Origin of the sequence: Leptolyngbya sp. FACHB-541 (assembly GCF_014695875.1) — a bacterium.
GTDB lineage: Bacteria > Cyanobacteriota > Cyanobacteriia > Elainellales > Elainellaceae > JAAUTN01.
In genome coordinates this window covers 53,304-105,014 of sequence record NZ_JACJPC010000015.1, presented here as the reverse complement: position 1 = coordinate 105,014, position 51,711 = coordinate 53,304, and the positions used below count along the sequence as shown (strand labels likewise).

79 protein-coding genes (2 of these 79 running past the window's edge) are annotated in these 51,711 nt (G+C 49.1%); 14 read left to right on the top strand and 65 right to left on the bottom strand.

From position 1 onward, the window contains the following. On the bottom strand, window positions 1-285 hold the 5' portion of the coding sequence (locus H6G00_RS01985; RefSeq protein WP_190795428.1) for a hypothetical protein. 636 nt of this gene lie to the left of the window's left edge; 285 of the gene's 921 nt are visible here — the first part of the coding sequence; its start codon is at window positions 283-285; the stop codon falls past the left edge of the window. A gap of 440 nt (window positions 286-725) precedes the next feature. Between H6G00_RS01985 and H6G00_RS01980 the strand changes: the two genes are divergently transcribed. Together H6G00_RS01980 and H6G00_RS01975 are read left to right on the top strand one after the other, a co-directional pair. Continuing rightward, window positions 726-1,394, top strand: a complete 669-nt coding sequence (locus H6G00_RS01980; protein WP_190795427.1) for a hypothetical protein — start codon at window positions 726-728, stop codon at window positions 1,392-1,394. Then, entirely contained in the window at window positions 1,378-1,848 is a 471-nt protein-coding gene (locus H6G00_RS01975) for a hypothetical protein (protein ID WP_190795426.1), read from the top strand. Before H6G00_RS01980 ends, H6G00_RS01975 begins: the two co-directional genes overlap by 17 nt. On the opposite strand, the gene H6G00_RS01970 is transcribed toward H6G00_RS01975, so the two are convergent. The 26 genes from H6G00_RS01970 to H6G00_RS01845 form a co-directional block, all read right to left on the bottom strand. Then, window positions 1,811-2,347, bottom strand: a complete 537-nt coding sequence (locus H6G00_RS01970) for an acyltransferase (protein WP_190795425.1) — start codon at window positions 2,345-2,347, stop codon at window positions 1,811-1,813. The genes H6G00_RS01975 and H6G00_RS01970 overlap by 38 nt on opposite strands. 84 nt (window positions 2,348-2,431) lie before the next feature. Next, on the bottom strand, window positions 2,432-2,761 hold the full coding sequence (locus H6G00_RS01965) for a hypothetical protein (RefSeq protein WP_190795424.1): 330 nt from the start codon (window positions 2,759-2,761) through the stop codon (window positions 2,432-2,434). Between the two features lie 16 nt (window positions 2,762-2,777). Next, a complete protein-coding gene (locus H6G00_RS01960) occupies window positions 2,778-2,978 on the bottom strand; it encodes a hypothetical protein (RefSeq protein ID WP_190795423.1) in 201 nt (66 codons plus the stop codon). Beyond that, entirely contained in the window at window positions 2,975-3,202 is a 228-nt protein-coding gene (locus tag H6G00_RS01955) for a hypothetical protein (protein ID WP_190795422.1), read from the bottom strand. The genes H6G00_RS01960 and H6G00_RS01955 overlap by 4 nt, the downstream gene beginning before the upstream one ends. 57 nt (window positions 3,203-3,259) lie before the next feature. Next, entirely contained in the window at window positions 3,260-3,679 is a 420-nt protein-coding gene (locus tag H6G00_RS01950) for a hypothetical protein (protein ID WP_190795421.1), read from the bottom strand. Next, complete coding sequence (locus tag H6G00_RS01945; protein WP_190795420.1) at window positions 3,679-3,975, bottom strand: hypothetical protein; 297 nt, start codon at window positions 3,973-3,975, stop codon at window positions 3,679-3,681. Before H6G00_RS01945 ends, H6G00_RS01950 begins: the two co-directional genes overlap by 1 nt. Before the next feature lie 14 nt (window positions 3,976-3,989). Further along, complete coding sequence (locus tag H6G00_RS01940) at window positions 3,990-4,595, bottom strand: hypothetical protein (protein WP_190795419.1); 606 nt, start codon at window positions 4,593-4,595, stop codon at window positions 3,990-3,992. Further along, a complete protein-coding gene (locus tag H6G00_RS01935; protein ID WP_190795418.1) occupies window positions 4,595-4,888 on the bottom strand; it encodes a hypothetical protein in 294 nt (97 codons plus the stop codon). The genes H6G00_RS01940 and H6G00_RS01935 overlap by 1 nt, the downstream gene beginning before the upstream one ends. A 235-nt stretch (window positions 4,889-5,123) precedes the next feature. Then, entirely contained in the window at window positions 5,124-6,158 is a 1,035-nt protein-coding gene (locus H6G00_RS01930; RefSeq protein WP_190795417.1) for a phosphoadenosine phosphosulfate reductase family protein, read from the bottom strand. Next, the gene (locus tag H6G00_RS01925; protein ID WP_190795416.1) at window positions 6,155-7,492 is read right to left on the bottom strand and encodes a hypothetical protein; all 1,338 of its coding nucleotides are present in this window, start codon (window positions 7,490-7,492) and stop codon (window positions 6,155-6,157) included. Before H6G00_RS01925 ends, H6G00_RS01930 begins: the two co-directional genes overlap by 4 nt. 27 nt (window positions 7,493-7,519) lie before the next feature. Further along, the gene (locus H6G00_RS01920) at window positions 7,520-8,014 is read right to left on the bottom strand and encodes a hypothetical protein (protein ID WP_190795415.1); all 495 of its coding nucleotides are present in this window, start codon (window positions 8,012-8,014) and stop codon (window positions 7,520-7,522) included. An 85-nt stretch (window positions 8,015-8,099) separates the two neighbouring features. Then, a complete protein-coding gene (locus tag H6G00_RS01915; RefSeq protein ID WP_190795414.1) occupies window positions 8,100-8,444 on the bottom strand; it encodes a hypothetical protein in 345 nt (114 codons plus the stop codon). A gap of 4 nt (window positions 8,445-8,448) precedes the next feature. Continuing rightward, on the bottom strand, window positions 8,449-8,853 hold the full coding sequence (locus tag H6G00_RS01910) for a hypothetical protein (protein ID WP_190795413.1): 405 nt from the start codon (window positions 8,851-8,853) through the stop codon (window positions 8,449-8,451). 4 nt (window positions 8,854-8,857) lie between these two features. Beyond that, window positions 8,858-9,103, bottom strand: a complete 246-nt coding sequence (locus H6G00_RS01905; RefSeq protein WP_190795412.1) for a hypothetical protein — start codon at window positions 9,101-9,103, stop codon at window positions 8,858-8,860. Between the two features lie 44 nt (window positions 9,104-9,147). Further along, entirely contained in the window at window positions 9,148-9,543 is a 396-nt protein-coding gene (locus H6G00_RS01900; protein WP_190795411.1) for a helix-turn-helix domain-containing protein, read from the bottom strand. Next, window positions 9,540-10,130 (bottom strand): hypothetical protein, encoded by a 591-nt coding sequence (locus H6G00_RS01895; protein ID WP_190795410.1) that lies wholly within the window; start codon window positions 10,128-10,130, stop codon window positions 9,540-9,542. Before H6G00_RS01895 ends, H6G00_RS01900 begins: the two co-directional genes overlap by 4 nt. A 32-nt stretch (window positions 10,131-10,162) precedes the next feature. Next, complete coding sequence (locus H6G00_RS34560) at window positions 10,163-10,606, bottom strand: hypothetical protein (protein WP_199318262.1); 444 nt, start codon at window positions 10,604-10,606, stop codon at window positions 10,163-10,165. Window positions 10,607-10,701: 95 nt separating this feature from the next. Continuing rightward, window positions 10,702-10,929 (bottom strand): hypothetical protein, encoded by a 228-nt coding sequence (locus H6G00_RS01885; protein ID WP_190795409.1) that lies wholly within the window; start codon window positions 10,927-10,929, stop codon window positions 10,702-10,704. Next, window positions 10,922-11,803: a hypothetical protein gene (locus H6G00_RS01880; RefSeq protein ID WP_190795408.1), complete on the bottom strand. Its 882-nt coding sequence runs from the start codon at window positions 11,801-11,803 to the stop codon at window positions 10,922-10,924. The genes H6G00_RS01885 and H6G00_RS01880 overlap by 8 nt, the downstream gene beginning before the upstream one ends. A 10-nt stretch (window positions 11,804-11,813) precedes the next feature. Next, window positions 11,814-12,227, bottom strand: a complete 414-nt coding sequence (locus H6G00_RS01875; protein ID WP_190795407.1) for a hypothetical protein — start codon at window positions 12,225-12,227, stop codon at window positions 11,814-11,816. Window positions 12,228-12,229: 2 nt separating this feature from the next. Then, a complete protein-coding gene (locus H6G00_RS01870) occupies window positions 12,230-13,462 on the bottom strand; it encodes a hypothetical protein (RefSeq protein ID WP_190795406.1) in 1,233 nt (410 codons plus the stop codon). A gap of 9 nt (window positions 13,463-13,471) precedes the next feature. Then, window positions 13,472-14,290 (bottom strand): hypothetical protein, encoded by an 819-nt coding sequence (locus H6G00_RS01865; protein ID WP_190795405.1) that lies wholly within the window; start codon window positions 14,288-14,290, stop codon window positions 13,472-13,474. A 79-nt stretch (window positions 14,291-14,369) separates the two neighbouring features. Continuing rightward, window positions 14,370-14,825 carry a hypothetical protein gene (locus H6G00_RS01860; RefSeq protein ID WP_190795404.1) on the bottom strand — a complete coding sequence of 152 codons (456 nt, stop codon included), beginning with the start codon at window positions 14,823-14,825 and terminating at the stop codon, window positions 14,370-14,372. Between the two features lie 74 nt (window positions 14,826-14,899). Beyond that, window positions 14,900-16,537: a DNA polymerase III subunit beta gene (locus tag H6G00_RS01855; protein WP_190795403.1), complete on the bottom strand. Its 1,638-nt coding sequence runs from the start codon at window positions 16,535-16,537 to the stop codon at window positions 14,900-14,902. 80 nt (window positions 16,538-16,617) lie between these two features. Then, the gene (locus tag H6G00_RS01850) at window positions 16,618-17,343 is read right to left on the bottom strand and encodes a hypothetical protein (protein ID WP_190795402.1); all 726 of its coding nucleotides are present in this window, start codon (window positions 17,341-17,343) and stop codon (window positions 16,618-16,620) included. A 2-nt stretch (window positions 17,344-17,345) separates the two neighbouring features. After that, complete coding sequence (locus tag H6G00_RS01845) at window positions 17,346-17,915, bottom strand: hypothetical protein (protein WP_190795401.1); 570 nt, start codon at window positions 17,913-17,915, stop codon at window positions 17,346-17,348. Between the two features lie 10 nt (window positions 17,916-17,925). On the opposite strand from H6G00_RS01845, the gene H6G00_RS01840 reads away from it, so the two are divergent. Beyond that, a complete protein-coding gene (locus H6G00_RS01840; protein WP_190795400.1) occupies window positions 17,926-18,240 on the top strand; it encodes a hypothetical protein in 315 nt (104 codons plus the stop codon). On the opposite strand, the gene H6G00_RS01835 is transcribed toward H6G00_RS01840, so the two are convergent. The 18 genes from H6G00_RS01835 to H6G00_RS01750 form a co-directional block, all read right to left on the bottom strand. Further along, window positions 18,152-19,147 carry a hypothetical protein gene (locus H6G00_RS01835; RefSeq protein WP_190795399.1) on the bottom strand — a complete coding sequence of 332 codons (996 nt, stop codon included), beginning with the start codon at window positions 19,145-19,147 and terminating at the stop codon, window positions 18,152-18,154. The two genes, H6G00_RS01840 and H6G00_RS01835, sit on opposite strands and share 89 nt — an antisense overlap. 47 nt (window positions 19,148-19,194) lie before the next feature. Beyond that, the gene (locus H6G00_RS01830; RefSeq protein ID WP_190795398.1) at window positions 19,195-19,413 is read right to left on the bottom strand and encodes a hypothetical protein; all 219 of its coding nucleotides are present in this window, start codon (window positions 19,411-19,413) and stop codon (window positions 19,195-19,197) included. Between the two features lie 92 nt (window positions 19,414-19,505). Then, window positions 19,506-19,919 (bottom strand): hypothetical protein, encoded by a 414-nt coding sequence (locus H6G00_RS01825; protein WP_190795397.1) that lies wholly within the window; start codon window positions 19,917-19,919, stop codon window positions 19,506-19,508. A gap of 77 nt (window positions 19,920-19,996) precedes the next feature. After that, window positions 19,997-20,617 carry a hypothetical protein gene (locus tag H6G00_RS01820; protein WP_190795396.1) on the bottom strand — a complete coding sequence of 207 codons (621 nt, stop codon included), beginning with the start codon at window positions 20,615-20,617 and terminating at the stop codon, window positions 19,997-19,999. 17 nt (window positions 20,618-20,634) lie between these two features. Continuing rightward, window positions 20,635-20,970: a hypothetical protein gene (locus tag H6G00_RS01815; RefSeq protein ID WP_190795395.1), complete on the bottom strand. Its 336-nt coding sequence runs from the start codon at window positions 20,968-20,970 to the stop codon at window positions 20,635-20,637. Window positions 20,971-20,988: 18 nt separating this feature from the next. After that, window positions 20,989-21,252, bottom strand: a complete 264-nt coding sequence (locus H6G00_RS01810; RefSeq protein ID WP_190795394.1) for a hypothetical protein — start codon at window positions 21,250-21,252, stop codon at window positions 20,989-20,991. Next, a complete protein-coding gene (locus tag H6G00_RS01805; RefSeq protein ID WP_190795393.1) occupies window positions 21,239-21,808 on the bottom strand; it encodes a hypothetical protein in 570 nt (189 codons plus the stop codon). Before H6G00_RS01805 ends, H6G00_RS01810 begins: the two co-directional genes overlap by 14 nt. A 72-nt stretch (window positions 21,809-21,880) precedes the next feature. Further along, the gene (locus H6G00_RS01800; protein ID WP_190795392.1) at window positions 21,881-22,585 is read right to left on the bottom strand and encodes a hypothetical protein; all 705 of its coding nucleotides are present in this window, start codon (window positions 22,583-22,585) and stop codon (window positions 21,881-21,883) included. Between the two features lie 27 nt (window positions 22,586-22,612). Beyond that, window positions 22,613-22,921, bottom strand: coding sequence for a hypothetical protein (locus tag H6G00_RS01795; protein WP_190795391.1), 309 nt, complete (start codon window positions 22,919-22,921; stop codon window positions 22,613-22,615). A 73-nt stretch (window positions 22,922-22,994) separates the two neighbouring features. Continuing rightward, the gene (locus H6G00_RS01790; protein ID WP_190795390.1) at window positions 22,995-23,483 is read right to left on the bottom strand and encodes a hypothetical protein; all 489 of its coding nucleotides are present in this window, start codon (window positions 23,481-23,483) and stop codon (window positions 22,995-22,997) included. Window positions 23,484-23,618: 135 nt separating this feature from the next. Next, window positions 23,619-23,990 carry a hypothetical protein gene (locus H6G00_RS01785; RefSeq protein ID WP_190795389.1) on the bottom strand — a complete coding sequence of 124 codons (372 nt, stop codon included), beginning with the start codon at window positions 23,988-23,990 and terminating at the stop codon, window positions 23,619-23,621. Window positions 23,991-24,057: 67 nt separating this feature from the next. Beyond that, entirely contained in the window at window positions 24,058-24,702 is a 645-nt protein-coding gene (locus tag H6G00_RS01780) for a hypothetical protein (protein WP_190795388.1), read from the bottom strand. Window positions 24,703-25,023: 321 nt separating this feature from the next. Then, window positions 25,024-25,692 (bottom strand): hypothetical protein, encoded by a 669-nt coding sequence (locus H6G00_RS01775; protein WP_190795387.1) that lies wholly within the window; start codon window positions 25,690-25,692, stop codon window positions 25,024-25,026. Window positions 25,693-25,793: 101 nt separating this feature from the next. After that, entirely contained in the window at window positions 25,794-26,009 is a 216-nt protein-coding gene (locus H6G00_RS01770; RefSeq protein WP_190795386.1) for a hypothetical protein, read from the bottom strand. A gap of 106 nt (window positions 26,010-26,115) precedes the next feature. Then, the gene (locus H6G00_RS01765) at window positions 26,116-26,847 is read right to left on the bottom strand and encodes a hypothetical protein (protein WP_190795385.1); all 732 of its coding nucleotides are present in this window, start codon (window positions 26,845-26,847) and stop codon (window positions 26,116-26,118) included. A gap of 108 nt (window positions 26,848-26,955) precedes the next feature. Continuing rightward, on the bottom strand, window positions 26,956-27,726 hold the full coding sequence (locus tag H6G00_RS01760; RefSeq protein WP_190795384.1) for a hypothetical protein: 771 nt from the start codon (window positions 27,724-27,726) through the stop codon (window positions 26,956-26,958). Between the two features lie 4 nt (window positions 27,727-27,730). Further along, the gene (locus tag H6G00_RS01755) at window positions 27,731-27,901 is read right to left on the bottom strand and encodes a hypothetical protein (RefSeq protein WP_190795383.1); all 171 of its coding nucleotides are present in this window, start codon (window positions 27,899-27,901) and stop codon (window positions 27,731-27,733) included. A 61-nt stretch (window positions 27,902-27,962) separates the two neighbouring features. Beyond that, window positions 27,963-29,174 (bottom strand): ParB/RepB/Spo0J family partition protein, encoded by a 1,212-nt coding sequence (locus tag H6G00_RS01750; protein WP_190795382.1) that lies wholly within the window; start codon window positions 29,172-29,174, stop codon window positions 27,963-27,965. A 771-nt stretch (window positions 29,175-29,945) separates the two neighbouring features. On the opposite strand from H6G00_RS01750, the gene H6G00_RS01745 reads away from it, so the two are divergent. Beyond that, window positions 29,946-31,352, top strand: coding sequence for a hypothetical protein (locus H6G00_RS01745; protein ID WP_190795381.1), 1,407 nt, complete (start codon window positions 29,946-29,948; stop codon window positions 31,350-31,352). A gap of 1 nt (window position 31,353) precedes the next feature. On the opposite strand, the gene H6G00_RS01740 is transcribed toward H6G00_RS01745, so the two are convergent. From H6G00_RS01740 to H6G00_RS01705, 8 genes are all read right to left on the bottom strand, one after another. Continuing rightward, window positions 31,354-31,707 carry a hypothetical protein gene (locus H6G00_RS01740; protein WP_190795380.1) on the bottom strand — a complete coding sequence of 118 codons (354 nt, stop codon included), beginning with the start codon at window positions 31,705-31,707 and terminating at the stop codon, window positions 31,354-31,356. A gap of 137 nt (window positions 31,708-31,844) precedes the next feature. Beyond that, window positions 31,845-32,447, bottom strand: coding sequence for a hypothetical protein (locus tag H6G00_RS01735; protein WP_190795379.1), 603 nt, complete (start codon window positions 32,445-32,447; stop codon window positions 31,845-31,847). Then, on the bottom strand, window positions 32,444-32,758 hold the full coding sequence (locus tag H6G00_RS01730; RefSeq protein ID WP_190795378.1) for a hypothetical protein: 315 nt from the start codon (window positions 32,756-32,758) through the stop codon (window positions 32,444-32,446). Before H6G00_RS01730 ends, H6G00_RS01735 begins: the two co-directional genes overlap by 4 nt. Continuing rightward, window positions 32,733-33,191, bottom strand: a complete 459-nt coding sequence (locus tag H6G00_RS01725; RefSeq protein WP_190795377.1) for a hypothetical protein — start codon at window positions 33,189-33,191, stop codon at window positions 32,733-32,735. The genes H6G00_RS01730 and H6G00_RS01725 overlap by 26 nt, the downstream gene beginning before the upstream one ends. Before the next feature lie 71 nt (window positions 33,192-33,262). Continuing rightward, window positions 33,263-34,945: an AAA family ATPase gene (locus H6G00_RS01720; protein ID WP_190795376.1), complete on the bottom strand. Its 1,683-nt coding sequence runs from the start codon at window positions 34,943-34,945 to the stop codon at window positions 33,263-33,265. A 60-nt stretch (window positions 34,946-35,005) separates the two neighbouring features. After that, window positions 35,006-35,212: a hypothetical protein gene (locus H6G00_RS01715; protein ID WP_190795375.1), complete on the bottom strand. Its 207-nt coding sequence runs from the start codon at window positions 35,210-35,212 to the stop codon at window positions 35,006-35,008. A gap of 4 nt (window positions 35,213-35,216) precedes the next feature. Beyond that, window positions 35,217-35,711, bottom strand: coding sequence for a DUF1257 domain-containing protein (locus tag H6G00_RS01710; RefSeq protein WP_190795374.1), 495 nt, complete (start codon window positions 35,709-35,711; stop codon window positions 35,217-35,219). Between the two features lie 20 nt (window positions 35,712-35,731). Continuing rightward, window positions 35,732-36,931: a hypothetical protein gene (locus H6G00_RS01705; RefSeq protein WP_190795373.1), complete on the bottom strand. Its 1,200-nt coding sequence runs from the start codon at window positions 36,929-36,931 to the stop codon at window positions 35,732-35,734. 328 nt (window positions 36,932-37,259) lie between these two features. Here H6G00_RS01705 and H6G00_RS01700 point away from each other — a divergent pair, with 328 nt between their 5' ends. The 5 genes from H6G00_RS01700 to H6G00_RS01680 all read left to right on the top strand — a co-directional run bounded on the left by H6G00_RS01700 (window position 37,260) and on the right by H6G00_RS01680 (window position 40,101). Continuing rightward, complete coding sequence (locus H6G00_RS01700) at window positions 37,260-38,267, top strand: tyrosine-type recombinase/integrase (RefSeq protein WP_190795372.1); 1,008 nt, start codon at window positions 37,260-37,262, stop codon at window positions 38,265-38,267. 67 nt (window positions 38,268-38,334) lie between these two features. Further along, window positions 38,335-39,360, top strand: a complete 1,026-nt coding sequence (locus H6G00_RS01695) for a hypothetical protein (protein WP_190795371.1) — start codon at window positions 38,335-38,337, stop codon at window positions 39,358-39,360. A gap of 15 nt (window positions 39,361-39,375) precedes the next feature. Next, the gene (locus H6G00_RS01690; protein WP_190795370.1) at window positions 39,376-39,660 is read left to right on the top strand and encodes a hypothetical protein; all 285 of its coding nucleotides are present in this window, start codon (window positions 39,376-39,378) and stop codon (window positions 39,658-39,660) included. After that, entirely contained in the window at window positions 39,647-39,865 is a 219-nt protein-coding gene (locus H6G00_RS01685) for a hypothetical protein (protein ID WP_190795369.1), read from the top strand. Before H6G00_RS01690 ends, H6G00_RS01685 begins: the two co-directional genes overlap by 14 nt. Further along, window positions 39,865-40,101, top strand: a complete 237-nt coding sequence (locus H6G00_RS01680) for a hypothetical protein (protein ID WP_190795368.1) — start codon at window positions 39,865-39,867, stop codon at window positions 40,099-40,101. Before H6G00_RS01685 ends, H6G00_RS01680 begins: the two co-directional genes overlap by 1 nt. A gap of 129 nt (window positions 40,102-40,230) precedes the next feature. On the opposite strand, the gene H6G00_RS01675 is transcribed toward H6G00_RS01680, so the two are convergent. The 5 genes from H6G00_RS01675 to H6G00_RS36480 are packed head-to-tail and all read right to left on the bottom strand — an operon-like array spanning window position 40,231 to window position 44,476. Then, complete coding sequence (locus tag H6G00_RS01675) at window positions 40,231-40,566, bottom strand: hypothetical protein (protein ID WP_190795367.1); 336 nt, start codon at window positions 40,564-40,566, stop codon at window positions 40,231-40,233. Beyond that, entirely contained in the window at window positions 40,559-41,059 is a 501-nt protein-coding gene (locus tag H6G00_RS01670; protein ID WP_190795366.1) for a hypothetical protein, read from the bottom strand. The genes H6G00_RS01675 and H6G00_RS01670 overlap by 8 nt, the downstream gene beginning before the upstream one ends. Then, window positions 41,056-41,511 (bottom strand): hypothetical protein, encoded by a 456-nt coding sequence (locus tag H6G00_RS01665; protein ID WP_190795365.1) that lies wholly within the window; start codon window positions 41,509-41,511, stop codon window positions 41,056-41,058. The genes H6G00_RS01670 and H6G00_RS01665 overlap by 4 nt, the downstream gene beginning before the upstream one ends. Beyond that, window positions 41,501-43,195: a hypothetical protein gene (locus H6G00_RS01660; RefSeq protein ID WP_190795364.1), complete on the bottom strand. Its 1,695-nt coding sequence runs from the start codon at window positions 43,193-43,195 to the stop codon at window positions 41,501-41,503. Before H6G00_RS01660 ends, H6G00_RS01665 begins: the two co-directional genes overlap by 11 nt. Before the next feature lie 3 nt (window positions 43,196-43,198). Further along, the gene (locus H6G00_RS36480) at window positions 43,199-44,476 is read right to left on the bottom strand and encodes a phage integrase N-terminal SAM-like domain-containing protein (RefSeq protein ID WP_190795363.1); all 1,278 of its coding nucleotides are present in this window, start codon (window positions 44,474-44,476) and stop codon (window positions 43,199-43,201) included. 354 nt (window positions 44,477-44,830) lie between these two features. On the opposite strand from H6G00_RS36480, the gene H6G00_RS01650 reads away from it, so the two are divergent. From H6G00_RS01650 to H6G00_RS01640, 3 genes are read left to right on the top strand one after another with little or no spacing between them, the layout of a single operon-like run. Further along, complete coding sequence (locus tag H6G00_RS01650) at window positions 44,831-45,589, top strand: hypothetical protein (RefSeq protein ID WP_190795362.1); 759 nt, start codon at window positions 44,831-44,833, stop codon at window positions 45,587-45,589. A gap of 5 nt (window positions 45,590-45,594) precedes the next feature. Beyond that, window positions 45,595-46,350: a helix-turn-helix domain-containing protein gene (locus H6G00_RS01645; RefSeq protein ID WP_190795361.1), complete on the top strand. Its 756-nt coding sequence runs from the start codon at window positions 45,595-45,597 to the stop codon at window positions 46,348-46,350. Further along, window positions 46,350-48,077: a terminase gene (locus tag H6G00_RS01640; protein WP_190795360.1), complete on the top strand. Its 1,728-nt coding sequence runs from the start codon at window positions 46,350-46,352 to the stop codon at window positions 48,075-48,077. Before H6G00_RS01645 ends, H6G00_RS01640 begins: the two co-directional genes overlap by 1 nt. Window positions 48,078-48,084: 7 nt before the next feature. On the opposite strand, the gene H6G00_RS01635 is transcribed toward H6G00_RS01640, so the two are convergent. Genes H6G00_RS01635 through H6G00_RS01625 form a run of 3 tightly spaced genes read right to left on the bottom strand, consistent with a single transcriptional unit; the run spans window position 48,085 to window position 49,205 of the window. Next, window positions 48,085-48,309 carry a hypothetical protein gene (locus H6G00_RS01635; RefSeq protein ID WP_190795359.1) on the bottom strand — a complete coding sequence of 75 codons (225 nt, stop codon included), beginning with the start codon at window positions 48,307-48,309 and terminating at the stop codon, window positions 48,085-48,087. Between the two features lie 11 nt (window positions 48,310-48,320). Then, window positions 48,321-48,776 carry a hypothetical protein gene (locus H6G00_RS01630; RefSeq protein WP_190795358.1) on the bottom strand — a complete coding sequence of 152 codons (456 nt, stop codon included), beginning with the start codon at window positions 48,774-48,776 and terminating at the stop codon, window positions 48,321-48,323. A 9-nt stretch (window positions 48,777-48,785) separates the two neighbouring features. Further along, window positions 48,786-49,205: a hypothetical protein gene (locus tag H6G00_RS01625; RefSeq protein WP_190795357.1), complete on the bottom strand. Its 420-nt coding sequence runs from the start codon at window positions 49,203-49,205 to the stop codon at window positions 48,786-48,788. A 220-nt stretch (window positions 49,206-49,425) separates the two neighbouring features. On the opposite strand from H6G00_RS01625, the gene H6G00_RS01620 reads away from it, so the two are divergent. Both H6G00_RS01620 and H6G00_RS01615 read left to right on the top strand, forming a co-directional pair. Then, window positions 49,426-49,740, top strand: a complete 315-nt coding sequence (locus H6G00_RS01620) for a hypothetical protein (protein WP_190795356.1) — start codon at window positions 49,426-49,428, stop codon at window positions 49,738-49,740. 95 nt (window positions 49,741-49,835) lie between these two features. After that, window positions 49,836-50,072, top strand: a complete 237-nt coding sequence (locus tag H6G00_RS01615; protein ID WP_190795355.1) for a hypothetical protein — start codon at window positions 49,836-49,838, stop codon at window positions 50,070-50,072. A gap of 4 nt (window positions 50,073-50,076) precedes the next feature. Here the strand turns inward: H6G00_RS01615 and H6G00_RS01610 are convergent, their stop codons facing one another. The 4 genes from H6G00_RS01610 to H6G00_RS01595 all read right to left on the bottom strand — a co-directional run. After that, window positions 50,077-50,532 carry a hypothetical protein gene (locus H6G00_RS01610; RefSeq protein ID WP_190795354.1) on the bottom strand — a complete coding sequence of 152 codons (456 nt, stop codon included), beginning with the start codon at window positions 50,530-50,532 and terminating at the stop codon, window positions 50,077-50,079. Window positions 50,533-50,624: 92 nt separating this feature from the next. After that, window positions 50,625-51,131 carry a hypothetical protein gene (locus tag H6G00_RS01605; protein ID WP_190795353.1) on the bottom strand — a complete coding sequence of 169 codons (507 nt, stop codon included), beginning with the start codon at window positions 51,129-51,131 and terminating at the stop codon, window positions 50,625-50,627. Further along, entirely contained in the window at window positions 51,128-51,376 is a 249-nt protein-coding gene (locus tag H6G00_RS01600; RefSeq protein WP_190795352.1) for a hypothetical protein, read from the bottom strand. Before H6G00_RS01600 ends, H6G00_RS01605 begins: the two co-directional genes overlap by 4 nt. Further along, window positions 51,369-51,711, bottom strand: the 3' portion of a protein-coding gene (locus tag H6G00_RS01595) for a hypothetical protein (RefSeq protein ID WP_190795351.1). It continues 11 nt past the right edge of the window; 343 of the gene's 354 nt are visible here — the last part of the coding sequence; its start codon lies beyond the right edge, outside the window; its stop codon occupies window positions 51,369-51,371. The genes H6G00_RS01600 and H6G00_RS01595 overlap by 8 nt, the downstream gene beginning before the upstream one ends.

Here is a 51,711-nt window from a genome sequence, read left to right as displayed (position 1 = left end):
GCGCTGTGATGCAAGCCATCGCCCTAGCTTGTAGTGGTAGCTATCATTGCGGCTCTCTGCCCCCACTTCCTTGTAGGAAACTTTGTCATCCTTGGTGATCGTGAAGTTGTAGATGTCCCGACCGCTGGAGAACACCCCAATGATGTTGCCTCGTTTATCAGCCGTGAAGCCATGAACCTTATTAATGCGTCCTTTGGAGAACACAGAACCTAAAATTTCCTGGAGCGATCGCCCTAGACTACGCAATTGAGCCTGTTCTTGGGGTGTAACGTCAGCGTTAGCCATGATTATTTCTTTGCGTCTGAGTGCAGTTCAAACTGAACCCCGTTGTCGTTGGGGTAGGGTTTGGTGTGAGGGTTGCGCCCCTGCCAGATATCAGTTGGGATGCCGTTCTGGAAGGCTTTGCAGACTAGCTTTTTCCCGAATACAGAGGATTCATTAAAGTGAGAGCAACGTGAGCAAACGTTGCTAAACATCTGAACAAAGTTAGAGCGGTCGTCAATCTTCATAAGTCCGAACAGCAGCAGTAGAGGGAAAGCCTACCTTCTTTGATGAAGCGATTGGATGCCCACTAAATCCAGAAGGCAGGCTGAGAACCATCAAGATAATGAACAAGCTCATAGTTCACCAATCGCTGTTTTGGGATGCACCCCCAAATTCCAATTGGAAAATCACGTTAAAATCCTTGCCAAACGGGAAGACTTGAGCCTAGCAAGGAGAAAATTATGCAGAAAACCATCACGATTCAACTGCGTGGCAAGACCTACAGCGCTGAAGCTACAGATTTAGATGCAATGTTTTTCCTGTCGCTGATGCTGCCCAACTTTGTGCAGATTAAGCAGACTGGAGAAGGCTTAATCGCCGCTCTAGATGAGTTTTCATCTAAACAGAGAGGGCGTTTAGCTCATGTGAAGGGTGAAAAGGCAATCGAAGCCGCCTCGAAGGAGCTGTATTCAGAATGGGGTGAGCGGGTTCTCATCCAGCTCAATAACAACCTGGATGTTAGAGCCGCCTTTGCCCAACGGGTAACAGAGGTTTTTGATGATATTGATCCGAAGCTGGTTCGCTTTGAGCGCTGGCGCGAGAATGAGCGGTTGCATGAGTCCAGCAAAATCCGGCTGGATGTCGATGAGATCATGGCAGTTATCTCGCCCTTCAGCGCAATCATGGCTGATCTGAAGAAGGAACAGCTCCAGGGTGAATCAATTGCAGCTCAGCCACAATTGGTATCAGCAATTTTGGGAGATGATGCTTCCAAAACTAGCGGTAAGGGCTTTGCGCCAACTCCCGCCGCTGCTAGCCAGCCCAACGGCAAAGATGCTCAGATTGCTGCCCTGCAAGCCCAACTCGCCCAGTTACAGCAAGGGGAACCAGAGAATGCAGAAGTTTCTTAGCATCGCCCTGCTGCTGGCGATCGCAGGCTGTAGCACTCAGTCAGCACCAGTAGAGGAAGAACCCCCAATAGGTTCACTGTCAGGGCAGTTATCCCTAAATGGTGCACCATTGGAAAACACAACCGTTTGGCTTTGCCTAAACGAGAACCCAGCCGACTTTAAACGCTCCACTTCCACAAATCCCGCAATGGATGCTGAATATAACTTTCAGAAGCTGTGGCGCGAGTTAAATACTGTGAACCAGAAAGCTCCACGGGAATGCGCTTTAAACACTCGCACTGACGAAACTGGGGCGTATGAGTTTGCTGAACTGCCGCTAGGAATGTATGCGCTCTATTCCGCCTATTCCAATGATTCGCAGGTAGCCTATTGGTCTGAGGAGGTGATTTTTGGGGGGAATGAGGCAACGCTGGATCTTAACTCGCAGAACGCTGCTGAAGTGCTGTCCCGCTGAAGGGTAATACGGTTTCGAGCGATCGCGATCGCCTTGCCGGAAGCCCCAGGTAAACCCCATCTGGCTCACAGTCCCGGTGAACCAGCGTTCCAGCCCCAATCACGCAGCCATCGCCGATTGTCACCCCCGGCAAGATGGTTGCCCCTGCACCAATCCAGCAGCCCTTACCAATCTTGACGGGTTTACGAACGCAGTCGTTACCCACGCGCCTGCTATGAGGTCCGATGTCATGGGTCGTGGTCAGGACTCTCACACTCGGGCCCAGGCAGGAGTTATCGCCAATCTCGATCGCTTCTCCGTTCTCCAGAAAGCAAAAGTGGTTGAGGAATGAGCGATCGCCCAAGGTAATGTTGCTCAGGTCATCGCGCACGAAAAAGCACCTTGACCAGATGAAAGCATTCTCTGCTCTCAAGCCAAAGTGCCTGTAGATTGCAAGCCGTCTGGTGTGGGATACCAGTTCAGAGGCGGCTACTGTGTTGATGTGGAATTGCTTCAGCATGGCTCTGGGGGGTCATTCGCTGATAGCGTTCCCATTCGCTAGTTTTGGGGTGCGCGGTTAGGTGGGAGAGCGATCGCCGCAGGATCAAACCTTCAGCACCTTGAGTAATTTAGGGAAAATCAACTCTGAGGCGATTGAAACCACAATTGCAACGGGAACGTGCAAAAGCCCGAATCGTTGAACAGCCAGAAAGTAGATTGACAGCGATAAACCTAGAACTAGCCCAAAATAGGGATTCCAAATATATTTCTCAAGCAATTCCATTAATGCTCCACCTTGAAACTGCCTCCAAAAGAACAATGTTGCAAGGTTTGCAGCGGTTATGGTCATGAAAATGGTCAGGGATAAAAGAAGATAGTCCAGTGGAACATCTTCTCTATAAACATAAAAAACGTAATCCAAAATGCCATCCATCTTTGTTCACTCCAATTTAATTCCAACTAGCGATCATTTCGTCAATCTCAGTCTCGATCGCCTGCTTCGCGTCCTCCCATGTCTCCCCTGTTTTGCTGTAAACAGGGTCTAAATCGGGATGGGTAGCGGAGGCTGTAAAGTACATCTCGGTTAGGGATTCGTTCGGCTCATAGAATCCCTCGATTGTGAATCCTTGGTAAGTGTAGGGGATTATCATTGCTCCTCATAAAGCTTGAGCCAGTCTGACAACACTTCAGAGGGCGATCGCCTCTGCAAAGTTGCATGGCGCTGAACTTGTGCCGCTAGGTCAATTTCATCGGCACAGTTCGAGCAAATATCTTGCCCTGGAAACTCTTGTTTTAGGAAATCAGATACGCGGGTATCCAATGTAGGTATCGGGCGATGACAGCGATCGCATGTTATCTCAACATTTTTAGCCATAGCGAATCACTAATGAAGTACAGGGCGCAAATCTTGCGATCGCGCCCTACTGAAGGTCTAGTTAGCCTCCTCGCCGGGGTTTTGGCGATTTAGCAGAACATCTAAAATCTGCCTGTTTTCATGCTGCAATCCTCGGATTTCCGATTGCATCGTCGTCATGTCAGAGCGAAATACTTCCATGCCAGTTCGTTGCTCGTCCATCATGCCGAGCAAGTCCTGAACACTGGCTGTCAATTCTTCCTGCATTTTGTGTTGCTGTGCTGCTAGTTCACGCAATTCTTCTTGAGTTTGGCGCTGCTGTGCTGCTAGTTCACGCAATTCTTCTTGAGTTTGGCGCTGCTGTGCTGCTAGTTCACGAAGGTTAAGCGCAAACTCGCGCTGGTTTATTCCTAGTTCTCTTATCGCCAGCAAACTCGTTTCCGCAATCCGCTCCAGACTAGAAACGCGGTTGGGCAGGTCTACATTAGATTCAGCCATCATTCTTCCTCAACTTCAAATAATTTACGGGTTTCGGGGTCGTTGATATCGATTCCCCACTGCTGACAAAGAAAGGCAACCATACCGATCTTTGCTTCCTGGTAATTGCTCTCTTCCACGCGATATTCCAGTGTCTCTGTTTCCATATCCAGGAAAATTACGTAATTTGCAGCGTCTAGTCCTCCCAGTTCTGCAAAGTCTTTCAAGGCAACCCCAGGCGGTAACTCTACGCACAGGCGTAGAACGAAGCCGCCAACGTCGCTTAAAATCATCAGTTCATGCAACTCATGCGACATCTGAAAACCTCTGATTAGTTTTTAATCATCCAGATCAACGCCCCCAAAATTTTCTCTGCTGGGGGTAGGGGATAGTCCTCTAGATCAATCGAGGCTATCTGATCTTCCAGCTTCATGAATCGCCATACCGTTCCAGTGGTGACAGCACCGTAAACGGTTGAAGCAACTTCTTTATGCTCAGATCGCTGGTTAAACCACTGAGCTGCAACCATCTGGGCAAGGCATTGCCCCAAACCAGATTTGATGTCATCCCTTTTGGCTTCAACGATCGCCATTACTGGCGATTCAATAAAAAGCTGCTCTGGCGATTTACTGATTAGAAAATCACAGTAGCCGTTCAGGTTTTGCTCTGGATCTACCGTGAATTCTTCCCCTGAGAACACGCTAATTCGTCCCCCCAGAATGCGCCGAACTTCCAGCAGCACTGGGGTGATGATTCCTTCAGAGCGGGCTTTCTCAGTGCCAACAGCAGTTGCCCAGGGCAAGTTCTGCTCCAGTGTTTGTTCTAGCAATGGCTGAGGCTTGACCGGCTCTATTTCAGGCAAAAAGGTTTTGCCCTCAACTAGTTTTAGGTCGAAGTCTGTAACAACCTGCCGCAACGTAAATTTGTTGTAAGGCATTACTTACCTTCCTCAGATTCATTACGCGGAAAAATCATTTCTGCTGGAATAAACTGAGTCCTTCCACTTTTTTCAAATTTAATCAGCCAGGAATCGCCCAGTTCTGAATAGGAAGGTTTTGCGTGTCGCAAAATAATAGCCTCATGAATTATTCCAGAACCAGAATCAGCATCGTAAACCAGCACGGGAAAATCCTTGTATCGCTCAGCCCGTCTCACGCCGAAACCTACTAGCGGTTCTCCCTTTGGCGGAGTCTTTTCCGACTGGGGATTAACCTGTGAATCAAAACTCATATTTTCTCCTTAGTGAACGCAAAGTGAACGGTTTGCAGCTATTCCAATTGAAAAAAGGTAAAATAGCTGGTATACTATTTTACCTTTTTTCAAGGCTCCAGTCAAAATGCCGGATGAATCCCCTAAATGCTAGGATCTCTGGTGAACGCCTGAACAGCGTTCGCACTATCGAGCAGCGATACTTCAATTCCTCTTGGATTTATCTCCTATTGGAACTTGTTGGCTGTGCTACTCCTTAGTGAACGGTTTTTGAGAGGGGCAGGTTTACCTGTCCCTCTCTTTCTTGTGATTCTAAAGCTGCCTCTACCTCCTTGAGCGATCGCCCGTTTTGAAAACTCCAGCCAGTTTCATTCTCCCAGCCTCGCAAGTGTCGCAGGAGGTCTGGTTTATGTCTGGCCCCATTCTTCAAATCATTCATGCTGGCAGCTATGCAGAGGGCGCAGGAAAGCCGCTCATTGCCCATTGCATAGGCTGGGTGAGCCGTCCAACCTTCCAGGGCTTCTGTGTGCCTTCCTGAACGCCACAGAGCCGCCCTACGCTCATATTCAGCCAGAGTTGTACCGCACCACTCCCACACCCGCTCTACCCGCCAATCGTGCAGCGGTAGCCAATCTAGGGCGAGTCTGCCAGGTCTGCCCAATTCTTCCCAGCGCTGGTAGGCTTCCTGTGGGGTCAGGTGATGCAGCTTTTCACCCTTGCTCAGAATGCACTGGGTTGTGATGTCTCGAACTGCAACGATGGGTTTCTGGGCACGTTTGCCGCCCTCCTGTGCCCGAATCCCGACCGCCCCAATTACCAATTGGAATTTCCGTAGGTCTTTGTCTATCTGGTTAATCTTGTAGCGTGTGCAGTAACGGGCATTTAGGCTGGGCCAGAAAGGTTTAGTATTGCCCTCTGCAACTAGCTTGTTCTTGCGATTTTCCAATTGGAAAAGGAGGTCGCCTTGAACTATCACCAAATCTACTCCAGCTTGCCTGCAAATTTGCTGGCAGAAATCCAGGGTAGTATCCCATTCCATTACTCCTAGATCGCAATGCACAGCCTCTATACGCCCACTCCAGCCTAGAGCTTTATAAACATGAACCAGCCAAAACAGCATGGCTTGCGAGTCCTTCCCACCGCTAATAGAGATGCTGAGAGCCGCCCCTAAGCTCATCAAGAGGTGAATGATTGGGGGCACTCCTAAGTCTTTTAAGAGGGCTTCAGATACGGGCTTCTGAGGGGCTGTAGTCTCCCATAGGGAGAGTTGATGCTGAATCACGCCAATCATGCCTTCACCTTCCTACGCCCCTTCTGGGGCACTCTGGAGGGCACTTCTAAAGCTAGTTCTGCATTGGGATTTAGTATTCTCTGCCAGGTTTCCTCAAACCGTTTAACCTGCTTCTCTTCAACCACAGCAGGGCAAATCACATACATTTCTTCTAAATAGGGCCGAACCTCACCACGCGGAACAGTCCAGAACCGCCACGAATAATCACTTAGTTCTAAAACGCAACCTCGCTTAAGAGCCTCCTTTTCCAATTGGATTTTGGACTCTTCACGGGTGCCCTTATATAAAATCTGAGTGCTTCGCATTACTTGGGGATTTTTGCCGCCTGGGGTCTTGGGCGCGGGGAAGATTCGCCGCACCTTGTACACTGCCCACTCCTGCCACTCGTCGAGGCGACGGTGCAAGTCTCGCAATGCCTCTACGTTGCCTGCCTCTTCCAGTACACTCCGGGCGCTGCGCTTGCCGTAGAGTTTTTGGGTCGGGTTGACGGCCATTGCTATATGCTCAATAAGCAGGGTCAGCCCAGCTTCACGGGTGTGTTGGGCATAGCTCCTGAGCAGCAGCTTTCTGCCTCCAGAGGAACACGCGAAACAGCAGTACACACACGCTGATTTACGCGCTAAACCTTGGGCTATTGCATCCACAAACTCCTCACACTTTTTGCGTCCCCAGCCCCACAGAATGAGCGGGAACTCAAACAGTTGATGAGCAGTTCCATAACTTTTATCTTTAACAGCACGGTCTTTCTCATCTGCATTAAAGCCCAGCAAGTAGCGAAAGTTCTGCTTGCCGTAACTCTTATCAGATTTGACCCGCTTGGTTTCATCTGCATTAAATCCAATCAGTCGCCTGCGGGGAGAGGTGCCGCAAATCATCTCTACCAGCTTGTCTAGCACCCAGCCCTTAAACCGCAGAGAGCAACGCCGCATACCTTTCGCCCTCATGGGCACAATGCCGCTTCTGAGCAAATGGGTTGAGAGTTTGTATGCTCCCTCCATGAAAAGTCTGGTCGGGTTGCGGGTGTCGTTCAGAATTACAATCCCATCGCGATCGCTCCCACTTTTACGGGCTACCTGAATGAACCTGATCTGGAACTGTCGTAGCAGTGGCAGAACCACAGTTTCCATGAAAGTTTTTGTCTCGGGCCACTCGTCCCCGGTCATGGCCGTAACTACGATCAGGTCTTTTAGGTCAAAGTCTCTCAGTTCTGGATGGAACAGATAGGCGAGTAGCAGCGCAACGGAGTCATAGCCCATTCCCAGTGACAAGAAAACTGGCACGTTTCCAGTCCCTAACTCTGGAGCAAACAGGCTATGCTGAACAACCTCAGACATAGCAATACCTAGTGAACGGTTTTGAAATTAGGCAACTGCAAACTGATAGAAAAGGGGTAGCTCCAGATTGATCTGGGTTGCTCTAACCTTTTGCTTTCGAGGAGCAGGGGCAGGAGCAGGCGATCGCAAAGCGTCTGCGCTCACAAAAACCAAATTGTCTCGAACTACCAAGAAACAGCAGCTAGAAATTTCTGCCTGAGAATGCCGCTCCACAAAGGAGTTGTTGAAGTAAGGGTCATAGGCTAAATCTACTGGAGCATCTAGCTTTGGCTTGGATTGGGCGATCAGTATTCCTTGCCCCCAAGCATGAACATTTTTTTGCCTATCCTGAATTCCGCGAAGCCGCCTTGACTCACAAACTTTGAAAGAAACGTTTGCCACTACGCAGTCAGTAACGTGCCCTGCAACTATCCAGCCTCGCCCTTTAATGTAAGTCTGGATGGACATTTTCCCGTTATTCAGGTTCCTGTAAATCCTGACCGTTTCCCCTAGCGTCGATTCCCAATCTAGTAATTTAGTCATCTTAGTGAACGGTTTAAAAACAATGCGGTAGCCAGGGTAGGTTTTCCTACCCTGGATGATTCTGATTACTGGCGATCGCCAGCGATTACTCAATTGGCAGCGGGTTCCCTTGAGCTATCGCAATGTATTCGGCAATGTCGTTTTTCCATTGCCGGTAGATGTCATTCCCATTCGTCTTTTCAAGGTTCTCGAAATACATTCTCTGATCTTCGAGAATCTTGAAAATCCGCTGAGCGTCTAGCTTTTTCCCAACCGAATAGTGGTCAGGAACAAGCGCCAACCGAAGATTAAAATCATCAGCAGATTCGTACAGCCGCAGGGTTTGCACTGCTTCACTGAGAGCCACATAGCCACCATCCAACGCCGCTGCATTGCCAATGTAGGAAACTTCAGAAGGCGTAACCGCCCTAAACTCAAATCCATCTTTCACTTTGTTATGCCTCCTTAATGTGAATGCTTATTGGCTCGTAATCATCTGAGTCAGAATCATCCCAGTCATCATCTGCAAACCAGAAACTATCTAGATACTCTGGCTCAGTTGTTTGAACTGTCCAACCAGCCACAATCAAGTGCTGAAGCATCTCTGAGGCATACTTGCCTTGAGCGATCGCCCCTTCAGGCATCGTGCCCCCAACTGCCCTAAGCCAATACTTCAAATCACTCCCAGTCAGGTATTCACGTACAACTACAATCCAATCCTCATCAGCGGTACAGTTTACAAGCCGGAATCCCCAGAATCTACGCTGTTGCCCATATCGTTCAATAATGGGTTGCAGAATTACGTCTGGAGGAGGTTCAGTTTTTTTAAGTTGAACCTGAAGTTGTTTAAGATCATCCATTGCACTAATCCCCTTGAGGATGTTTTTGAATCACCCCCTGCTGGAGAACCGCATCACGCCAGGTTTCCAAATGAGAAATAACCTGCTGTACATCGCCTTTAAACTCTTCCTCGGATAGAGTTACTGCCCATTCAGCCCACATGAATGAGAGGGTTTCGATCGCCTCCCGCGCTGCCCATTCTTGCAAGGCATTATTTTTGACTATCCCCAACTCATCGGCGGGTTTGATGAGGTCAACCTTTCTAATCATTTTGTTTCACCCCTTGTAGTGAACGGTTGTTGAGTTTGTAAGCGCTACTGAATGAAAAACGCTATTGTAGGGCGACCTTCAGCGTTACCTGATGTTTCCCTTTCAATCTGGTAGCCCCCTTTAATGAGGGCAAGAATTGTTTGATGCACGGTTGTGCGCCCCAACCCTGTCAGCGCTGCCAACTGATCTAGGTCTTTGGGATGCCCATCTAGGTAGGCTAGAACCTGCTGAGTGCGCTGGTAGTGGCGGTCGCTTGCCAATGCCCCAAGCAATTCTTTGGCGATCGCCTGCCAGTTTTGCTTCCCCTTAATTAGCCCCGGCAGTCCAGGCAATTGCAGATAGGCAAATAACCCGGAAGTTATTGCCTTGTAATCTGGGTTAGGTTGCTCCAATTCTTCGAGTATCGGAGCAAGTTGCTCAACTGGCTCGGCGGTTCTCATACGTCAGTTACCTCGATCGCCCAAACTTTTTCAGGCGTAATTCTGACATATTTTGCCCCGTAAATTCTGGGGCAATGCTCCTCATATTCTTCAGATCTAATCCGCCATTCGTGCCCAGATTCAGAGAAGAAAATCTCTTTAGCGTAGGTTTCCAGGTAAATACCGTTTCCTTCCTTTGAGGGAAGTTGATCTGAAAGCCAGTCGGAAACCTCACCCTCCAACCGAACTTTGAATTTAGGGTCAGCTAGCGTAATGTCGGTGACGTAGCCGGAAAGCTTCCAGCTACCCAAATCCCGATATACCCCCAGCAGCCCATTGTTCGGGAAATGGGGATATACCATGATTTTTTTCCCCAGCAGATCTAGCGGGTTGATCAGCTTCGCTTCAACCGATACAGAACTCGCTCTAATCCCATCAAGTAATTCTTGAACGAGTTTCGCAAACGGGTCGCTCACAAGCGTTAGTGTGCAGCGATCGCCATAGATCTCAGCTTCCTGGAAATCAATTTTCAGGAAAGCTTGCAGTGTTTCAAGCTCCTTAACGCTCACCTGCGTCTGGTAGAGCGGTGCGGGTGAAATAGCAGACATATTCATAATGCTCCTTAGTGAACGGTTAACGGTCAAATCAAATTCAACTGGTGAACTGATGGTGAAGGAGGCACATATTTCCCCTCCTTCACCTCATGTCCTAGCTCCCTTTCTATCCATTCTGCAAACATTCGTCGATGGCAAAAACTACCATCGGGTAAATTGATTGCTAATGTGGATTCGTGTTTTTTGGGAATCACCTCATAGCAGAGGACGATCGGCTCAATTGAGCCGGGAGATAGATCAGTCCCCTGAACTGCCAAAAGGTGTAAGTCATCCCACACCTTTTGGGGGTTCAATGCGGCTAGAATCCCGTTGTAGAGCGAAATATAATCCGCCTGAGAAGCTGATCTAAACCACGCTCCAGGAGCTAAAGCAGCATAGCGGGGATAGCTTTTTCCTCGCGGCATTCCGCGAGAAATGCAGATAGCTCCGGGAGTGGTTGGAGGGGTCAGCTTGTAACAAGATGTAAGCATGGTGGATCTCGGTTTCTAAACATACAAACTCTAACTTATTTTAGATAGACTGTCAAACTGCGAGAGTCGAAACCTTTTCCCTGACTGGATTATGTTTATATCTGCCTCCCACGTTCTAAATTTTCTAGTCGATCGCGAAACTCATTAACAGTTTTCTGAAGCTGCTCAATTTGCCTAACTGCAACTGTCAGTTTGTCTGACAGGATGATCACAACTTCAGCCACTTGTTGAGGGGTCAGATCGGGGTTGATGTTTTCTACTGTGGTAGCTCTGGCGATCGCCCTCTCTACCAGCAGCCTGTTTTGCTCCAAGTCATCATTCACGACTGGCTTGCCCCCCAGATGCGAGATGCAGTACGTCAAACGCTCGAACGCTCTTAACCTCATAGGTCGCTTCAATGTAGTCGGCTAAGGGTTGCCATTCCGCGTTGGTTTCAACCACTGAGCTGTAGTTGATTGTGTTTCCCGACAGGAACAACTTTTCTCCGTTAGCACGTCCCAGGTTGAGGTATCGCCCATTTAGGCTATAGTTGCGAATCAGGAATTGGAGGTAATCCCTAACGTCGTTCATCGCCTCTCCCTGCTCCCGCATCGCCTCTATGTTGTACCCGTGCGAGTCAAAGTAGGGAGGAAATTTAACCATCACGATTTGCTGGAGCAGCCGCTGTAGAGGTAGCATTATGCCCTCTACTAAATCGTTGTTGCAAGTAACTTGTAGGAATAGCTGAGTGAGTCCTATCTCCTCGGCTTCCGTTTCTTCATCTTCCTCAAACGGCTCACCGTCAGCCGTGAAATACCCGCTTTGATCTATCCGGACTATGTGGACAGGCTGTAGCCCTGTCCACCAGCTAAAAGCTGTTTCAACGTTATCCCCAAAACGTCCAGCAATTAGATCGGCTGGAATGTAGGTTGTCATGCCTACATCGGAATAGTCTCCGCCCCAATGGTTGATGTCATACTCAACCGCAATGTGACGCTGATCGGGAGTGCAATCAGCACCCAAAAGGAATGTTCGATCGTAATTCCTTTTTTCCAGCAACTTCGCCATTGTTTCAGGCGGAACTTCGTTCGCTGGTTGGAATTCAACCGTACCGATTAAGTCTCCGCTGTGAGCAATCTGGACGAGATTGAGGTTACTGATTGGGCGATCAGATAGAACTTTTACTTCTACGGTCGTTTGGTAGAATTTGTCAGCCATTGTTTTGTCCTCAGTGAACGGTTACGGTTTGTGCGATCGAATCTAGAACAGCTAGGGCTTGTGAAGCCGTGACAGGATCGTGTCCATACTGGCTATCCAAGTCCCCAACAAACAGCGTTACCCATTGCGGAACGGGCGGATATTTGTCAAAGTCTGCAAAGTAATAAAGCTGCAATGCGTGATGAGATTCGTTGAGTTTGAAAGGGAAAAAAGTGTTAATTTGCCACTTCCCCACACTTGCATCCAGCCAGGGCAAAACCTCTGCTAGATAGCAATGTAATGGGCAAGTGCAAACCCCTCCTGCTAGTCCCACAATCTCACCAGCGCCATGCCGCAGCAGCCAGCTACGGAATTTTTCGGGCTGGAGGGCATCAATAAGCTGACCGCGCCACAGTTGAATATCCTCGTTTGAGAAGGGCAGCATTTCTATTCCTCCTCCTCAGCTTTGAATATGCGATCAAATTCAGCCCGAAAAGTGGGCTGTTCAAAGGCACTTTTGGCAAAGTTAAGCCTTCCACCATCGCCAGGGATGAGCTGGAGAGTACCGTGAGGGTTCTCCTCAAACCACTTTTGAATGATTGCCCAAAACTCATCGGGATCTAGCCCTCTGGCAATAATTTCACGGAAGTTAGCCCTGAGCTTTACTTGCCGCCACTCCTGCGGCATTGCGTCAACGATTGACTGGGTTAGCGGCAATGATTTGGGAATTTGAACCCAACTATCTGGCTCAATCGTGTAACATTGCATCGCTGATTGCACAATGCGCTCATAGCCCTGCGGGTCAGCCGCAACCTCAACAGAGATGTCATCCTCGCAGTAGGTAGCAGCGGCGTTTAGCGCCTCACTCAGCCACACACAGCGGTACGCATCACCCCAGCCGCCAATTTCACCAAAAGAATCGTCCAGGGAACGCATGAACACATTCGAGCCGCGATCGCATCGCCCCTCGTATATGGTCGTACCGCGATCTGACAGCCTAAGTTCCCCGCAAAACTCGTTTATGGTTTGGTCTAGTCTTGGCTCACCCGTTGGGTTCCAAGGTTCTGGCTCAACGTCATCATAAACAACGTTGTAGCCGCGTCCTTGGCGCACAATTTGGATGTTGGGATATTTGGGTCTTTGTTGATAAGTGGCTGCTCTCAGCCCACCTATAACGTTCATCGCCCCTAGTATTGAGGGAATGGCGATGCAGGCTTGTTTGATTTTGCGCTGAGCCATCACTTCTTCAACTGTTGGGTAGGGCGCGATCGCTTCCAAAGCTTCTAACGCTTCAAAAGCGGTAACGTGCCGACTTCCCCCCATAAGGTTTTTGAATTGGGTATCCAGCTCATTCACAAACAGCGTTACCCATTCTGGAACGGGCGGTATCCCATAAGCCTCATGGTCGGAGAGCATATAGTACATCTCCAGTTGAGCCTGCAACGGATGCACTTTACGGGGAAAGAAAGTGTAGATTTGATGCGCCCCTACCTCTGCATCCAGCCAAGGCAAAACCTCGGCTAGATAGGTTTGTATGGGGCATCCACACGATGTTCTGGATACTCCCACAATCCTGGTGGGAGGCTGGTCAAGCAGCCACGAATGGAACTTGTCTACCTGGAGGGCATCGATAAGCTGACCGCGCCACTCCTGCAATTTTTCGGGTGTGAATGGAAACATTTTGCACTCCTATGAGAAGAAAGAATTGAAAGTATCTCGATAGCCTGGACGCTCCAATGTCTGCTTGCTGAAGGTAGTGGAGCTGCCCCCTGCGTCCAACCTGAGATAATCGCCAGGTTTTTCCTCAAAAAACTTTTCTGCTGCAAGCCAAAGCTCATCAGCCGAAAAGCTTCGGGCGATAACTTCGTCGGTGTCCAGATTTTGAAGCCTTCTTTGCCGCCAATCTTGCGGCATCTGGTCAATAACCGATTGGGCAATCTTTAGCGACTCAGGAATCGAAACCCAACCCCCTTCCTTGTTTAGGGTGTAGCACTGCATTGATTCCCTGATAATCTGGGCGTAGGCATCGAGGTTGTCAGCCACGTAAACAGAGATGTCACCTTCGCAGAAACTTGCTTCAGCCATCAACTCGTCGCTGAGCCAGATCACGCGATAAGCCCCATCACCCCATCCCTCGATATATTTGAAAGATGAGTCTAGGTTTTTGTGCAAGGCATCCGCGCTTCTGAGCGTGTGCCCATCAAAGCGAGTTATGCCGTCATAGCGTGAACCGATCGCAGCACAGTGTATGTTGATAGTGCGGTCAAGTTTAGGCTTACCCGTTGGGTTCCAGGGTTCATACTCAATGTCTTCGTAAGCGATGTTGTAACAATCGCCCTCCCTGACAATGCAGGCATTGGGGAATTTCGGTTTTCCCTGGTAAGTCGGGGCACTTTGCACATAGGCTAAGCTCTCCTTTGCAAGGTCTAGCGAAGCAATTTGGGAGTAAGCGGTTTTGATTACTTTGCCGCCCTCTTGCAGTTGTTCCATCGTTGGATAGTCAGTCATAATTCCTCAGTTTTGAGTTGTACGATTTCCCCAAATTGGGGATGACATTGGGGAGCATTGAACTCCCCAGCCAGCCTGATTACTGGTTGCCGTATTCCCTGTACTGCCACCATTGGTAGCTCTGCACACCGTTCTCAAATAACTGAGGCTGAATGCCGTTTTTCCTCACTCTGCGAACCTCGATCGCGATTAGGTTCGGAATCTGCAATCCATCGAGATCGGTAAAAACTACGTTGGAGAATCGGCTCAATAGTTCTGCAACATCAACCTGTTTTACGAGCAGGCGAGTTGGGTTGCACTTACCCACATAGGCGATCGCATCAAACTGGTCAACGATTGCCATATCTAAATCTTGGAAGTAGCGAACAAAACAGTTGGTCTTTGTAATCCGAACCCAGCCCGACTGGGCAAGGGCATCTTTAACAAACACAGCGTCAGCGGTTGGAGGCAGGCGCTTGCTCACATTTCGGTAAGCTGTTCGATGGTCAACTCCACGAACACCACAAATTTTTGCATTGCAAATATCAATCAGCATGGTAAAACTCCGGTAGTGAACGGTTAAACAAAACAACGGGTCAGGTAGGCAATGCCTACCTGACTAGCTAAGGGTTATACAGTTGCAGCTTTCTTACGAGATTTGTACTGCCGCTTGGGTTTGGCGGCTGGCTGCTCTGGCTGGGGTTCTGGCTTAGGGGAGGCGATCGCCTCTGCCTCTGCCTCGTCCGTTGCGGGAGGTGTGTCGAGGATGCCTAGCTGGGTATCCTCCGCAATTTCGATTTGCCCCTCTGCTGGTTTATGGGGAAGCTCCTCTTCCTCTTCGGATTCCTCCTCTAAGGGGTCAGAATCCTCATCCTCTTCTTCGTCTGATTCAAATTCTTCATCTGATTCAAACTCAGAATCATCCGAATCCTCATCCTCTTCTCCATCTAGTTCGATGATTGAATCCTCATCAACGGGAGGTAAATCCTCCACATCAGGAAGTTCCTCGCCCTTGAACTCAACTGGCATGACCAAGGCTGAACCCAAGTAGTCTGGTGAGGTAAACAGAATTGGGGTCTTTTTACCTTGTGAATAAAGCACCACATTCTGAGATTTTGCGCCTGCACTTGAAACGGCAATTACAGCCTGTTTCAGGTATGAGATATCTGCGCCAAAAACAACTTTGGCTCCTGGCGGCAACTCTTTCGCCTGTAGGCTCGGAGGTGCTGAAGAAGAGTTGTCTTTAAACTCTTCAATCGGAACAAATTGCTTGCCAGTCCCTACAAGGTCAGATGTACCCACAAGAGATAGCCCATCAGCGAAGCCAATGCACCTGACCGTTGATGAACCGTGAGAAGCAATATGATCAAGTCCAGCTAGGGCTGTAGCAAACAGGGTTTTGTCTACCACCCATGAGAACGACATTTTTTCAACAGCAGGGATGAGGTTCCTGTAGTTGGGATATTGCCCTTCAATTGGGCTACCAATCAGAATGTAGTCCCCGCAGTAAATCTCATACTGCGGAATCTTGATGGATAACTCCCCGCTTGCTGCCCTGCCGACTTTAATTGATAGCTTCGTCTTTTTCGAGACTTTGAGCATTTTCTCTGCTGAAGCGATCGCCTTAGCGTCGATCGTGAAAGCTAGCCCAGACTTAGGCACTCCCAGCGGCTCGGCAGAGAGCGTATATTCCTGGACAGCTAAACGGTGCCCGTCAGTTGCAGCAGCCGTAACTTTTCCATCAGAGATAACTTCGAGGTTTACCCCTAGCAGTATTTGTTTTGTCTCGTCCTTGCTGACTGCATATTTGGGAATGAATACATCAGCAAACTCACTATCCTGAAAGTGAACGGTTGCAGCCTTCTTATCGTCATCCCCGATGAAATTTACTCTTGGGAATTCGTCATGGTTGCGGCTCTTGAGCCTCGTCTGAAACGTACCGCACTTGATAAATGCGGTAGGGTTAAGTTCCTCCTCCCAGTTGTCTACGCGGATCTCTACTGTCCCTACCAATCCAGCTAGAAACTCAACCAAATCTTTTGCACTATCTCCTAGCGCCAAGCAAACAGAACCCGGACGAAAACGGGTCAACTGCTTGCGCCACATTATCGCGGTTCGCAGGTTGTAAGCGGTGACAGTCATCAAACCCTTCTCAGTTACGGAGACATGGAAGTTGCCGAGAGAAGGATGGGTTGGGTTGCGCGGAATCCCGTCTTTGAGTACCCCCAAACCAGTAGCGAGATCTTTAGCTTTCATTTCGATGAACATAGCTAATCCTTAGTAAAAGTGAACGGTTAATAGTGGGTCTATTCCCACTATTAATATTATACCATAAAGTACATTTGAAGTCAAATGTTGAAGAGGTTGAAGCTGGTCTGAACCACGTCACACTCAAGGGTTTGAGCTTCGGCGCGAGGGGTGGTTTCTGCTTTTGGTTTAGCTTTAGATTGGCGTTTAATTACGCCAAACCCCCTGTCTTTTGCAGCGTTAGCAACCTTCCGCCGCACATCTCTTGATAGGAAGTCGTAATCCTGACGAACTTCCCTAAGCGTTGGTGGGCGATAATCGTGCCCAATGTGTTTGAAGAAAGCTTCAGTGCTTTCTATCTTGCCAAACCGAGGTAAAACATCACCTCCCAAATAAAAGTAAAGTTCACACCAGTCATGATGCATAGGGGCTTCCATCGAAGCTGGATACATTGCCGCCAGCATATCGGCTGGAGCGGCTAGCCCTGTAATCTTTCCGGTTTGGCACTCCTCAAAGATGACATTGAGGCGATCTTCATAAGCTGCGAACACCAGCCATTCAGGAATGGTATCTGACCAACCATTTCGATGCACCACAACAGGCCCAACCAGATAGCGCAGTTGATCGACGCTTAGCGGAAGTACCTGTTCAATCAGAACAGCCGCAAACTCTTTATCCAGTCGCATTCTGATCATCATTTGCAGCATTCTCTTTGTTTTGTCCAAGTCGGTTTTATCAGAAGATATAACCCGATCTTGGGATTCTTCGGAGGGCAACAGCAAAGCCTGTTGCTCAACATTTTCAACAGAACCTTTCTTCTTGGGCATGATTAACCTCTCCTATTCTTGAGTGAATTGAGCAATTCTAGATACCTTGCAGTGGTCAGATTTTCGGCGTACAACTGGGGCGATCGCCACTTCCGCCAGGTCGTACTGTAGGCATGATGATGGTAGTAGCCTGTCTCACTAATGCTCTCCCCCCGCAACACGAACACGAGGCTGATGTCCCAACCTTTGAACAGAACATTGGCTGTGTGATAGCCAACCTGAAACTCAAAGGTTTGGGGAAGCAACCAGCGTGACAGCCGCTCTGCTAGTAGGATCGGGTCTTCCCATCCCTCAGCCCAATCTGGATAGATGGCGATCGCTAGCTCCCCATCCTTCAATTGGGGGTGGTAGAATTTCAGCGCCATTTCCCAATACCACTCCTTCGAGTAGTCAGATTTCAGCAGTTCCGGGCGAGAGTACGTACATTTCATCTCAACTTCCCCAAGTAGGGTGAAGCGCTGACTTTTGAGCCAGGGTTGAGGCAATTCAAGTTTTGGCGGTTGCCGTCTGCGTCTGCCGGGAATAACTGGTGTTTCATTCCCGGCAAAGTCTAGTTGGAATGCAATTGACATAGGTTTACCTGTGGCAAAAAAGAAGGTAGAACAAGTTATCAAGCGATCTTGGGGTAGTGCCCCGTTTGAACTTCCCACCCAGCAAGCGTTGGTACGCAAGTGTGTGAAACTTTTGCGCCAAGGAAACACCCCAACTGAAATTGGAGATGCTTATCACTTTCTGGGTGAGGAAGTTTTCAATCTTGCTCTAGCTCAACTGAGTGAGCCAGAGCAAAACTGGGTTAGAGAGTTATTGGCTAGCGATCGGAGCGATGACCGTTCGAGTCCTGGTACAGAACCAGAAGATCCTGGTCATCTCCAATTGGTTGCCAGAGTCGAGGATTAACCCCAAGGTCTTTATCCATCGTCTCTTCCAGTCGAGATAGAGCGTAGGAATCAATCTCTTTGAAATAACGCATCCATCGGTGAACCTGCGGCGACGGAAACCGCCACAACTCATCAACAAGTTGCCCTGGTTGATCTTCCTGCTGCTGAAGGAAAAGTTTGATCAGCATCCAGGTTGCATTCCTCGCTTTTCCGGTTGGAATATGCACTACCTTTAGCTCAAAGGAGTGAACACCCAGCGCTACAGATGTCGCCTCATACACCAGCCAGTAGCGGTCTGTGCCGATGTTGCCAATGTAGTCTCGTTCAGGGATCTTAAGCTCAGTGCAAGCCCGTTCTATTAACTCCTTCATGAAACGCGGGTCGATTCGCTCAGCCGCTTGCTGGGCGATCGCCTGCATCTGCTCATGAGACAGCCCATAGAAGTCGTAACCCGCATCCCACACATCCTCATGGGTAATTGATAACCCAGGTAGGTGAAAGATCTGCACAGTGCTAGGAGCTTCAGCCGCTGCGTCGGGGTCTGCCTCAAACCATACTCCCCTTCTAAGGGTAAGATCATCGGTTTCGCCAATAAACTGCCTTAGCAATGCTGGTGCAATCTCCAGCAATCTTTCTTTGGCAGAGGCAAGGTGAATTTCACCCTCAACAACTGGAGCATCGATCGTAATCGTGACTAGCTCCTCCAATCCCACATCGCAGGACATGAGGCGAGATTGAAGCGGGGTGCAAGATGCAATTTTAGCTTCTTCAAAGTCTTCATCCCAGGATGGTTCTCTCTGCATCATCTGGGCGATCGCCTTCTCCCGTGCAGCCGCTTCAGTGGCAGCTTGCACAATGAGAGAGTCTTTCCAAACAGCGCCCTTGTCTTTGTGGGTGATAATTCCGTCAAGTTTGAACCAAGTCATGAATTTACTCCAACTCCAATTAGTGAACGGTTTTGAGAAATGGTCATCTAGCTAACCCAGTTATCAATGTTGGCTTTCGTGTGTTCTTTCAGCTTGAAAGACAGCAGCCAGTTGCGAAAATCGGTCAGGCAGTCTTGTTCTTCTGCTGCCTCCATAACTCGGTCTACGTCTACGGAACGCAAAGCCTCTGGGCTGTCAGCCGCTAAAAGCAAAATGCTTTGGAAGACTTGTTCAGAGGAATCGGTAAACTGCTCAATGTTACTCATCTCATTTCTCCAAAAGTGAACGGTTTGAAAACAGAAAACAGGTGAACACGGGAGGCGATCGCCCCCCTTCCAAATAACTCATCTAGTTCTCCTTAAGCCAGTAGAATTCTGCCGCAGAGTGCAGCGAACACCGCTGCCACATCCCAGCCCTCAAAGGTCTTTGCCACAAACAACGGTTTGGTTGTTTGGTTTCCGTTGCCGTCGAAGCTTATGAGGTCGATGTGAATGTAGTGCCCCTCGCTGCCGCCCGTGACCGGGAAGCAAGCTATCCACTTGTGGCGGGGAATCATCTCATCCCTTCCTGTTCCTATGGCTACGCCAAACCCATCTAATAGATGCTTCCAGGTGATGCCCACCTCGTAATTGCGAACTTTCACCAGTTCAGCGGGAATTTGCAGCACTTCAATAATTGAAGTGAGTTCGTCAAACACTTCACTTACCGTCTTGCCGTGAACATCAACGACAGAAAGGTTTTCTAGGTCGGGTCTTTGCCAAATTAGAATCACAGTTTTCTCCAATTACTGAACGGTTTAAGCCCTAAACGGGATAAATGAAGCCCTGTTTATCCCGTTTAGGGATGCAATTAGGCTTTATAGCCTTCAATTCCTAGCGCTACTCGAACAGCTTCATCAGCTTCGGTGATGGTGAAGCATTCACGCATGGCGAAGCGCCTCACTTCCTGCTCCAGAACATCCCTTGGGATTGAACCGTCTGGATTGCGTTGGAGGACGATATTATCAATCACCGTGTCGTGAATTTTCACGTACTGAGCCGCCATAATGTCTTGAATCACCCGCGTAAAATCGATCTTCAGCGGGTAGTTCTGACTGGGATGACTGGGATACAATCCCAACCCATCACAAGCAATCATCAGCAGTTCGGCACTGCCTAAAAGTTGCAAGTGCCCCTCACTGTAGAAATCACGAACAACGCCGCCGATGTTCGTAAAAGCGAGGTCAACCGCTCTAACAATCTGCTGCGCCTGATCGCAGAGCGCGACCAGGTGAGCAAAAAAGTCGTCCATGTGTTCATTGGGGATGATTGCGCGGCGTTTGCCAGCGATCGCTTGTTCGTAGGGGATCTGCTCAAACCCTTTCCCCTTGCTGAAGCACAGGTTAAGTTCAGGCAGAATTAGCCATGAATCTTCGCCTGCTACCCACAACTCAACGTTTGGAGGGCGTTTCTCGCAATTTGCACTTTCCATCACTTGTGAGATCACTACTAAAACCTCCCATATCTGCTCAGGGTTTCTTCAGACCAGATATCCTCAAATTTGTTTTGAGGATTGCGCGAATCTAGCCGCCAATCACTCACAAACTTGGATACTTCTAGTCGTCTTTGGGTGTTGGCATTGCTGATAACAGCCTTTACTCTTGCCGGACTAATGGGTGCTTCACTGCCAAAATGAAAGGTGTATAGGCGGCGTAACTGCCAATGCAGATTTGATGCCAGGGTGTACGCCTGATCGATCGTGTCGTAGTCACGCCCCTTTCTGAAGTGCAGCGCTATGAGCCACTGCAACATTGCATAAAATGGTTTGCGGAAGATTCGTTTCATGGTTCTCCTAGTGAATGGTTAACGACCAGAAAATATTTTCCAAACTGCATTGACCAGAGCTATACCAAGCTCAAAGGGGTCAACCTCTAAAACAACTTTTTCAGCCTCCAATCTGATTGGCTTACTCCGTTGTGTTTGCGGTTGTACCTCTTCCACCTCTTGCACGTCAGCATCGAGGCTTTCTAGCCGCCGCAAACCCTCTTCTACGGGGTCGAGCTTGGGTTTAGCTTTGCGTCTTCTAGGTTGACTGGGCTTTGAACTAGCAGACTTACGTGGAGGCATGGGCGATCTCCTCCCGGTATTGGGCGTATTGGGCATCGATCTCAGCTACTTCTGCCGCAGGTTTAAATGCAGAAATTTCGCTGAACTTCCAGCGGTATTGAAGCTTCACTATTCGATTCCCCGTTTGACCGGGAGCATCATAGGTGTTCTGGATTGTGAGAGTCTTCCGGTTGACTTTCACAACTGGTCCCCAGCAGCCGGATTTGTGCTTTACCCAATCCCCAACCTGGAATGAGTTGCGATCGTAAGCAACGCAGCCCGCTTTATGAAGGTGAAACTCCCAGTAGTCAACGGTCTGCCTCAAGTCATTTAGATCCCGTTGCAGAAATAGGCATTGGTCTGAATCAACCGAATATTGCTTTTGAGCATCCTTCAGTCGAAGCTCTAGCATCTCCACATCTGCGCGAGCATCCGTGAGGCGATTGGTCATAGAGCGAATCGTCCTTTCCTCCAACTGCGCCCTGGTACGGTTCAGATGGGGTATTTGCTGCAATTGGGCAGCATAGTCCAGATCGTCTAACCAGCGATATTGCTGGTTTGATGGCTCTTGTGTCATGAGTCTCCTAGTGAACGGTTAGTGAACAAAACCCATTCGGAGAGGGTCGGACTCAACCGAATGGGGTGAGCGTTACAGAATGCGCTGAATTTTCAGCCCATACTTTTCTCTGGATGGGAACAGGGATTTTGCGTCATCAAACAAAATCTCTCGCCCTCTAAAGAAGTCGAAATGAATTTTGCCGAGAGCCATAGTAAAAGAGGTATGGGGATGAGGTTCCTCCCAGTCGATCTCCCCGTAACCTCGAAAGCTTAAATGTCGAGTTATTGAAGAACCTTTGAGGGTTAACTCTATGCTCCAGAACCAGCGCTTAGGGGCAAATGAACTCAGCCTGACTGAACGCCCAAAATAGAGCGTTCTAGTGGTGTAGGGCTGGTCATTCTCAATCAACTTGTCCTGATAGGTGATCAGCGTGATTCGCCCTGTGAGGTCGTACAGATCCTCAACATCTGGACGGGCTAAAACCCGCTTGACGTAGCACACCTCCGGCTCGTCAGGATGGGTAAGCAACTCCACCTCATACTTGCCCCAATCGCATTCCAGGAAGCGATCGCTGTATTCCTGGTTTTCTGGGCTAAACAGCAAGCCGCGCCTTCCCCTGCCTGTCCCATCGGCGTGTCGGGCTAATACCCGATACACCAAAATTTTTCCGGGTGCCCATGCATCAATCCAGTCATCTGTTAGTTCCTGGACAGTCCACTCAGAGGGTTCCTGATAAGTCAGGATATCCCCCTTCATCTCAAATCTTTGCGAGTTTGTAAGCTCTAAATCACTCATAAAACACCTCGTTTTCCAATTGGATTGCTAGTTTCGTTCCCGCTGACCGTCTTGCTGATTGCGAGAATCAGGCGATCGCTCATCCTGCTCCTGCTCCACTACGCCTTGAGTGCAAGCGCCCCCATAGGCGTGTCCCTCGCAGTGGCGAAGATCTCTATCACCTGGGTAAACGGGTCGGTCCCGGTCGCGAACTAGTGGGGGTGGAGGTGGTGGGGGTTCCTCAAAAGGTGCGCCATGCGGGGCACCATGCGGAGCTTGCGCCATAGCAGGCAAGCCCCAAAACATCGTTGAAGCACTCAAAGCGGCGATCGCTTTGAGCAACTGTCTGCGTATCATAAGAACGTCCTCCGAGGACAATCCCGCCCCAGCTTTCTCAGGGCAGATGGGCGGGGTTAACAAGTTGAACCAGTCAAATAGGAAGGGTTAGTTGCTCCTCCACTTGAGCAGCCGCGTTTGGGTTAGGCGGCAAGATCTCAAGCGGTGGGAGCGATCGCACCGGCTGCGGTCGTTGGGGCGGCAACTGCGCTGCTTTGGGCACATGAGGCTTTGACAGCGGCTGGTTTGCATCCCATTCGTTCGGGTCGCAGCCGTAAGGAAACCACTGCAAATAGGGTGATACTGGCTCACGCCCATTTGCGGTAGGAGTCGCCTTCTGATTGCGACGGGCAAAAGAGGCAGTCGCCTCAGCCCCGGCACGATACCAGCGCTCCTCATCTGTCCAGTAACGCCACAGAACAAGCCCTGTCAGCCCCTCCAGTGGACAGGCAAAGCCCTCTGGGGGATAGCTGATCCCTTCCGGGATGGGTTGCCTTCTGGCAACGTGGACGTAGCGATCGCCCTCAAGCGTGACACCCACACCCAAGGCACAATCGCGGCTGATACAGATAACTTTCTCCATGCGATACACAACCTCCCTATTATTTACTATTATATCACATTTTAGATATGAAGTCAAATGGTGAGGTATTTAGACAGCCCCACAAAAAAGGGGTGGAGCAATTGCTCCACCCCTTTTTATGAATACTTTAGATGCCTACCCTCCTGGATTCTCAGTCAGAGATTGTGCCCACACCAGTTGAAAGGGTTCACCCTCTACATCTAGTTTCAGGCGAAATTTCAACCCAGGTTCAACCCACTGTTTCTGAGTTTTAGCGGCGGCTAATTCCTCAGTAGTGGCATAGCGACACTTGAGCAAATCTAGTTCCAGTCGGCAAACATCCTCACCGTCTTTGTAATAGATGAACGGGCACGGGTCACTAGTTGGCTCTGTACCGCCTGCATCATTTCGACGGAACGCATCCCGTCCCTCACAGTGCGAGGACAAAACCTCATACTCAGGTGAAATACTTTCGCCCACTCGCCAGGGGCGCAAACCAAGCTCTGTTTTTTCGTAGATTACTTGCATTGTTCTCAGCTTAGCTTAATGGTTGGTAGTGAACTGGTTGAGCGATCGCGTTTGCTGGCATTGAGGCTCACGTCACAGGCACAGCAGACTTTGAGCGTGGATATGGTTTAGCGGGTTCATAATTCAACCCGCGAGGAAAATTGGGCTTACGTGCTACACCTTCCCATCCACTGCCTTGATACCCCCGGCACCCAATAGGCTTAAACGCACGAACATGATTTCCCCATTTGAACAGCAATGTTCCTTCTGAAGAAAAACTTAGCGCCCGTTCTCTAGCAAACATATTGTCTGGAAAATCAGAAATTTCCAAGACATCTACGAGGGTTGAAACCCACACGCTGATGTGTCCAGCATGATAGTTCTCTACCATTGCAGCAACTTCCTGCGGAACAGATCCAAGGTCTAGTTGATTCCAATATTCATGTTCACTTGTCGGAACAGGCTCACTTAGGCACAACAAGCCGTTATCTGTCTTCTTATACCAGGCTTTTGCGCGACCGATGTAACGCCCGGAATCGCTCCAAGCAATCACATAATCTTGTGGGCTTTCTGGGCGATCGTTTCGGTTTTCCCATGTTGGGGGGGTCTTATGCTGCCCAAATAGGAATACCGCTTCCTCAAGCAGATGAAAGGTGTTAATCGGGTTTTCCTTCCAATCCCACACAGGAATTCCAGGAATTTGACCGCTCAAGTTAGAAGGTGTTTTACGCATTGTTTTTCTCTCTTAGTGAACTGGTTTGGCGATCGCGTTTACAATTAAACGAACGATCTTTGGGGTAAAGCAGGCTAGCCAAGCTTGACGGCAACAACACTTGATCCCATCTGAGCCAAGCCAAACACAAACTTATACCATAGGTATATTTTAGCACAACTTACATCTGAAGTCAAATGTGAGATCCCCCATTTTCCAATTGGAAAATGGGGTAAAAGTATCCCTGACGTGAGCCGAAAATAGGCACAAAAAAACGGTCGGGGAGTCCCCGACCGTTAGATCTAGTATGAGTGGGGCCGAGGGTAATTCAGCCCCACTAAATTACAGCACAGCGATCGCCCCCGCTGGGACGCAAAACTCATTAGCTAGCCACGCGACGACATCCCGGTAAACGGCTGGCTCCCAAATTGAGCCAGCTTTGAAGCCTTCGATCTCAAGTTGATGCTCAATGGCTACTAGCAAATCCTCATGAGGATACTTTTGTTGATCCTCTGTAAATGCTGCTGGGTTAGCAGGCAATACGCCCAGCTTTGAAAACACAAATTCCCCTGTACGCAACCAGTGAGAGATATTCAAATACTCAAAGGCTTGCCCTAGTGTCTTGATAGAGCATAATTCTTGCGGGTCAGGCTGATGGTAGTAATGTCGCATGATCGCCTCAGCGATCGCTTGCTCAAGCCTAAAACAGAAGTTCTCTGGAGGTTCAACCCCATCAAACTCAAACCATTCTGGGCTGATCTCGCCCGACTGAGCCGCAACCAAAAATAGCTGGGCTACGTTGGTTGCATCCCGATAGAAATCGAAGATCGTAACACCTTCATGGGCGATCGCCCTGACTGGGAAGCTTCCGTTAGCCTGAGCGATAACCGCTCTAAACCGACGTGGCCCCAGGCAATCGATCCTCAACTGATGCCCAGTGGGTAGGGTCGCAAAGAACCCTCCACAGGTGACGATGATTGGCTCACCCGCAGCAGCAATATTGTTAGTCATATCAATCCTTAGTGAACGGTTAATGTTCCCCGACTGGGGAGGCGATCGCGGGGATTTGAACCCCGCCGCTAGCCTAAACTAGCGTTCCTAGTGGCGATCGCTTAGCGAAAACGCATCTCTTGCAAGTGATCATTTTGGGCTAAACACTTGCCCAATCTTTCCCATTCAATGTCGTCATATTGTTGCTCATATTCCAGGTAAAATTCCCTGTGATCTAGCGATTGCCAGAGAATTACCCATGTAAGGTGCCTGTTGTACCGATAGAACAACTGTCCATTGTCGGTTGATGTATCAAGCCTCACAATCTGCAATAGCATAAATTTACTCCAGTGAACGGTTTTGAAAGTTCCCATAAATGGGATGCGATCGCCGGGAATTGAACCCGGCCACTAAACTAGTTAGTGTTCCTTATTAGCGATCGCGTTAGATATCAATAGGGCACTCACAACTCAAGTCAGAAAAATGTTCATGGTGGAGATATTCGATCGCCGTGATAACGTCAACCAATGCCCCTTCCTGCTTCTCAGCAAGTTCGATTAACTCTAATCGATAGCGGTCAACATATTGCCACCCTTGTGGATGAATAGCTGCTATCATTCCATCTATTCGATCGGCTGATACAGGATTCAAGCTTTGCAAGATCTCATCTAATCGAGCGGTATTGGCATAGGGTTTGAGATTTTTAACGATATTCCCCATATACCGCTTGTAGTCATCGTCAGAAATAGTATGTTGCATCCAATCGTGAAAGATTAAACTACTGTTAGTTTCATCGTTCAATTGGTCAAACGCTTGAAGAATTACAAACGTCATGTGAAGCATACGCTTTCTGCATTCTCCAGAAGGATATCTGTATTCAAAGTTGTACTCAATTTCCTTGAAGAAAGCCTCAATTTGATTGTTTTGAACACAATCAAACCACGATAAAGCGCGATAGTTGATAGATTCTAATGGCTCAGATGGAGGAGGAACTATCGGAACCGATCCAACCTTATCCCTCCATCGAATCCTATGGGCCGCCATGTCTAGCGTCACAGGGTTAATAGTTTGATGTGTTGGTTCGAGTTTAAGATACTCATCAGCCATCTGTTGAACCCAACTAGCTCTACTGCCATGTTGGGCCGCCAAATATTCAACTATTTGATCGCGTAGCATCTTTGTTAACTCCCTAGCGTGAACGGTTTATACTTCCCATAAATGGGATGCGATCGCCGGGAATTGAACCCGGCCACTAAACTAGTTAGTGTTCCTTATTGGCGATCGCTATAGGTCACAGAATGGGGATAACTCAGGAAAGAACCCCCCATGAGGATGATTTAAGTTTTCTAGATACAAAATGGTATGCTTTAACCCCTCTTTCTTTGCGGCTAATTCAATTAGTTCTAGCCGATATCGATCCACATATTCCCATCCATCAGGATGGATAGATGCCACGATGGGATCTATATTCCCATGAGATGCAGGAAGCAATTCCTTCATTAGTTTGTCAAGCTGTTTTCCATCGTCAGAAATAAAAGGCATTAATTCAGAGAGTAATTTTCGTCTGAATTGGTCATACTCTTCCATGTCTAAAGCATTGCTCATCCATTCATGAAAAAGTACGCTACTGCACCACATGAGATCTTCATCATGTCCATTCTCATGTACTAGATCCAACGCTCGAAAGGTCACAAATAGCATATGAATCATGCGTTTTATTTCGCTTTCTGTTGGATGAACGTACTCAAAATTACAGGTAATTTCCTGGAAAAAATTGTAAATTTGATCGTTTGCTACGCAATCAAACCAGGTTAATTCACGGTAATTTACTGGCTCAGATGGGGGTGGTAAAACTGGAAACGATTTACACTTATCGCCCCATACCGCATAGAACATGGCCCGCTCTAAAATAGCCGGATCAATGTTCTCTTGAGCGTTTTGTAATATCTTGGAATACTCCTCAATTACTCGCTCAAGCCATTCTGCCCTGGCATCGGAAATCCCACCCTCATCGGATAAACTCAAATGAGAAATGATCTGATTCCGCAAACCCATAGCTTTACTCCTGTGAACGGTTTTTAGTTCCCATAAATGGGATGCGATCGCTGGGAATTGAACCCAGCCACAAGTTAAACTTGTGTTCCTTATTGGCGATCGCTTTTAACTCCAGTGAAGGGTTTAACACTCCCATAAATGGGATGCGATCGCTGGGAATTGAACCCAGCCACAAGTTAAACTTGTGTTCCTTATTGGCGATCGCTAGGGAAGTGAGAACACTTCCCTAATTAGCGCTAGGCTACTTTGTTTTGAGTTTTAGCCTGAGTTTTAGCCTGAGTTTTAGCTGGAGGTTTAGCTGGAGGTTTAGATTTAGTTTCAGCGTCCCTGTCTTCCTCTAAAGCCTTAACAGTTATTTGATTCCGCATAGAATTCCTCATTTCCTCAGCACTCTTGCGAATGCCGTCAAAGATGATCCGTTGCTCATCAAGCTGTTTTGAGGTTAAAGCAGCCAGAATTTTGTTGAATTCCTCAGCGTCAATTGATGATAGCTCACTCATTAAAGTGCCCATCGTCTCGGTCGCTTTGAGGAACTTGGCTACATCTTTGGCCAGTACCGGATCAATTCCAAGGCTTGCACCTTCGATTGAACCTTGATCAACTCGGGCCGTCTCGGCTTTCTTCTTAACGTTTGTAAACAGTGTCTTAGTTTGTGAGAGGGAAGATGCCTTACCAGCCCTAGCAATTTTGATATATTGCTGTCGCTGATCACCCTCTAATTGAGCGATATAGAAGGCATGATCCCAGTTGAGATGAGATTCAACAGGCTCATCATTCTTTTTAACAACCTTACCGTCCTTGTGGACTTTTTTCGTCTCAATTTCTTTGCGCTCATCAACCGTCAGTTTGAGTAGCAGCAAGCGATCGCGAACGCGGTGAGATTGTTTGATGCCTAGCCGTCTAGCAATTTGATCAATGGTTAGCTTGTATCGGTCGCGAAGTTCGCCAAAGGCTACCGCTTCCTCATACTTTGAGATATCTCGTCTTTGCATATTTTCGATAATTGCAAACACGAGAATTTCTTCATCGGTTAACTGAACTACCTTGCAAGGTACACCATCATCAAATTGATGATCGTCACCTCCAGTCATCAGCATTCCGATCGCTCGCCATCTGCACTCACCCGCTACGATCATGTAATGATCGTTTCTTTGCACTACGATGATTTCTTGCAGCAAGCCTACCTCAGAGATGGATTGAGCCAATTCTCTGATGTAGTCACTATCGAACTTCTTGCGAGGCTGATCAGGATTGTTTTGAATTAAATCGTAGTCAATCTTTTTCAGTTCGCCATCGTAAGATGAATCAGCAGTAGCGCTAGGCTGCTTAGATGCATCCGTTTTAGCCGCTTTAGTTTCAGCAGTTTTAGCCGCTTTAGTTTCAGCAGTTTTAACAGTTGCAGTGTTAGCAGTGTTAGCAGATTTAGCAGCAGTTTTAGCAGTTGCCATGATCGTGATTACTCCAGAAAATTAGTGAACGGTTTAATTCCCCAAAATGGGGATGGGATGGGAAGGAATCGAACCTTCCCTAGAACGCTAAACCTACTAGGGAAAAATCCTTAAACGCTAAACTAGCGCGGGTTTTCGCGTCCTAGCCCAAGCATCCCTGTAAACGTCACAGAAGGAGTTTTGTGCTGCGTGCGATATACGTTATTAAGTTTTCAAGGTTCGGTGTGAGGTGTTTCTCGTTCCCCCATGTCAACTATCTAAACGGATTTTAGATGAAAAGTCAACACATTTCCTAGAATCCTTGCTGGGTAAAGGTTTGAACTTTGACTGAGCAATCAAAACAAGCTTGTGCTTTGAATCTGGGAAACTTGACGGAGCAAGATAAACCGCTTGAAATTCCCCGTACTTTTTGCCCTAGCTAAGTTCTGAATTTTGGCGGGAAAAAATCGAACGGTCTAAAATTTTCCTGCGTTCCCTATACCCGTTTAATTGTCTAGGTTCTAAGGGATGCGAAATAAAAACGCATCTTTTGAGAATAAGGATTAAGAGGGTAAACTCTGTCACCTCATTTGTCAACAATTATATCATAAATATTGCTTATAGTCAAAAGCGCCCGTGTGAGCGTACCCACGCGCCCGTATACGCGCATTTTTCCCGCACATATGCGCCCCACGCGCCCACGCGCGGGATCATAGGATCGCGTGGATCAGCGTGTGCGTGGATCACTAACGGGCAAAGGGAACCTTGAGCCTAGAGTGAGGTTCAGCCCCTATGTTTTTCGGTCCCATCCCAACCAAATGCATTGAGCAGATTTTTCGCGTCATCCCGTTCGATGAATGGGATAGGGCGTATGTGTGCTGTAGCGGGTCGTTCAAGGTTGAGCAGGCACTCAGCCGCCGCTACCCCCAGCTCCCTATCCTCAGCAACGACGTGTCCCTCTACACGACTGCCATCGCCCAGGCAGTCCTCCAGCAGCCCATCAAAATCAAGTTTCAGGGGCGGCTCATCTTCGTTGAGCAGTACCTCAAAGACCAACCCTTCCCCGTTCGGGTCGCTGCCGTCCTGGTCGCGCAGGAGATGAGCCGCTTCTGCGGTAACAATGACTTTGCCAAGAAGCACTTTGAACATTACTGCCAGCACTTCGCCAACTTCCTCGACTCGGCTGCTGAGAAGCTAACCCTCTTTGCTGAAGGCTTCTCAATCGATAGCTACTACTGCGGCGACTGGGCAGCTCACGTTGATGAGGCGATCGCCCGTGGTGGTGGCATCATCGCATACCCCCCGCCGATGAAGGGGGAGTATGAACGACAGTACGAGTTTCTAGATGAATGCGTAGTTTGGGATGCTCCAACCTATGAACCCTATGACCCGTCGCGGCTAGATGGCATCCTTACCAAAATTGAGGCGGCAGGCATCCCCTACTTCATCCTGTCTGATCAGGCATTTGAGAACCGTAAGCCCATCCTGGAGTTTGCGACAGGGCGCAAAAATCCGCAGTATGGCTATGCGTTCACGCCCAAATCTACCGTCCGTCACCTAATTCCAGCCTGCCAGCAGTCTGAGGCGTTCGTGTATGAGCCGATCGATATGTCCAAGCTGAAGCCTAACAGCAAGGTTGAAATCGTGCCCATTGAGGCGAAGTACGCCAACTTCATCAAGGATATCTACCTTGCCAAAACGATTAAGCACACCAACGGCATTCTGACTGTGTTCGTGCTGATTGATGGGATGCTAGCAGGCTGTCTGGTCTACAACATGAGAATCCTATCGGGCAGCGGTAGAAGTAAAAAGATGAAGAAGGATGCCCTCTACCTACTCACTGACGTAGTTCTCTCCAACCAAATGAAGCTAGCCAAGCTGGTCACGACAATCGCTACCAGCAGGGAAGTTGTGAACATCCTGGAGCGGCGATTGTTCATTCAGATTAAGGAGGTCTGGACAACTGCCCGAACTGGGGCGCGTCCCATGTCGATGAAGTACCGGGATGTCTACCAACTCCACCACCGAACCGAGTCACCAGAGGAAGGCTTCATTTGTGAGTACGTGTCTGAGGTCCGAACTCAGTCCATTAAGAAGATGTTTAAAAAATGGTTCGAGAAATACCGCCATGAGCAGCCGGGGAAAGACAAAAAAAAGCAGCTCGCAGGAGCTGCTGGAAGTGCTGATACTGAGGATTAGGTTATTTAGCGGTTGCAGCGCTGGAGAACGGTTTATTTCCCTGCTTAATGTAGTTAGCTACAACTTCAAGCCAGTATTCAACAGGCTGCAAATGACAACCTTCTGAATACAAAACCCCAGGCAGATTGTAAGGAGCGTTAGGATGAATACCGCTGACCGAGCCAGGGCAATTCAAAGTTTTAACCGCACCGTCTTTGTGGGCTGCTACCCACCAAACCGACTCACGGTAGTTTTGGATGATGTCGTATGTCACCCCGTCTGACGTGGTGGTGTAAAAAAGTTGCACCCCATTATCTTTCAGAGTGAAGCAAACACCATTCACTTCAACTGATTTAGCTAGATTTGTTGTTTTCATTTCAGCTCAAGTCTCAATTTAGGTCTTTAACGGTTGCAGCGATCGCAACCCATGCCACCTAGCCCGACGTGTCCCGCATCGTCCAGTCGCGCCATCAGTTCGTCAAGATTCGTCGTTATGACTTTTCTCCTAAGAAGTTACTGTGCTTGCAAAATGGAAACCAAAATTCCCATCAAAACATCGAGGTCAGCAGGAACCCGATAAAGATTGATATCCCTCACAACCTTCTTCTCCTGCCGATAAAACATTCCAAATCGCCACTCTTCCCCCGTTGTGACAGCGCCATACAAAACAGGCGTGGCAGATTTAACCCATTGGTCTAAGGCAATTAACTCAACCGCTAGCTGAGTGAAACCCCTCATCAGGTCTGAGTTTTTGGCTTCCACTACCAGCAAATTAGAGCGGGATTGAACGTAGTAATCGAAGCTGCCTTTTAGCTGCTCGTTTACCGCTACAGGATATTCAATCTTGAGCCTTGCCTGCACTTGCCGACACAGGCTAGTTAGCACAGGGGCAATCAGGATTTCACGCCGCGCCGCCTCACTCTCCAGATCTACTAATCCCAGGTCTGCCTCTAGCTCTGTTCTCAGTAAACTTGTGTCTGTTGGCAGGGCATCAAATGAGAGCGATCGCCGCTCAAGTCCAACTCCAAACTCAGCCAGGATGTCTTCCTGAGCAAAGGGAAGTTCAAAATAGCTACGGAAAGTGTAGGACTTATCCGGGTCTAAAATTAAGCTCATGCCGCATCTCCTTTAGCTGTTGCAATTCTCGCGCCCAACATTATGTTTTCAAGAAAGGAACTCATGCCTGCGTGGGTTGCAGCCCCATGCAGACATGAAGGGTCGGGCAACTCTGGGTCTTTCCAGGTCAAGGTAAGCATTTCGCTTTTGGGTTTGAATTCATAATCGAGCAATAGCCCTAGCTGTTTTGCTTGTTCAGCCAGCTCTAGAACGTGCAAATTTTCTGCTTGAGTCATGGTTTTAGTTGGATAGTTGTGCAGCTTGCGAAAGAAGGGCGATCGCCCCTTACTGAAATTGAGGCCCCAGCCCATAACAAGCGTCATACTGTTTTTTTGTCGTCAGTTCCCAGCCTGACGACCTACTCCATGCAAGATAAATACGAATAGGTTCCCCATCATGCACGGCACAAGTCGTAAAGGTTTCCGAGTCTTTTTTATTGAGGAACATTCGCACTGAATCTGCAAATGAAAATTCTTCTTCGACCCCGGTGATAGTCAAGTGTTTTCTACTGCCCAAAGTGGCAATTTTGCCAGTTATGAGCGGTGCCCCATCACCTTGAATGATGTAGCCTGTATCCACGACAAAAATCCATTTGTGGAGAACTTTATCCCCTGGCTCTACATCTGAATCAAGAATCTTGTAATAACTTCCAGAGGCATCTCTTAAACCTTCTCTCTCAACTTGATACAAGAATAGGTTTGACGACATTTCAAACTTTATTGGCGATTCTGGAATGGACGGCATAAATTACCTCAGTTTGTTTAGCAAAAGAAGGGCGATCGCCTCAGTTGAGAAGCGATCGCCCACAGTTGGCGTTACAGTTTAATGTTGCGCGTCGTTGTACGGGCTACGGTTTTCTTCTCCACTTCCTCTTCAGGAGTTGAAGCGGGTCTGAAATTCTTCACATGCTCACGGTATTCCTGGAATGCTTCAGGACTCTGTTGAGCCTGTGGCACCATGCGCTCTAGCACTTTTTTGAAGTCCTGGAGTTCAACCGCGAACGGCAAACTAGCCTTAATGCAGCGGCTTTGCGCCGTCACCACTGCTTCTTCAACCATGTCGGCGAGTTCTGCGCCAACCCAATCTTTTGTGCTTCTAACTAGCTCGACCAGCCCAGTATCGGGTAGTCTTAGCTCATATTTGCCCAGGTGAATGTCCAGGATTTGCGCCCGTTCCTTAGAGGTAGGCACATCCAGTTTGAACACAGCATTGAATCGTCCAGAGCGGCTGAATTCACTCGGTAATCCATCAATCCGGTTAGCGGTTGCTACCACAAACACAGGGGCCTTTCTGTCAGCCATCCAGGTCAAGAGCGTACCCAACACATCTTTGGCTGTGCCCCCATCGGTGACGGGCCCGCTGGCACCCGCTAGCGCTTTGTCTACTTCATCAAGCCACAACACACAGGGCGAAATTGTCTCCGCAATCCGCAGCATTTGCCGCAGCTTCTTGCCAGTCTCACCAACTAAACTGTCAAACAATCCGCCGATATCTATTCGGACGATGGGAAGCCCTAGCCGCTGCCCGATGCTCTTGGCACAAAGCGATTTACCTGTACCAGGAGGCCCAACCAGTAGAATGCCTTTTGGTGGTGGCAGATTCACCCCTGCGCCTTTGGCTTCAAGCTGGGTATGGAATAGTCCAACCCGTTCTTCTATCCATGCGTCTAACAGGTCGAAGCCTCCCACAGGCACTTCTGGAGGGGCTGAGAATTCAACGTTGTAAACGAGCAGTTTCTCAATCTTCCAAGCATTGATGAAATCAATTGTCCTGGAGTCAATCGCCCCATAGGTAATCACTGCCTCCTGCAAGGCAGTCTGATACTCGTTTTTGGTGAGCGATAACGCGGCTCTGTGCAGCCGTTGCCGCTCAGACTGGGAGAGGTTTATCTCCAGCTCTCTGCCATACGCTTCAACAGTTTTCCTGTTGAATTCATCGAGCATTAGATTAGTTATCTCTTCCAGTTCCCGTTGCTCAGGTGGGCTGTAGTGGAGGTGATGAACAACATTAAAGAAGTCGTTAGGGAAGCTCATATCTTGCCCCAAAATCACCATCCTTTTGGTGAATGGTGTCCAGGTTCTTTCGCCTCCCTCTTCAATCATTACCCCAGAATTGGGCAAGTCGCGCGAGAGGTTTTTGACAGCGCTAATCACTACTAACTCAGCGCGATCGCCCATCAAAAAGGGGTGAATGTCTCTGAAGATAAACAGCCCTGAATGTGGGTATTTATCCATCTTGTCCAGCGCTGGAACGGGGTCTAAGCACCCCTCGAACTCTTCTACCTCCTCAAACTCAATCCCTGAATTTCCGACTGGGATTACCTTACGAAACCCTTTGGCAAAGTCCCACAAAAAGATAGAGTTTTGAAGCTCTAGCGGGAGTGCCACATTACGGGCGATCGCATCTACGATGTCCTCAACTTCAGAGCTGGGGGAGTCGAGGGACACGATACCAACATTTGCACGGAACTTGTTCCGCATTCTATCTAGCCAAACCATGAATTTCTCCTAGTGAACGGATTTGAACGATTTGAAAATGAACGTGTGAGGAGCGAACGATTAGCCGCCGATGCGGTTGTGTTTCTGGTTCTGTACGTGAGTCTGATTGCGGCGCAATTCAGGTTTGGGAGTGAACTCTTCCTCGCCCCCCATTGCCTCTTTAATTTCTGCCACAGCAGACAAACAGGCATCACCTTCAAACCCATCCAGGTTAAGGGTTGTTTGGGCGGTCGTTAGGTCAATGCGAATCGTGATTATTTCTTTCATGGGGTTATCTCCTTACTTGGTTGTGGCGGGTTGCAGTTGAACGTGTGGCGGTCTTAGTTTGTGCAGTCGTGCGTTGAGCTGTTCGCACCATTTTGATGGTCAGTTGACCGTCTATAACTTGCTCGGAGTCAACCTTGAACCCCTTTGCCTGAAGGATTCTAAGGTTTGTTGTACGGGCATATTGCACCATCACATCCCCGCCAACTCCCTCGCGTCCCCAAGCAATCAATCCTTTGCGGCAGCTCTCCACATCCCAGAGGTCTGCAACCACCTCATAGGAATTGTTTTTGGGGTTGAACTTAAACCCAATGTCACTGCGCCCACCCCAGCTATGGCGAGAAACAGCAATATCAACATAATTGCTACGCCCGTCATAATCGCAAACTTCGATCGTCTTCCCAGCTTCAGCAACCTGGGGGTCTAGCCCCATCTCCCGAAGCGTTGCTATCAGAATTTCCCGGTCAACTAACTGGCTTCTAAGCCTCGAAAAGTGTGACATAACTCTCCTTGAGTGAACAGTTAAAACAACATCCCTTGAGCGGCACGGGAACGATGCCCCATTGCGCCGCTCACACCTCGAACCTCGTCAAGCTGCTTTCGCAGCTCAACAAGCTTTTGGCTGAGTACCACAGTTCCGCTCTGCCTTGCAGCGGTAAACTGGGTATCTCGCAGCTCATTCACCAAATCTTCCAAAGAACCGTCAAAGCCCATCAGCGTCTCTAAACGCTCTAAGTTCTCCCGGATTCTCTTCTTGGTGTGAGCCTGCACATCTTGAACCTGCATTTTCTCTAAAGTGTTCAGGTTCTCAGCCACAATTCCAATCACTTCTTCCTTGACGGTTGTTAAACCTTCCTGGAATGCTTCGTGAACGCCCTTCACCCATTCCTGATGGAACTGCTGGGCTTGCTCAGATTCAGCTTGGCGAATTTTAGCTTCCGCCTGCCGCGCGATCGCTTCCGCCAGGTCTGCATCTTCCTTGGATTGTTCAACCAGACTGGGCACTCTGCCGCCCCAGTCTTCTGTAACTTTGAAACTCTTTTCAACTTTTTCACGGGTCGGAAACTTCTCGGCGTAGATGGGTAAAATGCTCTGAATTTTTTCTTCAGTCATTCGCACGAAAAAAGGCTCAATTGTTGAGTCTTTTTGTCGTGCGGCTTCAACTTCCTGAGAGCGCTGAAGTTCGGAACGCTGAGCAGCGTAGAGAATGCTAGCCACCTCAGCGAGGTACTGCTCAAAATTCTCGTCATAGGCATCGAGCGTTTCTGCCTTGAGACGACTGCATTCTTGGTGCATTTCGTTTACCAGCTCTCGCACTGCCTCGATATCGCGCTCACTGATGAACCAATACGGTTCCGAATAAATCATGTAGCGCCTTTGAAGTTTTTTCTTTAACCCCTCTAACTTGTTCGCACTCTTCTCCAGAGTCCGAAAGATAGTCAACGTTGGCTGTGAAACTCTCGTTTCCTCCAGCGCATTAACAATCTCTTCCGGTAATCCCATCTCCCTGTATTTCAGAGAGACAGAACGAGTTCCTACACTGATTCCAATCCGCAATAGGTAGATTGCGGTATTCCTGAACATCTCCAGATTGCGCCGTCTATTTCTGACACCGGGAACAGCAGTTTCCCCACTTTCCCGGCGATTTTGAATTAGCTGACTGACAACCGGAGCTACGCCCTGCGGGATTGAAACCCGCTCTTGAACTTTGGTTTTCGGCATAACTACAACTTAGTGAACGTAGTACTATTATACCACACATTAGATATGAAGTCAAATGCAAAAACCGAAGCAGGTTTAGTAAGTTTCCAGGAATTACGGCTGAATGCGGGTTACAATCGACATAGGCTAGCAGAGATTAGATGACAAGTCAGATACGGGTAGGGTGCCTGAGCGATTGAACTGGGCGATCGCCATTCGGGAATTTTGAAGATAGATAGCGTAAAACAGATCGCGTAATCATGTATTGCGCGAAAAGTTTTTTGATTACTAAAAAGTTACTTATGAGAATAAGGCTTCTCGAAAGTTACTTCTGAATTAGGTCACAAAAATGTCTCAAATTACAGTCGTGAATTCCCAGATCAGCCAAATCCCCTCCAGCGGGTTTTTGGCTGACAATTTCCAAGAACTTTCCCAAAATCTCAACCCCGTTGAGGTTTATCTCGAAAAGCTATCCCCCGGCTCGGTTCGCTCAGTTTTGGGATGCCTCAATGTTGTGGCGGGTCTGGTCAGTGACGGATTGATTGATGCTCATCAATTCGAGTGGCATCGACTGAGCTACCACCACAGCGTTAAAATCTTCGCGAAGCTGCGAAGCCGCTATAAGCCGCGAACTTACAACAAAATTCGCGCAGCTTTCCGCAGAGTTTTAGAGGAATGCTGGCGGCTGGGACTGATGAGCGTCGAAGAATATCACCGCGCCGCTGACGTGCCGTGCGCCAAAGTGGATTCGGGTGAATTGGCGGGGCGAGAGATTAGCCCCAATGAAGCAACCAATCTGTTTAAAGTGTGCGGGGAAGATGCGCGGCCCGCTGGAATTCGCGACACGGCAATTCTTGCCCTCATGTATGGGGGTGGCCCGCGCCGCAGTGAAGTCGTTGGCTTGAACGTTGAGGACTTCACACCCAGCACCGGCGCTTTAAACATTCGCAAAGGAAAAGGCGGTAAGACCCGCGAAGTTTATTTGCCTCCTGATGCGATCGCCGCCATCAACCGATGGCTTGATGTTCGCTCGCACGAACCAGGCGCACTCTTCTGCCCAATCTCGCGCGGCGACAATATTCTCTACCGTCGCATGAGTGCCCAGGCAATCTACGAAATTCTGAGCCGCCGCGTCGGTCGGGTCAACTTGATGCCATCCGCCACAATGGAGCGCTGTTCACCGCACGATTTTCGCCGAACGGCCGCAGGCAACCTGCTCGATGCAGGCGTGGACTTGGCTACCACTAGCCAAATTCTCGGTCACGCCCAAGTGGACACAACCGCCAAATACGATCGGCGGGGTAAACGGGCGAAGCAATCAGCCGCGCAATTGATCAGCATTCCACTTCCTAGCTAAGAGGCGATCGCCCCCACCTGATCTGTGAGCGCTATCATCTGTTGGAAAGCCGTGTTTGTTAGTCAGTATGGTACAACCATCAATTACCGAGCAGATCAAGGGGCGTTCCAATTGGAAAGAGGAACGCAAACGCTGGGAGGCAACGATTTCTAAAGAAGCTTTCGCGGTGTGGCACTCGAAAGTCATTCCCCGAATGGAGCAAATTCTGCTGCGAGAGAACAAGGAAAAGTCTGCGGCAAGTTGCTATGGAACCTGGAAGGATACGGGTGTGCAGACAATTGCGCTCTACTTCCTGATTCACACCGACCCCGTTAACCCGGATGAGGTTAACGCGATCGCCCATGAAATTCCCAGCCGCAACCTGAAGAAGGAGCTGGGTGAATTCGGGTGCCCGAAAGAGTTGATTCAAGCCTGCAAAAAGCAAAATCCCAGAAGGCAATTAATCACGGTGTTTGTGCATCTGCCGCTCACTGTGTTGAACTGGCACTTGGATGAATTTGAGGAAGAATTTCTAGCGCAGCAGTGGGCATCGATCAAGCCCAGGGAATCTGAATTCTTCAACACTCCATCCGATTTGATCGAAGCGCTTGGAGGGATTAATGAAAAGCAAATCGATGCGTACCAAACGCCTGACAGCAGATCGAGAATAGAGCGATTTATTGATGACAATGGCAAGCTGCTGATTCCAATTGGATTAGCGGGTTACGTTGCACTCCAAAAGAAAGGGGTTGTTTTGGTTCTCAAAGAGGGCGAAGATTGGACAGCCCGATATCTCACAGAAGATCAGGTGCCAGCCATCATTTATGACTACCAAGACCCAGGTTCTAAAGTAGAACACTACCTGAAAACCTACGAGCCTGAAACGTCCGTAGTAATTGTGGTAATGTACCCTCGAAATGCAACCTACAAATGCTATAAGGCTTCAATCCTTGTCTACCCGCCAAAGCCAATGGTACCGATGATGATTCACAACGTCGAGCGGTTCTTGCCTCCAATTTCTCCCTCACTTCAGCAAGCGAAAGATGGGGTCAGTGATCAACTGGAACGCGAAAACGTTCGATTAGAACCCAAGTATCACGGCATTACCTACTGAATTTCAGGAGTACCAATGAGAGATAGAGATATAAGTTGGGATGATTTTTCAGGCAAACCTGAAGAGTTGGTTCAGTGGCTTGCCGATTCTCAAGGGATATCAGTCGAAGCGGCACAGCGCCGAGCGATCGCCGAAGCTGTTTATTTTCAAAGAGAAAGGATGGAGGGAGGAACTATCTTGGTTATGAAAAAGAAGAAAAATCCCTTCCCGCTAAGCTTAGTTCGCCCATACGAAGTAGTCATCAGCGAAGTTGAGCAACGGTTTCCTACTGACCATGAAGGCAAGTATGAACGCGCTTAGGGCATGGCAAATTTTTGATTCGATTTGCCTAATTGCGATCGCGATCGCCTCGCTCGTCTTTCCAGAGGAATTACCGCCCACTATTGAGAAAGTGGCGGCTACTATCCTCATCGTGGCGCTTTTGGGGCACTGGATAAGCTGGTTCAAGGAACGCCGGATTCACAAAAATTTAGCAGCTGCTAAATTTTTGGAGGACAAACCCTAATGCCTGCCGATGCCTACAAGCCGCCAGATCCAAGGTTCCCCAGCATCACTTGCCCACAATGCCGCAGAACCAGCTACAACTGGGGCGATATCCAAAACAGATATTGCAACGCCTGCAAGCAGTTCCATGAAGAGATGGGCCTGCAGCAGGAGGGCGATCGCCTGCCCGATTCCGATATTTTCCTAGTGGAAGGTGTTGAGGAACTTCCACTAGGAAAAGATTCTCAGCCTGAATGAGGGCGCTTCGCCTGCGACTCCAGCCCCTCTACAAAAGCTGCTGCAACTTTGTGGGCAGTTGAAACCTGCGCTCCGAATATTAGACAAGTCGTTACAATCCAGTCGGCGAGCTCCTGGTAGGTCATCTTCTCAACTGGCTTGTTCATGCCCATCGTCTTCATCCGCAACAAAGCAAAACTCATCAACAAAGACCGCATCGAGCAGCCCTTGCCGAAGTTGAATTAGAAGCGATCGCAACTCTGATGCAAACCGCTCCGGCTCCATCGTTTTGGTGATGCGCGATGAGCGTCCCGGTTTTGCATTTTCTACAACCGTTGCCACCACTTCGCCGTCAAGCTGAATGTCTGTCCCTGTCTTAAGTGTCCCTTCGGCGCGAAGTTGTGACACCAATTCTTCAAAGGTCAGCGTGGCATCAGCAGCTTTTGCTGTTCGTCGGGATTGACGACGGGTTTTTGGTTCAGTCATTGGATTCCTCCCTGAGTCGCTTTAACTCTGCTGGGGTAAGCATTTGTAGCCGTCCAACTGTTAGCCCCAACTTTAGCCCAAATTTTACGACTGAAGAATCACTCGCTCGCAGTGCAAATGCTGAAGCAATTTGCATCAGCCGATGGATTGCCTCTTCATCCGTCTCGGCGTTGGGATTGGTGGAAGCGATCGCCTCAGCTTCTGCCATCAGCCCATCAACCTCAGATTGAGGCATCGGCACTACCAAACCTCGAATAGTCGAGAGGTCTATAGCCTTCTCCATTTGCGGGCCGCCGCGAAGCAGTTCCTCTAGCCGCTGCCGACTGGCTTCATAGTCGGCTTCAGTTTTACGCAACCACAGGAATGTGTGGATTGCATAGGCGAAGCCGCCTGATATAACTACCCAAAACATCCAAGTTGGGCCCTGGGACAGCACAGTACCAATCGACCAGCCAACCAGCAATGGCAGCAAAATTCTAAATGCAATTTTCATGAGAATGGGAATTTAGCATCCTGTTGCCATAACTCTACAACTAGCGCTGACTTTGGGGCATACAAAACCCCGTCAAATAACCACTCCAATTTAGTTGGGTCTTTCATCCGTTCACGCCTTGAGTTGTAGACGATCAGCACATCATTTTCGCGAGAGCCAGCACGCTCTAATAGTGGAGATGAGGCGAGCAATTGCACTGATGGATGCAGTTCATACAGCCCTCGCGCGAGCGAAACCCCCAACTCTTTTTTGCCTGGGAAGACTGCACATTCATCCATCCATTTCAGCGAACTGGGCGTGAGCAGCACAGTGTCAGGGACTTCCAGCCCGTAGGAGTCTTCATAAATTTTGTGCAGCGCTGCCCACAGTAGCCCAACTACATCTTCCGGTTCAGAGTGCAGGTTGATCGAGATGGGCGATCGCACCGTCGGCAACATCGGACTAACTTGCATCGTGAATTGTGACACCGCAGGTAATCAGGAAGCTCTGAATAAACTCCATCGATTCTAGATAATTTTCAATTTGCACTAGCCTTGAGCCAGCCAATTTTTCAACCCTGCTTCGGCGAATGAGCAGCCGATACTGAGGTGGGGTTAGCGCATGAGAAGTGTTGACGTAGTTCAACAGGTTTCTCGCACTGATTCTAATCGCGCTATTTTCCGAGCGGAACAGCAGTTTCATCGCCAGTTCTCTGAACCTATGTAGGTCGGTCGATCCAGAAATGCAGGATGCTGCAATCTGCCCTAATTCGATTGATATTGCCTCAGTTTCCTTGCCGCCCAAGGGGTTCGACGCTTTTTGCTCTGAAATGAGCGGCCGCCACAAAGCTGCTTTGAGCGCTTCAATCCGCTCAATTTGCTCCAGCGGGTGGACTCTTGCCGTCTCATCCCATTCCAGATGAAAGCATTCCGCGAAAGCCGCATCCTGAATGGGCGGATTGAGGTAGGTGCTTACCTCAAACTCGATTGAGATTATGCGCGGCAACTCTCCTTCCATGCTTTCCCCAACGCTTCTGAGCATTGCCCGATAGCGGTAAGTGATGCGATCGCCTCGGTCAAATCGCTGAAATTTCTCCAGCATCCTGCTCTCCATGTAGTCACGCGGATACTGCCTGGAATAATCCAGCTCAATCTCTAACGCCCGACCGTTATAGCGAACCTGGCAATGAGTGAAATCGTTGAATGTACGCCCCTCCAACACCAGCATGGGACGACCAGGCAAAACATTGCTGCCCCTGGCTGGAGCATCAAATATTAGATCCCAACGCTGGGGCGATCGCACTTGCCCCATCTCCTGAAGTCTGCCGTAAAGCTCAGATCTATCCCGCTCACTCAGCCTTATCTGATAGCGGTTAGTGGCGCGAAGCGTTTCCCGATCAAAACCGCGTACCTCGTCAAAAACTTCGATTACGTGCTGCACGATTTGCGGCTCTGCCTGCAACTGGGTCAGATCAAAGTTGCGTTGTGCCCCACAAAAGGAATAAACATATAGCCCATTCCTACGGGCCACCTGGTAGGGGATACCCAACTCCCGCACCAATTCACGTAGGTTGCTGTCTTGCCCCACCCCTACCCGAATTTGCAAAAACCCCTCGCTCCCGCGTTCAACCTCAACATCTTCAACATCCCTCACCTCCATCCCGCACAGCCGTGCCTCCAGGCACCGCCCAATCTGTCGGCGACTAATCGGATGATGTCCAACCTGGCTGTACATCATCAAAAACATCCAGGTTCTAATCTGAGTCGCTTCCCAAGGTCGAATAGGCATAGTGTTTGGAGGATTGGGCGATCGCCGCCGCTGAATGGAGAATTGACCACACGAACACCCCACATGCAAAGGATTGGGCGATCGCCGACGGTCCGAAGGAATAGTGAACCCAGGATGATAATAGCGGCGAGGCACAATAATGCAATCAGGTTGTGGTGGGCCGCTCGGTCGCTGCACAAACGCTCTAAGTTCAGATAGCCAACCCTCTTCGGGTTCCAATCGGGCTAAATCAATCCCCATTAGGGCTTTAGCTAGCCCAGATAGAACCAATTTGGGAGGTGAGTTTTGAGGTTGCGATCGCGCCGACGGTAGCGAAAGTTTTTTGGGGTTTCGTCTGATTTTCTGATTTCTTTGCCAGCGCTGCGCCATAGGTCAGGGGGTGATGTTGAGTCCACGCACATCCACAATTTTGGCAGCGATCAAGTAAACCTGCGTGTGTTCTTTGTCCCGCAGCTTGACTAGAATCGCGTCCAGTTTAGATGACTTCATTTCATAGCAAGCATCTCGCAACTCTTTGTAGAACTTAGGCTGAATCAAGTTTTGAGTGTCAAGCATTACTGATTTTCTAATTGGAAAATCAGCAGCTATTTTCTCGTTTACCAGATACCCAATCTTCAGGCTGTCCATCAAAACAACCAGCATGTTACCTGCACTCAGTTTTGAGCGCAGTTTGATCAGCGCCTCCCGCTCTGCTGAAGGGCTATCGCCAAAGTCTATGTCTACCTCAAAAGCTTCCTGCTCAGCCCCAAACCGCAGCAGAGAACGAATTACCGCATGAGCATAGGTCACGGTGGTAGGAGCAAGTTCACGCGCTCTGAGGGCTTCTAAATAGCCCTCCAAGTCCTCATTTGTGATCATTGCCCCCGATAGCGGTCTATCTAGGAACCCGATAAAGTCTTTGGCATAGCTTAGATACTGCTGTTTTGCCGTGATCTCCTTCGACTCTATCCAGCTTTCGAGGAAGTCTTCATTGGTCGCAGCCTGCACAGGCACAGGAGTATCTAGCCTTACGTGCAGCCCTCGCAGCTCTCCTACATTTATCGTTTCCAGTCCGTGCAATAGCTCAATGTGCGTCACCTGAATCGACTTTCTTTTGCCGTCCTCAAACCTTTTGAACGTGACGCTTTCAGAAGGTAGATTAGGGCTGGGGCGGCGCAACAGCAATAACCCCTCATCTTCTAGCCCCAACATCCACTCGTTCAGGTTGGCAAATGAGCAGTATTGTTTAAGCTGCTCTACGGCTGGTTTAGCAGGGATTAGCCCCGCGTCCTCCCATTCCTCCAGCAGGAATGCATAAACCTCCTGAGCGCTGGTCAGGGGCTTTGCTACGGGCAACTGGCAAGCCCAGGTCAGCAGGAATGCAATCAGCGCCTTTTTGCTCTCAATCTGCCGTTCCTCAGCAAACTGAGTAATGAAGGCTAAAACGTCCTTCCTAGCCCGAAACATGACCGATTTCACGTTTGGGGCATTGTCTTCAAATCGGGGTGGCTGCTTCGGCGCTTTGCGCTTCCCCCGCACTTCAGCCAAACGCGATAGCAGCCGATTGCATAGGGCTGCATCCTTCTCCCCCGCTAACCTATGGCGTTCCAGGTCATCCCACAACGCTTGCGGGAGTGGGATCGTGAACCGATTGCTATTATCTTGAGGCACTTACTCAACATCCATTCAACTGTACTATTCTAACAGAATTTACTTATTGCGTCAAACTGTGACCAACAGGCAGAGAGGGGGTGTTAGTTCCAGGTTGTGACTGGGCATCTTTATTCATAACGAAGTTGTTTTATCTTCTTTTGGGCTGGAACGTGGCGCGTTCCGGTCATTCATGCGGCGAGCCGTGAGGCACTGCTGGGACCTCCAGTAGCGGGATTCAAACCCCTAGCCGCTCCAAACCTTTTACTAGTCGAATAGTGTGCGGTAATTGCGTACATCCCTTGCAGAATCAGCCCTTTGCACCCCCACAGAAGCCAAAGGGAACTCTAGGAGGGATGATTTACTGCTGCTGTCATGCCTCCTATAACCCGCAAGCTTGAGCGCAAGATTTACTCAATAGATCCCCGTAAACTAACGCTTCTGAGCCGCAATGCTCACTACATGACTGCTCGGCAGATGGAGCGTCTAAGCGGCAATGTAGCGAGAGATGGACTTCTAACCAGCGTCCCGCTGGTCTACTTCATTGAAGAAGAGTTGTTGGTACTCTCCGGCAACCACCGAGTCCAGTCGGCAATTAAGGCAGGGCTGGATGAAATTGATGTGATGGAAATCCTCACGCCTTTAACGGAAGAGGAGTTAGTTTCACTTCAGCTCAGTCATAACTCAATCGTCGGGCAGGATGATCCAACTATCCTGCTCGAACTGTATGAGGGATTGCCCCTCAACGAAAAGCTCTACTCTGGGCTAACTGATGATGATTTCAACATCGAACCGCTAGATTTATCAGGGTTATCGGTCAAAGCCCCTGACTATCAGGAAGTCAATCTATTGTTTTTGCCTAACGATGCAGATGCCCTCAAATCAGTCGTAGATATGCTGATGGAGCGCAAAAAGTTTAAGCCTGCTCTAGCTGCGTCCTACAACGATTTCAACCGCTTTTTCTCAACCATCGTCACCGTCAAAGAAAAGCTCCAAATTAGCAATACTGCCGTCGCCGTTAGATTGCTGATTGATTTGGCTGTAGAACGGCTGGAACAACTGGAGGCTGAAGAGGCAGAGGCAGCAGATCAGCCTACTGAAGCAGCTCCCGCACCGGAGCCAGTTGGAGTTTAGATAGTGTGGCTCGAAAGGCAATCCCCGTTACTGATGAGCTAAGAACCCACATCCAGCGGCTTGCTGCTCAGGGTTTAACTCAAGCATTAATCGCTCAGCAACTTGGCGTTTCTGGGCGAACTTTTGAGCGCTGGCTGGCTGATCCTTCAGTGCGCCAATCCTATCAGGATGGGAAGCAGGGGATAGCTGCAAACCCCCCTGTCTCCGTAGATTCACCCCCACCCACGCCTACGCCCAACCCCCCGCCACAATCCGCCATTAAGCCCGACATTATTCCGCCACAATCCGCCACAATCCCGACAAAACCCGCTACGTCCATCGCCTCACTCAAGCAAAGGCTTCAGGATAACCAGCCTAACGATCTGGCTCAAATCGAGATACTAGCAGGGTTTGGGCTTACGCTCGATCAGATTGCCATAACCATCGGCATCTCCCCTAGCACCCTCGATAAGTGGCTGAAAGACCCCGACATAAATACGCTCTATAAAAGGGGCAAGGCGAAGGCTGAGGCTGAGATTTCTAAGACCCTTTTCCAGAAAGCTCGCGACGGTAATATTCCTGCTCTCATTTGGTACGAGAAAACACGGTTCGGTCGAACTGAGAAGCGGCTAGATGAGATGGAAGCCCTCAAGGTTCTAGTCGAAGCGGGCTGGATTCCTGATTCAGTCGTGGAATTGGCTGGCACGAAAATTGATGAAACCCGTGATGCTCTGCGGGATGCATTCCAACAACGGCTGATGCCTTCAGCGGAGGCTAGCTGATGGGCAGTTATGCGGCGATCGCTCGCACCGTCAACAAAGCGCGTTCCACAATCCACGATTCCAAGCAGGATTCGGGCGAAACTTACCCCCCAGCACTTCAACAAACGCTCGAGGCGATCGCCTACCTGGAAGAGGATGAGGCAGAGCAAGAACTCATTGAGCAAACTAAAGCCCGATTTGCTCAATTCGATCGGGCAATCAAAGACCTTGAGTTTCGCGGCGCGGAGTTTGAGAAATGCCGAAAAAGTGCGGCGTATTTCCTCAAAACCTGGTGTTGGACGTATGACCCAAGGCGATCGCCTTCCACAATCCCGTTCAACCTGTTCCAGAAGCAGGAAGATTACCTCTACTGGCTAACCGACCGGATTAAGAGCAAAGAGTGCGGCATTGTCGAAAAGTCTCGCGACATGGGGCTAACGTGGCTGTGCGCTGGCTTCGCGGTGTGGCAGCTCATCTTTGTCCCTGGCTCAAAAGTTACGTTCGGGTCACGTAAGCAAGACTTGGTAGATAAGCTGGGCGATACTGATTCGATTTTCCAGAAAATGCGGCAGCTTCTGGAAACCTTACCGCTGTGGCTACGCCCCAAAGATTACAGCGATAACCTGCTCAAGATTATCAACAACGATAACGGCTCAATTGTCACCGGGGAATCGGGCGACAACATGGGCCGTGGAGGGCGATCGCGAATTTACTTCCTGGATGAATTCGCATTTGTTGCGCGTGCCAAAAATGTGGATGCAGCGGTTTCCAACAACGCGGATGTGAGAATCTACGTTTCCACACCCAATGGTGACGGGAATGTGTTTGCCAAAAAGCGCTTCAGCGGCAAACTACCAGCCTTTAGATTTCACTGGCTCGAAGACCCCAGAAAGAACGGCTGGTATGTCAAAAACAGTGAAGGCGAAATTGTTGCACGGGGCAACGGGCACGGGGCACCAAACGGCGCGATTTACCCCTGGTATATCAAGCAAAAAGATACGCTCGACCCCGTAGTTCTGGCGCAGGAAGTTGATATCGACTATGCCGCTTCTAAGGTCGGTGTCACGATTCCGAATGCTTGGATTATGGCAGCTATCAACCTGAAGCTGAACCCAATTGGCGATCGCGTTGCAGGGTTAGATATTGCCGATGAGGGCGGCGACTTGAACGTGTTGATTATTCGCCGCGGCCCAGTTGTGAAGCTCGAAGACATTGAATCGTGGAGTGAGGGCAATACGACCCAAACTGCATACCGTGCCAGAAACATTCTGGAATTCAAAAAAGTGCGGCACCTAAACTATGATGCGAACGGGTGTGGTGCTGGAGTGGGCGGAACGCTCAATAGCGCTGAAGATCTGCGCTTTACCCTTACAGGCATCATGGGCGGCGCGGGAGTGGGCGAGAAATTCTACTCGGAATACAACCGCAAAGCCAAAGATATGTTCAAAAATCTGAGGGCTGAGAGCTGGTGGAACATGCGGCGACGGTTCGAGAAAACTTACGAACACGTCAACAAAATTAAGGAACACCCGCTGAGCGAACTGATCAGCATCCCCAACCACACCGAACTCATCTCACAACTGGGTCAGCCGGAGTGGAGGTTTAACGATAAAGGTCAGATTGTGATTGAAGGGAAACCAGAGATGGCAAAACGCGGCGTGAAGAGTCCCGACTTTGCCGATGCCCTGGTTTATACCTTCACTGGAATTTCTTCGGCTGATAATCTGAGCTGGATTGGGAAGGCGTAGGCTAGTCTCATCCTGAGATTTTTGTCCACTCGCCGGGGCGATCGATCGCTTTTTGGGGCTTATCATGTGTTGCCTTTAGTACTAGTTCCCACTCGCTAGGATTGGTCAAATCCATTGTCCTTGCAACGGTTACGTGACTGCCGTAGTTGCCAGTCACGATATAGGTGTCTGCATCTAAAACACCTTTAACAATGTCTCCGATTTCTAGGGCTTTAAACTCTTCTGGGGTCATGGCGATCGCCTCTAGTGCTGAAACTCAATATAGTGCGGCTCTTTATCCCTAAAAGAGCCTATATCGGGCTTAGGATAGCCTACTATGAACCCTAAATCCTGAAATCTTTGATGAGCTAGCCACGCTTCATTTAAGGTTTTGTAGATTTTCGTCCCTTGAACCTTTAACTCACTAATTGCCCCAACAACTTCCGCTTCAACGCTGTAGGGGATTTTAACCCCTGAATCTGGGGCAATGATTCCCGTGACTGGAACTCCCCAACCTTTACCCCGGCTTCCCACAATCCCGTTGCCGATTAGCCAATTTCGGTCAAGGTGCTTTTGTTCGCAGAAATATAGAGCTTTTTCGATAAGCTCATCAGGGATAAAATATCGCCCGTCTTTGCTTGAGAAATGCAGGCAATAGTAGATGTCTCCCAATAGCTCTAGCGTTCCATCAATGGAGGTTGCAGCTTGCGCGTTAGTCATGGCGATCGCTCAGTCCAGGTAGATAGAAGATATCCCATCTTCGCGCCATCTTTCTTTGCTGACAAGAGCCGCTGAAACTGCCCCAACTTTGACCAACAGCCACCACCCTAAAAGGTATGCAGCTTTTTCGCGAAATGCTTCACTCCTATTGGATTTAAGCAGAGGGTTTCTGAGGAAATGTAAATAGTGCCCACCTTCATGAGCAAGGGTCATGAGTGCGTAGAGGGCAGAGGGTTCATTTATCAGAATCAACCTTTCCTCATAGAAAATCCGCCCAGCCACTTCTAATGAGGGGTCTATCTTGACTTGTGCGCCCAAACTTTCCAAATATCTGTGCAATCTGTCGATGCAGTTAGATTCATTCATCTGGGCGATCGCTCCTTCCACCTTTCCACTTTCAGAACGCTGTGAGATTCCGGTAAATAGCATTTTGTGTTTGTCCAGAAAACTGGGCGATCAGCGAGGTCGATGCGAACGAAATGCCAGGTTCCACCCCTCATTTTGCGATACCAGCGGAATTGGCTGAAAAAGTGAGAGAAAAAAGCGGAAACATCTCCCAAAACTATAGTGATTAGTCTAGTCATGTTTTAGCGATCGCCTCACTCCATTCGCTTATTATCGGCATAGTACCGTAATTCATTACGAACACATGAGTAGCCCATTATCCCCCACTCAGATAGCAGCATTTCAACTTGCGCTGAGGCACACAGAGCCGGGAGTTATTTTCATTGACGACATACCAGATGAACCAACCCAGGCGCTAGTCGCTAACTTGCAGGAAAGAATGGGAACAGCCTCAGTTCGGGCAGTGGCGTTTGTTGCTGCCAAAGATATCTCTGATCCTAATCTTCAGCGGGCTATCAACAGAGCTGACTTCAGCAAGCAGCGGTTGGTAGCACAGAGAGGGGACTGCTATACCTTCGACATCGCAGAGCTTCAGAAATATCTCGACTCGCTGGAGTAGGGTGGCGATCGCACCCGCCTCTAAGGAAAGACACTACATCTACAGGAGCGATCGCCACTCCTAAGATATCAATCTTGTGATTAATTGGGGCATCTATGACAATGATTAAATCCAGCAATGAGGTTGTTCTGTTCTACGTCCTAAAGCACCTTCCAGAGCTGGTAATTGAACAGTCAAATGGGCGTTGGAACTGGTGTTTCAGGTGCGTTGCATCTAAAGATTTGAAGGGATGCGAAAACGGGTTTGATGGCGCTGCTGAAGCGCTAGCTCACTTCGCGAGTTGGCTAGTTCAGACTGAGGATGAACAAAGAGAATTGAATGATGAGGATTGAGTCTCTACGAACCCTCGATCCTATCTCGTACTTCTTGTTCTTGCTCTAGGAGCTTAGCTGTCATTTCTGATAGGGCTTCAGCTCGAAGTGATGCCGCTTTCAACTGCTGATACCGTTCGATGGTTTCTCCAACTAGTCGGTCTAGATCAGCATGAAACCCTTGAAATAACCCGTGAACTAGCTCCCGGTCTAGCAACTGGTCGTCTTCAGGATGAGTGGCGATGTTAATCGTGACATTAAAAATGAGGGGCGCTTCTTTCACAGGGATGAGGCGATCGCCCTGCTCATTGAAGTGGGGGTGAGTCACCTCAGAATGCTCACCCTTCGCACGAAAGACCGGGGTAGGGGCTTCAGGTGCCTGGTCTGCCTCAGATGGGTCAACGTCCTCCGCTTCGCCGTTGTGATGGTAGGAAGTGGTGGGGCGATCGCCCTCTTCAGGGTTTGGGAATTCTGGGAGCATCCTGTATCCCTCAATCCTATGCTTGCTGCACTCGGTCTATTCGCATTCTACCTGGCTATCTCTGCCGTGTTCGTTGAGAAGTTGGGCGATCGCTAATCAAACTCTGAATAATCCTCCAACATGATCTCTTGCCCGTTGAGGTTTAGTCTTCTTGGAGAAAGCATATAATCGGGCATGAAATTCCAACGGGTTTTTTTAACCAGGCGCTTCTTATCCTGCTCTGGTGAAATTAAAACCATGCCCACATTGCAACGCTCGCAGCAATGCCAAATCCAGTTCAAGGGTTGAATTTTCAAAACCTTAGCATCATTGACTAGAAGGGCTTTGAGTTGAATGTCCTTGAAATAATCTGTCAGGTAGCGAGCAGCATCATGAAAGTGAAAGCCTTTCATTCTGCGATCAGTTACTTCACCACAAAACCATAGAAACTGAGCTTTATCAGTAGCTTCTGCGGCTGGAGTAGCCGACACAATTCGGATGTCGGGAATCTCCCAGTTCTCCAAATGCGCTGAAAGCCCAACCGGATCAGGGTAGGTCAGCAGAAATAAGTCTGTTCTCCAATAATCTTTTTCTCTCAACCACTGCTCAAAGCTTTTCACCCTAAATTTCCTCGATATTGTCTAATTACAAACAGGGCTAAACCACAGCCATAAAGCCCCAGCAACCAAGTTACCTCCACAATATTGTCGAGTCCCAGCAGAAACCAGAGCGGATATTGAACTCTGCAACCTGTCTTAACTAGCTTGGGCAGCGGGTGCTTCTGGAATACCCTCTCTAACCACCACATAGATGCAATTGGCAGCAATAGGAGGAAAACTTTTACAGCAGAGAAGAAGTCAACCATAGATTTCCTCACCTACTTCACTTAACTCTTCCAGTATCACAGCCAGCCACACCAGCGGATCTAGCTTGCGCGGTTGCTCTCCAAACTTCTCGTCAGCCCTCGCTTTTTCCAATTGGATTTCGAGCCAAATTTCTTGCTCTAGTTTCTGGCGATCGCCCCCCTGCTGTAGCCGCAAATCCATCAGGGCATTGACTGTACAAGCTGCGGTCTGAATGAGTTCTGTCTCATATCTCAAGGTGATTTTCCGCCGCTGGTGAGCATCTAGATCAGGGGACTCTAGCAGCGCTCTAGCCTCTCCTCCTAGCGCCTCCAGTTTTTCTGCAAATTCGACCAGA

Bases quoted from the DNA above. Each gene is read 5' to 3' on its own strand.
- H6G00_RS01980 (WP_190795427.1), top strand. From the start codon at position 726: ATGCAGAAAACCATCACGATTCAACTGCGTGGCAAGACCTACAGCGCT.
- H6G00_RS01975 (WP_190795426.1), top strand. From the start codon at position 1,378: ATGCAGAAGTTTCTTAGCATCGCCCTGCTGCTGGCGATCGCAGGCTGT.
- H6G00_RS01970 (WP_190795425.1), bottom strand. From the start codon at position 2,347: ATGCTGAAGCAATTCCACATCAACACAGTAGCCGCCTCTGAACTGGTA.
- H6G00_RS01965 (WP_190795424.1), bottom strand. From the start codon at position 2,761: ATGGATGGCATTTTGGATTACGTTTTTTATGTTTATAGAGAAGATGTT.
- H6G00_RS01960 (WP_190795423.1), bottom strand. From the start codon at position 2,978: ATGATAATCCCCTACACTTACCAAGGATTCACAATCGAGGGATTCTAT.
- H6G00_RS01955 (WP_190795422.1), bottom strand. From the start codon at position 3,202: ATGGCTAAAAATGTTGAGATAACATGCGATCGCTGTCATCGCCCGATA.
- H6G00_RS01950 (WP_190795421.1), bottom strand. From the start codon at position 3,679: ATGGCTGAATCTAATGTAGACCTGCCCAACCGCGTTTCTAGTCTGGAG.
- H6G00_RS01945 (WP_190795420.1), bottom strand. From the start codon at position 3,975: ATGTCGCATGAGTTGCATGAACTGATGATTTTAAGCGACGTTGGCGGC.
- H6G00_RS01940 (WP_190795419.1), bottom strand. From the start codon at position 4,595: ATGCCTTACAACAAATTTACGTTGCGGCAGGTTGTTACAGACTTCGAC.
- H6G00_RS01935 (WP_190795418.1), bottom strand. From the start codon at position 4,888: ATGAGTTTTGATTCACAGGTTAATCCCCAGTCGGAAAAGACTCCGCCA.
- H6G00_RS01930 (WP_190795417.1), bottom strand. From the start codon at position 6,158: ATGATTGGCGTGATTCAGCATCAACTCTCCCTATGGGAGACTACAGCC.
- H6G00_RS01925 (WP_190795416.1), bottom strand. From the start codon at position 7,492: ATGTCTGAGGTTGTTCAGCATAGCCTGTTTGCTCCAGAGTTAGGGACT.
- H6G00_RS01920 (WP_190795415.1), bottom strand. From the start codon at position 8,014: ATGACTAAATTACTAGATTGGGAATCGACGCTAGGGGAAACGGTCAGG.
- H6G00_RS01910 (WP_190795413.1), bottom strand. From the start codon at position 8,853: ATGGATGATCTTAAACAACTTCAGGTTCAACTTAAAAAAACTGAACCT.
- H6G00_RS01905 (WP_190795412.1), bottom strand. From the start codon at position 9,103: ATGATTAGAAAGGTTGACCTCATCAAACCCGCCGATGAGTTGGGGATA.
- H6G00_RS01900 (WP_190795411.1), bottom strand. From the start codon at position 9,543: ATGAGAACCGCCGAGCCAGTTGAGCAACTTGCTCCGATACTCGAAGAA.
- H6G00_RS01895 (WP_190795410.1), bottom strand. From the start codon at position 10,130: ATGTCTGCTATTTCACCCGCACCGCTCTACCAGACGCAGGTGAGCGTT.
- H6G00_RS34560 (WP_199318262.1), bottom strand. From the start codon at position 10,606: ATGCTTACATCTTGTTACAAGCTGACCCCTCCAACCACTCCCGGAGCT.
- H6G00_RS01880 (WP_190795408.1), bottom strand. From the start codon at position 11,803: ATGGCTGACAAATTCTACCAAACGACCGTAGAAGTAAAAGTTCTATCT.
- H6G00_RS01875 (WP_190795407.1), bottom strand. From the start codon at position 12,227: ATGCTGCCCTTCTCAAACGAGGATATTCAACTGTGGCGCGGTCAGCTT.
- H6G00_RS01870 (WP_190795406.1), bottom strand. From the start codon at position 13,462: ATGTTTCCATTCACACCCGAAAAATTGCAGGAGTGGCGCGGTCAGCTT.
- H6G00_RS01865 (WP_190795405.1), bottom strand. From the start codon at position 14,290: ATGACTGACTATCCAACGATGGAACAACTGCAAGAGGGCGGCAAAGTA.
- H6G00_RS01860 (WP_190795404.1), bottom strand. From the start codon at position 14,825: ATGCTGATTGATATTTGCAATGCAAAAATTTGTGGTGTTCGTGGAGTT.
- H6G00_RS01855 (WP_190795403.1), bottom strand. From the start codon at position 16,537: ATGTTCATCGAAATGAAAGCTAAAGATCTCGCTACTGGTTTGGGGGTA.
- H6G00_RS01850 (WP_190795402.1), bottom strand. From the start codon at position 17,343: ATGCCCAAGAAGAAAGGTTCTGTTGAAAATGTTGAGCAACAGGCTTTG.
- H6G00_RS01845 (WP_190795401.1), bottom strand. From the start codon at position 17,915: ATGTCAATTGCATTCCAACTAGACTTTGCCGGGAATGAAACACCAGTT.
- H6G00_RS01835 (WP_190795399.1), bottom strand. From the start codon at position 19,147: ATGACTTGGTTCAAACTTGACGGAATTATCACCCACAAAGACAAGGGC.
- H6G00_RS01830 (WP_190795398.1), bottom strand. From the start codon at position 19,413: ATGAGTAACATTGAGCAGTTTACCGATTCCTCTGAACAAGTCTTCCAA.
- H6G00_RS01820 (WP_190795396.1), bottom strand. From the start codon at position 20,617: ATGGAAAGTGCAAATTGCGAGAAACGCCCTCCAAACGTTGAGTTGTGG.
- H6G00_RS01815 (WP_190795395.1), bottom strand. From the start codon at position 20,970: ATGAAACGAATCTTCCGCAAACCATTTTATGCAATGTTGCAGTGGCTC.
- H6G00_RS01810 (WP_190795394.1), bottom strand. From the start codon at position 21,252: ATGCCTCCACGTAAGTCTGCTAGTTCAAAGCCCAGTCAACCTAGAAGA.
- H6G00_RS01805 (WP_190795393.1), bottom strand. From the start codon at position 21,808: ATGACACAAGAGCCATCAAACCAGCAATATCGCTGGTTAGACGATCTG.
- H6G00_RS01800 (WP_190795392.1), bottom strand. From the start codon at position 22,585: ATGAGTGATTTAGAGCTTACAAACTCGCAAAGATTTGAGATGAAGGGG.
- H6G00_RS01795 (WP_190795391.1), bottom strand. From the start codon at position 22,921: ATGATACGCAGACAGTTGCTCAAAGCGATCGCCGCTTTGAGTGCTTCA.
- H6G00_RS01790 (WP_190795390.1), bottom strand. From the start codon at position 23,483: ATGGAGAAAGTTATCTGTATCAGCCGCGATTGTGCCTTGGGTGTGGGT.
- H6G00_RS01785 (WP_190795389.1), bottom strand. From the start codon at position 23,990: ATGCAAGTAATCTACGAAAAAACAGAGCTTGGTTTGCGCCCCTGGCGA.
- H6G00_RS01780 (WP_190795388.1), bottom strand. From the start codon at position 24,702: ATGCGTAAAACACCTTCTAACTTGAGCGGTCAAATTCCTGGAATTCCT.
- H6G00_RS01775 (WP_190795387.1), bottom strand. From the start codon at position 25,692: ATGACTAACAATATTGCTGCTGCGGGTGAGCCAATCATCGTCACCTGT.
- H6G00_RS01770 (WP_190795386.1), bottom strand. From the start codon at position 26,009: ATGCTATTGCAGATTGTGAGGCTTGATACATCAACCGACAATGGACAG.
- H6G00_RS01765 (WP_190795385.1), bottom strand. From the start codon at position 26,847: ATGCTACGCGATCAAATAGTTGAATATTTGGCGGCCCAACATGGCAGT.
- H6G00_RS01760 (WP_190795384.1), bottom strand. From the start codon at position 27,726: ATGGGTTTGCGGAATCAGATCATTTCTCATTTGAGTTTATCCGATGAG.
- H6G00_RS01750 (WP_190795382.1), bottom strand. From the start codon at position 29,174: ATGGCAACTGCTAAAACTGCTGCTAAATCTGCTAACACTGCTAACACT.
- H6G00_RS01745 (WP_190795381.1), top strand. From the start codon at position 29,946: ATGTTTTTCGGTCCCATCCCAACCAAATGCATTGAGCAGATTTTTCGC.
- H6G00_RS01740 (WP_190795380.1), bottom strand. From the start codon at position 31,707: ATGAAAACAACAAATCTAGCTAAATCAGTTGAAGTGAATGGTGTTTGC.
- H6G00_RS01735 (WP_190795379.1), bottom strand. From the start codon at position 32,447: ATGAGCTTAATTTTAGACCCGGATAAGTCCTACACTTTCCGTAGCTAT.
- H6G00_RS01730 (WP_190795378.1), bottom strand. From the start codon at position 32,758: ATGGGCTGGGGCCTCAATTTCAGTAAGGGGCGATCGCCCTTCTTTCGC.
- H6G00_RS01725 (WP_190795377.1), bottom strand. From the start codon at position 33,191: ATGCCGTCCATTCCAGAATCGCCAATAAAGTTTGAAATGTCGTCAAAC.
- H6G00_RS01720 (WP_190795376.1), bottom strand. From the start codon at position 34,945: ATGGTTTGGCTAGATAGAATGCGGAACAAGTTCCGTGCAAATGTTGGT.
- H6G00_RS01715 (WP_190795375.1), bottom strand. From the start codon at position 35,212: ATGAAAGAAATAATCACGATTCGCATTGACCTAACGACCGCCCAAACA.
- H6G00_RS01710 (WP_190795374.1), bottom strand. From the start codon at position 35,711: ATGTCACACTTTTCGAGGCTTAGAAGCCAGTTAGTTGACCGGGAAATT.
- H6G00_RS01705 (WP_190795373.1), bottom strand. From the start codon at position 36,931: ATGCCGAAAACCAAAGTTCAAGAGCGGGTTTCAATCCCGCAGGGCGTA.
- H6G00_RS01700 (WP_190795372.1), top strand. From the start codon at position 37,260: ATGTCTCAAATTACAGTCGTGAATTCCCAGATCAGCCAAATCCCCTCC.
- H6G00_RS01695 (WP_190795371.1), top strand. From the start codon at position 38,335: ATGGTACAACCATCAATTACCGAGCAGATCAAGGGGCGTTCCAATTGG.
- H6G00_RS01690 (WP_190795370.1), top strand. From the start codon at position 39,376: ATGAGAGATAGAGATATAAGTTGGGATGATTTTTCAGGCAAACCTGAA.
- H6G00_RS01685 (WP_190795369.1), top strand. From the start codon at position 39,647: ATGAACGCGCTTAGGGCATGGCAAATTTTTGATTCGATTTGCCTAATT.
- H6G00_RS01680 (WP_190795368.1), top strand. From the start codon at position 39,865: ATGCCTGCCGATGCCTACAAGCCGCCAGATCCAAGGTTCCCCAGCATC.
- H6G00_RS01675 (WP_190795367.1), bottom strand. From the start codon at position 40,566: ATGACTGAACCAAAAACCCGTCGTCAATCCCGACGAACAGCAAAAGCT.
- H6G00_RS01670 (WP_190795366.1), bottom strand. From the start codon at position 41,059: ATGAAAATTGCATTTAGAATTTTGCTGCCATTGCTGGTTGGCTGGTCG.
- H6G00_RS01665 (WP_190795365.1), bottom strand. From the start codon at position 41,511: ATGCAAGTTAGTCCGATGTTGCCGACGGTGCGATCGCCCATCTCGATC.
- H6G00_RS01660 (WP_190795364.1), bottom strand. From the start codon at position 43,195: ATGGCGCAGCGCTGGCAAAGAAATCAGAAAATCAGACGAAACCCCAAA.
- H6G00_RS01650 (WP_190795362.1), top strand. From the start codon at position 44,831: ATGCCTCCTATAACCCGCAAGCTTGAGCGCAAGATTTACTCAATAGAT.
- H6G00_RS01640 (WP_190795360.1), top strand. From the start codon at position 46,350: ATGGGCAGTTATGCGGCGATCGCTCGCACCGTCAACAAAGCGCGTTCC.
- H6G00_RS01635 (WP_190795359.1), bottom strand. From the start codon at position 48,309: ATGACCCCAGAAGAGTTTAAAGCCCTAGAAATCGGAGACATTGTTAAA.
- H6G00_RS01630 (WP_190795358.1), bottom strand. From the start codon at position 48,776: ATGACTAACGCGCAAGCTGCAACCTCCATTGATGGAACGCTAGAGCTA.
- H6G00_RS01625 (WP_190795357.1), bottom strand. From the start codon at position 49,205: ATGCTATTTACCGGAATCTCACAGCGTTCTGAAAGTGGAAAGGTGGAA.
- H6G00_RS01620 (WP_190795356.1), top strand. From the start codon at position 49,426: ATGAGTAGCCCATTATCCCCCACTCAGATAGCAGCATTTCAACTTGCG.
- H6G00_RS01615 (WP_190795355.1), top strand. From the start codon at position 49,836: ATGACAATGATTAAATCCAGCAATGAGGTTGTTCTGTTCTACGTCCTA.
- H6G00_RS01610 (WP_190795354.1), bottom strand. From the start codon at position 50,532: ATGCTCCCAGAATTCCCAAACCCTGAAGAGGGCGATCGCCCCACCACT.
- H6G00_RS01600 (WP_190795352.1), bottom strand. From the start codon at position 51,376: ATGGTTGACTTCTTCTCTGCTGTAAAAGTTTTCCTCCTATTGCTGCCA.